Annotated in this window: 56 protein-coding genes and 1 pseudogene (2 of these 57 cut by a window edge); 17 read left to right on the top strand and 40 right to left on the bottom strand. The window is 68.2% G+C overall.

Annotated features, from left to right (window positions below; translation table 11 throughout):
- Nucleotides 1–779: the 5' portion of a trypsin-like serine peptidase gene (locus ACQI5H_RS06015; RefSeq protein ID WP_427078488.1), read on the bottom strand. 40 nt of this gene lie to the left of the window's left edge; the window shows 779 of its 819 coding nt (coding positions 1–779); it begins with the start codon at nucleotides 777–779; the stop codon falls past the left edge of the window.
- A 206-nt stretch (nucleotides 780–985) separates the two neighbouring features.
- Here ACQI5H_RS06015 and ACQI5H_RS06010 point away from each other — a divergent pair, with 206 nt between their 5' ends.
- From ACQI5H_RS06010 to ACQI5H_RS06000, 3 genes are read left to right on the top strand one after another with little or no spacing between them, the layout of a single operon-like run.
- On the top strand, nucleotides 986–1,960 hold the full coding sequence (locus tag ACQI5H_RS06010; protein ID WP_427078487.1) for a proteasome assembly chaperone family protein: 975 nt from the start codon (nucleotides 986–988) through the stop codon (nucleotides 1,958–1,960).
- Between the two features lie 33 nt (nucleotides 1,961–1,993).
- Nucleotides 1,994–3,025, top strand: coding sequence for an alpha/beta fold hydrolase (locus ACQI5H_RS06005; protein WP_427078486.1), 1,032 nt, complete (start codon nucleotides 1,994–1,996; stop codon nucleotides 3,023–3,025).
- A 36-nt stretch (nucleotides 3,026–3,061) separates the two neighbouring features.
- Complete coding sequence (locus ACQI5H_RS06000) at nucleotides 3,062–3,748, top strand: PhzF family phenazine biosynthesis protein (protein WP_427078485.1); 687 nt, start codon at nucleotides 3,062–3,064, stop codon at nucleotides 3,746–3,748.
- A 23-nt stretch (nucleotides 3,749–3,771) separates the two neighbouring features.
- Here ACQI5H_RS06000 and ACQI5H_RS05995 read toward each other — a convergent pair whose 3' ends face one another.
- The 3 genes from ACQI5H_RS05995 to ACQI5H_RS05985 all read right to left on the bottom strand — a co-directional run bounded on the left by ACQI5H_RS05995 (nucleotide 3,772) and on the right by ACQI5H_RS05985 (nucleotide 5,398).
- Entirely contained in the window at nucleotides 3,772–4,257 is a 486-nt protein-coding gene (locus ACQI5H_RS05995; RefSeq protein WP_427078484.1) for a peroxynitrite isomerase, read from the bottom strand.
- 9 nt (nucleotides 4,258–4,266) lie between these two features.
- The gene (gene nrdR, locus ACQI5H_RS05990) at nucleotides 4,267–4,746 is read right to left on the bottom strand and encodes a transcriptional regulator NrdR (protein WP_427078483.1); all 480 of its coding nucleotides are present in this window, start codon (nucleotides 4,744–4,746) and stop codon (nucleotides 4,267–4,269) included.
- A gap of 157 nt (nucleotides 4,747–4,903) precedes the next feature.
- Nucleotides 4,904–5,398, bottom strand: coding sequence for a LysM peptidoglycan-binding domain-containing protein (locus tag ACQI5H_RS05985; protein ID WP_427078482.1), 495 nt, complete (start codon nucleotides 5,396–5,398; stop codon nucleotides 4,904–4,906).
- 327 nt (nucleotides 5,399–5,725) lie between these two features.
- On the opposite strand from ACQI5H_RS05985, the gene lexA reads away from it, so the two are divergent.
- Nucleotides 5,726–6,430 (top strand): transcriptional repressor LexA, encoded by a 705-nt coding sequence (gene lexA / locus ACQI5H_RS05980; RefSeq protein ID WP_427078481.1) that lies wholly within the window; start codon nucleotides 5,726–5,728, stop codon nucleotides 6,428–6,430.
- A gap of 9 nt (nucleotides 6,431–6,439) precedes the next feature.
- Here the strand turns inward: lexA and ACQI5H_RS05975 are convergent, their stop codons facing one another.
- The 7 genes from ACQI5H_RS05975 to ACQI5H_RS05945 all read right to left on the bottom strand — a co-directional run bounded on the left by ACQI5H_RS05975 (nucleotide 6,440) and on the right by ACQI5H_RS05945 (nucleotide 15,549).
- Nucleotides 6,440–8,770, bottom strand: coding sequence for a hypothetical protein (locus ACQI5H_RS05975; protein ID WP_427078480.1), 2,331 nt, complete (start codon nucleotides 8,768–8,770; stop codon nucleotides 6,440–6,442).
- 406 nt (nucleotides 8,771–9,176) lie between these two features.
- On the bottom strand, nucleotides 9,177–10,337 hold the full coding sequence (locus tag ACQI5H_RS05970; protein WP_427078479.1) for an acyl-CoA dehydrogenase family protein: 1,161 nt from the start codon (nucleotides 10,335–10,337) through the stop codon (nucleotides 9,177–9,179).
- Nucleotides 10,338–10,426: 89 nt separating this feature from the next.
- Nucleotides 10,427–11,887, bottom strand: a complete 1,461-nt coding sequence (gene hflX, locus ACQI5H_RS05965) for a GTPase HflX (RefSeq protein WP_427078478.1) — start codon at nucleotides 11,885–11,887, stop codon at nucleotides 10,427–10,429.
- Nucleotides 11,888–11,933: 46 nt separating this feature from the next.
- Nucleotides 11,934–12,818 carry a diaminopimelate epimerase gene (gene dapF, locus ACQI5H_RS05960; RefSeq protein WP_427078607.1) on the bottom strand — a complete coding sequence of 295 codons (885 nt, stop codon included), beginning with the start codon at nucleotides 12,816–12,818 and terminating at the stop codon, nucleotides 11,934–11,936.
- A 70-nt stretch (nucleotides 12,819–12,888) separates the two neighbouring features.
- The gene (gene miaA, locus ACQI5H_RS05955; protein ID WP_427078606.1) at nucleotides 12,889–13,842 is read right to left on the bottom strand and encodes a tRNA (adenosine(37)-N6)-dimethylallyltransferase MiaA; all 954 of its coding nucleotides are present in this window, start codon (nucleotides 13,840–13,842) and stop codon (nucleotides 12,889–12,891) included.
- 8 nt (nucleotides 13,843–13,850) lie between these two features.
- Nucleotides 13,851–14,549, bottom strand: a complete 699-nt coding sequence (locus ACQI5H_RS05950; RefSeq protein WP_427078477.1) for a hypothetical protein — start codon at nucleotides 14,547–14,549, stop codon at nucleotides 13,851–13,853.
- A gap of 40 nt (nucleotides 14,550–14,589) precedes the next feature.
- Nucleotides 14,590–15,549 (bottom strand): DMT family transporter, encoded by a 960-nt coding sequence (locus ACQI5H_RS05945; RefSeq protein ID WP_427078476.1) that lies wholly within the window; start codon nucleotides 15,547–15,549, stop codon nucleotides 14,590–14,592.
- Between the two features lie 303 nt (nucleotides 15,550–15,852).
- On the opposite strand from ACQI5H_RS05945, the gene ACQI5H_RS05940 reads away from it, so the two are divergent.
- Complete coding sequence (locus ACQI5H_RS05940; protein ID WP_427078475.1) at nucleotides 15,853–17,181, top strand: DUF349 domain-containing protein; 1,329 nt, start codon at nucleotides 15,853–15,855, stop codon at nucleotides 17,179–17,181.
- Here the strand turns inward: ACQI5H_RS05940 and ACQI5H_RS05935 are convergent.
- From ACQI5H_RS05935 to ACQI5H_RS05910, 6 genes are all read right to left on the bottom strand, one after another.
- Nucleotides 17,178–17,807, bottom strand: a complete 630-nt coding sequence (locus ACQI5H_RS05935) for a hypothetical protein (protein WP_427078474.1) — start codon at nucleotides 17,805–17,807, stop codon at nucleotides 17,178–17,180. The two genes, ACQI5H_RS05940 and ACQI5H_RS05935, sit on opposite strands and share 4 nt — an antisense overlap.
- The gene (gene miaB / locus ACQI5H_RS05930) at nucleotides 17,807–19,291 is read right to left on the bottom strand and encodes a tRNA (N6-isopentenyl adenosine(37)-C2)-methylthiotransferase MiaB (protein ID WP_427078473.1); all 1,485 of its coding nucleotides are present in this window, start codon (nucleotides 19,289–19,291) and stop codon (nucleotides 17,807–17,809) included. Before miaB ends, ACQI5H_RS05935 begins: the two co-directional genes overlap by 1 nt.
- A gap of 43 nt (nucleotides 19,292–19,334) precedes the next feature.
- Complete coding sequence (gene recX / locus ACQI5H_RS05925; protein WP_427078472.1) at nucleotides 19,335–19,862, bottom strand: recombination regulator RecX; 528 nt, start codon at nucleotides 19,860–19,862, stop codon at nucleotides 19,335–19,337.
- A complete protein-coding gene (gene recA / locus ACQI5H_RS05920) occupies nucleotides 19,834–20,883 on the bottom strand; it encodes a recombinase RecA (protein WP_427078471.1) in 1,050 nt (349 codons plus the stop codon). The genes recX and recA overlap by 29 nt, the downstream gene beginning before the upstream one ends.
- Nucleotides 20,884–21,099: 216 nt before the next feature.
- The gene (locus tag ACQI5H_RS05915) at nucleotides 21,100–21,294 is read right to left on the bottom strand and encodes a DUF3046 domain-containing protein (RefSeq protein WP_427078470.1); all 195 of its coding nucleotides are present in this window, start codon (nucleotides 21,292–21,294) and stop codon (nucleotides 21,100–21,102) included.
- 29 nt (nucleotides 21,295–21,323) lie between these two features.
- Entirely contained in the window at nucleotides 21,324–22,490 is a 1,167-nt protein-coding gene (locus tag ACQI5H_RS05910; RefSeq protein WP_427078469.1) for a glycosyltransferase, read from the bottom strand.
- 53 nt (nucleotides 22,491–22,543) lie between these two features.
- Here ACQI5H_RS05910 and ACQI5H_RS05905 point away from each other — a divergent pair, with 53 nt between their 5' ends.
- Nucleotides 22,544–22,975, top strand: a complete 432-nt coding sequence (locus ACQI5H_RS05905; protein WP_427078468.1) for a limonene-1,2-epoxide hydrolase — start codon at nucleotides 22,544–22,546, stop codon at nucleotides 22,973–22,975.
- 4 nt (nucleotides 22,976–22,979) lie between these two features.
- Nucleotides 22,980–23,378 (top strand): DUF5313 domain-containing protein, encoded by a 399-nt coding sequence (locus tag ACQI5H_RS05900; RefSeq protein ID WP_427078467.1) that lies wholly within the window; start codon nucleotides 22,980–22,982, stop codon nucleotides 23,376–23,378.
- Here the strand turns inward: ACQI5H_RS05900 and pspM are convergent.
- The 4 genes from pspM to pgsA form a co-directional block, all read right to left on the bottom strand.
- On the bottom strand, nucleotides 23,375–24,193 hold the full coding sequence (pspM, locus tag ACQI5H_RS05895; RefSeq protein WP_427078466.1) for a phage shock envelope stress response protein PspM: 819 nt from the start codon (nucleotides 24,191–24,193) through the stop codon (nucleotides 23,375–23,377). The genes ACQI5H_RS05900 and pspM overlap by 4 nt on opposite strands.
- 18 nt (nucleotides 24,194–24,211) lie before the next feature.
- Complete coding sequence (gene pspA / locus ACQI5H_RS05890; protein WP_427078465.1) at nucleotides 24,212–25,039, bottom strand: phage shock protein PspA; 828 nt, start codon at nucleotides 25,037–25,039, stop codon at nucleotides 24,212–24,214.
- Between the two features lie 96 nt (nucleotides 25,040–25,135).
- A complete protein-coding gene (gene clgR, locus ACQI5H_RS05885; protein ID WP_427078464.1) occupies nucleotides 25,136–25,486 on the bottom strand; it encodes a transcriptional regulator ClgR in 351 nt (116 codons plus the stop codon).
- A 102-nt stretch (nucleotides 25,487–25,588) separates the two neighbouring features.
- Complete coding sequence (gene pgsA / locus ACQI5H_RS05880) at nucleotides 25,589–26,179, bottom strand: CDP-diacylglycerol--glycerol-3-phosphate 3-phosphatidyltransferase (RefSeq protein ID WP_427078463.1); 591 nt, start codon at nucleotides 26,177–26,179, stop codon at nucleotides 25,589–25,591.
- Nucleotides 26,180–26,236: 57 nt separating this feature from the next.
- On the opposite strand from pgsA, the gene ACQI5H_RS05875 reads away from it, so the two are divergent.
- Nucleotides 26,237–26,752, top strand: coding sequence for an amino-acid N-acetyltransferase (locus ACQI5H_RS05875; RefSeq protein WP_427078462.1), 516 nt, complete (start codon nucleotides 26,237–26,239; stop codon nucleotides 26,750–26,752).
- Nucleotides 26,753–26,765: 13 nt separating this feature from the next.
- Here the strand turns inward: ACQI5H_RS05875 and ACQI5H_RS05870 are convergent.
- Nucleotides 26,766–29,397: pseudogene (locus tag ACQI5H_RS05870) on the bottom strand (DNA translocase FtsK 4TM domain-containing protein).
- An 11-nt stretch (nucleotides 29,398–29,408) separates the two neighbouring features.
- Here ACQI5H_RS05870 and ACQI5H_RS05865 point away from each other — a divergent pair.
- From ACQI5H_RS05865 to ACQI5H_RS05855, 3 genes are read left to right on the top strand one after another with little or no spacing between them, the layout of a single operon-like run.
- On the top strand, nucleotides 29,409–29,723 hold the full coding sequence (locus ACQI5H_RS05865; protein ID WP_427078461.1) for a putative quinol monooxygenase: 315 nt from the start codon (nucleotides 29,409–29,411) through the stop codon (nucleotides 29,721–29,723).
- 17 nt (nucleotides 29,724–29,740) lie between these two features.
- The gene (locus tag ACQI5H_RS05860; RefSeq protein ID WP_427078605.1) at nucleotides 29,741–30,562 is read left to right on the top strand and encodes a mycofactocin-coupled SDR family oxidoreductase; all 822 of its coding nucleotides are present in this window, start codon (nucleotides 29,741–29,743) and stop codon (nucleotides 30,560–30,562) included.
- Between the two features lie 2 nt (nucleotides 30,563–30,564).
- Nucleotides 30,565–31,446 carry an SAM-dependent methyltransferase gene (locus ACQI5H_RS05855; RefSeq protein ID WP_427078460.1) on the top strand — a complete coding sequence of 294 codons (882 nt, stop codon included), beginning with the start codon at nucleotides 30,565–30,567 and terminating at the stop codon, nucleotides 31,444–31,446.
- 110 nt (nucleotides 31,447–31,556) lie between these two features.
- Here ACQI5H_RS05855 and ACQI5H_RS05850 read toward each other — a convergent pair whose 3' ends face one another.
- The 7 genes from ACQI5H_RS05850 to ACQI5H_RS05820 form a co-directional block, all read right to left on the bottom strand.
- Entirely contained in the window at nucleotides 31,557–33,233 is a 1,677-nt protein-coding gene (locus tag ACQI5H_RS05850; RefSeq protein ID WP_427078459.1) for a ribonuclease J, read from the bottom strand.
- Nucleotides 33,234–33,269: 36 nt separating this feature from the next.
- Nucleotides 33,270–34,172, bottom strand: coding sequence for a 4-hydroxy-tetrahydrodipicolinate synthase (gene dapA, locus ACQI5H_RS05845; protein ID WP_427078458.1), 903 nt, complete (start codon nucleotides 34,170–34,172; stop codon nucleotides 33,270–33,272).
- A gap of 85 nt (nucleotides 34,173–34,257) precedes the next feature.
- Nucleotides 34,258–35,022, bottom strand: coding sequence for an FAD-dependent thymidylate synthase (thyX, locus tag ACQI5H_RS05840; protein WP_427078457.1), 765 nt, complete (start codon nucleotides 35,020–35,022; stop codon nucleotides 34,258–34,260).
- Between the two features lie 22 nt (nucleotides 35,023–35,044).
- On the bottom strand, nucleotides 35,045–36,283 hold the full coding sequence (locus ACQI5H_RS05835) for a winged helix-turn-helix domain-containing protein (RefSeq protein ID WP_427078456.1): 1,239 nt from the start codon (nucleotides 36,281–36,283) through the stop codon (nucleotides 35,045–35,047).
- A 25-nt stretch (nucleotides 36,284–36,308) separates the two neighbouring features.
- Nucleotides 36,309–37,043, bottom strand: coding sequence for a cell division protein DivIVA (locus tag ACQI5H_RS05830; RefSeq protein WP_427078455.1), 735 nt, complete (start codon nucleotides 37,041–37,043; stop codon nucleotides 36,309–36,311).
- 93 nt (nucleotides 37,044–37,136) lie between these two features.
- The gene (locus ACQI5H_RS05825) at nucleotides 37,137–37,640 is read right to left on the bottom strand and encodes a dihydrofolate reductase (RefSeq protein WP_427078454.1); all 504 of its coding nucleotides are present in this window, start codon (nucleotides 37,638–37,640) and stop codon (nucleotides 37,137–37,139) included.
- Nucleotides 37,637–38,437, bottom strand: a complete 801-nt coding sequence (locus tag ACQI5H_RS05820) for a thymidylate synthase (protein ID WP_427078453.1) — start codon at nucleotides 38,435–38,437, stop codon at nucleotides 37,637–37,639. The genes ACQI5H_RS05825 and ACQI5H_RS05820 overlap by 4 nt, the downstream gene beginning before the upstream one ends.
- Before the next feature lie 120 nt (nucleotides 38,438–38,557).
- Between ACQI5H_RS05820 and ACQI5H_RS05815 the strand changes: the two genes are divergently transcribed.
- Both ACQI5H_RS05815 and ACQI5H_RS05810 read left to right on the top strand, forming a co-directional pair.
- Nucleotides 38,558–39,298, top strand: a complete 741-nt coding sequence (locus ACQI5H_RS05815) for a dienelactone hydrolase family protein (RefSeq protein WP_427078452.1) — start codon at nucleotides 38,558–38,560, stop codon at nucleotides 39,296–39,298.
- Between the two features lie 279 nt (nucleotides 39,299–39,577).
- A complete protein-coding gene (locus tag ACQI5H_RS05810) occupies nucleotides 39,578–40,084 on the top strand; it encodes a PAS domain S-box protein (RefSeq protein ID WP_427078451.1) in 507 nt (168 codons plus the stop codon).
- Here the strand turns inward: ACQI5H_RS05810 and ACQI5H_RS05805 are convergent.
- The 3 genes from ACQI5H_RS05805 to ACQI5H_RS05795 are packed head-to-tail and all read right to left on the bottom strand — an operon-like array spanning nucleotide 40,081 to nucleotide 43,168.
- Nucleotides 40,081–41,190, bottom strand: coding sequence for an acyl-CoA dehydrogenase family protein (locus tag ACQI5H_RS05805; RefSeq protein ID WP_427078450.1), 1,110 nt, complete (start codon nucleotides 41,188–41,190; stop codon nucleotides 40,081–40,083). The two genes, ACQI5H_RS05810 and ACQI5H_RS05805, sit on opposite strands and share 4 nt — an antisense overlap.
- A complete protein-coding gene (locus ACQI5H_RS05800; protein WP_427078604.1) occupies nucleotides 41,187–42,389 on the bottom strand; it encodes an acyl-CoA dehydrogenase family protein in 1,203 nt (400 codons plus the stop codon). Before ACQI5H_RS05800 ends, ACQI5H_RS05805 begins: the two co-directional genes overlap by 4 nt.
- Nucleotides 42,390–42,403: 14 nt before the next feature.
- A complete protein-coding gene (locus ACQI5H_RS05795) occupies nucleotides 42,404–43,168 on the bottom strand; it encodes an SDR family oxidoreductase (RefSeq protein ID WP_427078449.1) in 765 nt (254 codons plus the stop codon).
- A 148-nt stretch (nucleotides 43,169–43,316) separates the two neighbouring features.
- Between ACQI5H_RS05795 and ACQI5H_RS05790 the strand changes: the two genes are divergently transcribed.
- The gene (locus ACQI5H_RS05790; RefSeq protein WP_076122029.1) at nucleotides 43,317–43,646 is read left to right on the top strand and encodes a PE-PGRS family protein; all 330 of its coding nucleotides are present in this window, start codon (nucleotides 43,317–43,319) and stop codon (nucleotides 43,644–43,646) included.
- A 3-nt stretch (nucleotides 43,647–43,649) separates the two neighbouring features.
- On the opposite strand, the gene ACQI5H_RS05785 is transcribed toward ACQI5H_RS05790, so the two are convergent.
- A complete protein-coding gene (locus ACQI5H_RS05785) occupies nucleotides 43,650–46,886 on the bottom strand; it encodes a carboxyl transferase domain-containing protein (RefSeq protein ID WP_427078603.1) in 3,237 nt (1,078 codons plus the stop codon).
- Nucleotides 46,883–48,418, bottom strand: coding sequence for a class I adenylate-forming enzyme family protein (locus ACQI5H_RS05780; RefSeq protein ID WP_427078448.1), 1,536 nt, complete (start codon nucleotides 48,416–48,418; stop codon nucleotides 46,883–46,885). Before ACQI5H_RS05780 ends, ACQI5H_RS05785 begins: the two co-directional genes overlap by 4 nt.
- Nucleotides 48,419–48,466: 48 nt before the next feature.
- Here ACQI5H_RS05780 and ACQI5H_RS05775 point away from each other — a divergent pair, with 48 nt between their 5' ends.
- Both ACQI5H_RS05775 and ACQI5H_RS05770 read left to right on the top strand, forming a co-directional pair.
- A complete protein-coding gene (locus ACQI5H_RS05775; RefSeq protein WP_427078447.1) occupies nucleotides 48,467–49,294 on the top strand; it encodes a thioesterase family protein in 828 nt (275 codons plus the stop codon).
- Nucleotides 49,295–49,302: 8 nt separating this feature from the next.
- A complete protein-coding gene (locus ACQI5H_RS05770) occupies nucleotides 49,303–49,782 on the top strand; it encodes a hypothetical protein (RefSeq protein WP_427078446.1) in 480 nt (159 codons plus the stop codon).
- On the opposite strand, the gene ACQI5H_RS05765 is transcribed toward ACQI5H_RS05770, so the two are convergent.
- From ACQI5H_RS05765 to ACQI5H_RS05750, 4 genes are read right to left on the bottom strand one after another with little or no spacing between them, the layout of a single operon-like run.
- Complete coding sequence (locus ACQI5H_RS05765) at nucleotides 49,767–50,222, bottom strand: flavodoxin family protein (protein ID WP_427078445.1); 456 nt, start codon at nucleotides 50,220–50,222, stop codon at nucleotides 49,767–49,769. The genes ACQI5H_RS05770 and ACQI5H_RS05765 overlap by 16 nt on opposite strands.
- Nucleotides 50,219–50,686 (bottom strand): hypothetical protein, encoded by a 468-nt coding sequence (locus tag ACQI5H_RS05760; RefSeq protein WP_427078444.1) that lies wholly within the window; start codon nucleotides 50,684–50,686, stop codon nucleotides 50,219–50,221. The genes ACQI5H_RS05765 and ACQI5H_RS05760 overlap by 4 nt, the downstream gene beginning before the upstream one ends.
- Nucleotides 50,687–50,695: 9 nt before the next feature.
- On the bottom strand, nucleotides 50,696–51,433 hold the full coding sequence (dapB, locus tag ACQI5H_RS05755) for a 4-hydroxy-tetrahydrodipicolinate reductase (RefSeq protein ID WP_427078443.1): 738 nt from the start codon (nucleotides 51,431–51,433) through the stop codon (nucleotides 50,696–50,698).
- Between the two features lie 55 nt (nucleotides 51,434–51,488).
- Entirely contained in the window at nucleotides 51,489–52,049 is a 561-nt protein-coding gene (locus tag ACQI5H_RS05750; RefSeq protein WP_427078442.1) for a hypothetical protein, read from the bottom strand.
- A 239-nt stretch (nucleotides 52,050–52,288) separates the two neighbouring features.
- Between ACQI5H_RS05750 and ACQI5H_RS05745 the strand changes: the two genes are divergently transcribed.
- Nucleotides 52,289–53,653 (top strand): HNH endonuclease signature motif containing protein, encoded by a 1,365-nt coding sequence (locus ACQI5H_RS05745; RefSeq protein WP_427078441.1) that lies wholly within the window; start codon nucleotides 52,289–52,291, stop codon nucleotides 53,651–53,653.
- 16 nt (nucleotides 53,654–53,669) lie between these two features.
- Here ACQI5H_RS05745 and ACQI5H_RS05740 read toward each other — a convergent pair whose 3' ends face one another.
- Together ACQI5H_RS05740 and ACQI5H_RS05735 are read right to left on the bottom strand one after the other, a co-directional pair.
- A complete protein-coding gene (locus ACQI5H_RS05740) occupies nucleotides 53,670–54,761 on the bottom strand; it encodes a dihydrodipicolinate reductase (RefSeq protein ID WP_427078440.1) in 1,092 nt (363 codons plus the stop codon).
- Nucleotides 54,758–55,660 carry the 3' portion of a Rieske 2Fe-2S domain-containing protein gene (locus ACQI5H_RS05735; protein WP_427078439.1) on the bottom strand. Its footprint extends 114 nt past the window's final position, so 903 of the gene's 1,017 nt are visible here — the last part of the coding sequence; the start codon falls outside the window, past its right edge; the stop codon is at nucleotides 54,758–54,760. Before ACQI5H_RS05735 ends, ACQI5H_RS05740 begins: the two co-directional genes overlap by 4 nt.

Here is a 55,660-nt window from a genome sequence, read left to right as displayed (position 1 = left end):
GGCCCGCCGGCTTCGGCGCGGGCCAGCAACTGCGCGGTTTGAGCGTCGAACGGGGCCGAGTACGACACGTTCGCGGCGCACCCGCCGCGCTCGAAGCCACCGATCAGCCCGGTGAGGGTGGTGCCGCTGACCCACGGCGCGCCGCTGGTGCCGTCCACCAGCCCTTCGCACACCACTGAGGGGAACCCGGCGTCGTTGACCGACGTGCTGGTCTGACAGCCGATCGGCGAGCCGCCCACCCCGGCCGGATACCCCATCACCGTGACGTGGCTGCCGGGCGGCGGCGCGGTGCCCAGCGTGAGCGCCAGGCCCACATGTGATTCGACCGAGGTGCCGGCGTCGTTGCTGACCCGCGCGATCGCGTAATCGGCGTGCGGATCCTTGCCGGCCGTCCAGCGCGGGTCCAGATAGACGGCGTCGGCCTTCCACACCGCGGCGGGCTGGGCATCGCCGACGAGGCCGGGCGCGAAGGTGATCTTGGCGGCTCCGGCCAAACAGTGCGCCGCCGTGATCATCAGGTTCCCGCCCGCCGAATGCACGACGGAACCCGTGCAGACGTGCAGCGGCCCATTGTCGATGAAGATCGCGCCCACGCGCCTGTCCGGGTCAACCGGGCCCGCGACCGCCTTCTGCTGCGGCTGGCTCATCCGCTGCACCAACGGGCCGGTGGCCACGGGGACGGTGATGGTGGGGCGCGCATGATCGGCGGGCCGGTCGCACGACGTCAGCAACGCCGCCACCCCGATCACCGCACACAGCAACACCCTCGGCACGCGCATTTGAGTGCAATCATGCCTGACCACGCGCTCGCAGACACAATCAACGCGGACACGGTGTGTTGAGAGTTTTGCCTGCTCGGTGCGGGCCGCACGGTACCGCACAGATTAAGATCCAGCACCCGTGCGTTGCAGCAATTGGTGCCCATCGATTTGGGGGACACTGGTTTAGGGCACCCTGGAGAAACCCCCGAAAGGAGGCAACCCCGATGGCCCACGATCAAAACCGGGACGACGGGCTCTATCAGCCAGGGCAGCCCGGCATGTACGAGCTCGAGTTCCCGGCACCCCAGCTGTCGACGTCCGACGGCCGCGGCCCCGTGCTGGTCCACGCTCTGGAAGGGTTCTCCGACGCCGGTCACGCGATACGCCTGGCCGCTGGGCACCTGAAGGGGGCCCTGGACACCGAGCTGGTCGCGTCTTTCGCGATCGATGAACTGCTGGACTACCGCTCCCGGCGTCCGCTGATGACCTTCAAGACCGACCACTTCACCAATTACGACGATCCAGAGCTGAGCTTGTACGCGTTGCGGGACAGCGTCGGCACCCCATTCCTGTTGCTGGCCGGCATGGAACCGGATCTGAAGTGGGAGCGTTTCGTCACCGCGGTGCGCCTGCTGGCCGAGCGGCTGGGCGTGCGCCGCACGATCGGCCTGGGCACCGTCCCGATGGCGGTACCGCACACACGGCCGATCACGCTGACCGCGCACTCCAACGACAAGGAACTGATCGCCGAATTCCAGCCGTGGATCTCCGAGATCCAGGTCCCGGGCAGCGCGTCCAACCTGCTCGAGTATCGGATGGCCCAGCACGGCCACGAGGTCGTCGGGTTCACCGTGCACGTGCCGCACTACCTGACGCAAACCGACTACCCCGCGGCCGCCCAGGCGCTGCTCGAGCAGGTGGCCAAGTCCGGATCACTGGACCTGCCGCTGTCGGAGCTGACCGAAGCGGCCGTGGAAATCCGCGCCAAAATCGACGAGCAGGTGCAGGCCAGCGCGGAGGTCGCCCAAGTGGTGGCCGCGCTCGAGCGCCAGTACGATGCCTTCATCGACGCTCAGGCAAACAGGTCGTTACTGACTCGCGACGAGGACCTGCCTAGCGGCGAGGAGATTGGCGCAGAGTTTGAGCGATTCCTGGCCCAGCAGGCCGAGAAGAAGTCCGAGGACGACGACTCGGGCTAACGCTCAGAACTGGCCCGACAACGAGGTGGGCGGATGACTGAGCGGAAGCGAAAGAGCAATCTTCGCCCGGTGCGGGAAGTGACCGCGCCAACCCTGCAGTTCCGAACCATCCATGGCTACAAGCGGGCTTTCCGGATCGCCGGCTCGGGCCCGGCCCTGCTGCTGATCCACGGCATCGGCGACAACTCCACCACCTGGAATACGGTGCAGGCCAAGCTCGCCCAGCGTTTCACCGTGATCGCCCCGGACCTGCTGGGCCACGGGCAGTCCGACAAGCCGCGCGCCGATTACTCGGTCGCCGCCTACGCCAACGGGATGCGCGACCTGTTGTCCGTCCTCGACATCGAGCGCGTCACCATCGTGGGCCATTCGCTGGGCGGCGGGGTGGCGATGCAATTCGCCTACCAGTTCCCGCATCTGGTCGACCGGCTGATCCTGGTCGCCGCGGGCGGCGTCACCAAGGACGTCAACGTCGTCTTCCGGCTCGCCTCGTTGCCGATGGGCAGCGAGGCGCTGGCCCTGTTGCGGCTGCCCCTGGTGCTGCCGGCGGTTCAGCTGGCGGGGCGCCTGGCGGGCCTGGCGATCGGGTCGACCGACCTGGGCCGCGACCTGCCCAACGTGCTGCGGATACTGGACGATCTACCCGAACCGATGGCGTCGGCGGCGTTCAGCCGCACTCTGCGGGCCGTCGTGGATTGGCGTGGGCAGATCGTCACCATGCTGGACCGATGTTATTTGACCGAGGCCATCCCAGTGCAGATCATCTGGGGCAGCCGCGACGTGGTGGTCCCCGTCCGCCACGCCCGCATGGCACACGCCGCGATGCCCGGCTCCCGGCTGGAGATCTTCCAGCGCTCCGGCCATTTCCCCTTCCACGACGACCCGGCCCGCTTCATCGACGTCGTCCAGCGCTTCATCGACACCACCGAGCCCGCCGAATACGACCAGGCAGCGCTTCGCCAGTTGCTCCGCACGGGCAGCGGCGCGCAAACCGTCTCGGGCCCGGCCGACACCCGCGTCGCGGTCCTCAACGCCATGGGCTCCGACGAACGCAGCGCCACCTGATAATCGCGGCATTGTCCAGGGTCGTACAGTCGGGCCATGGGTATCGACGTCACGGTGCTGCGCGTGTTCACCGATCCGGACCGCAACTTCGGCAATCCGCTCGGCGTGGTCGATGCGGGTCAGGTCGACGCCGGTGACCGGCAGCGGCTGGCCGCCCAATTAGGCTACAGCGAAACGATATTCGTCGATCTGCCCGCCGCCGGCTCCCCCACCGCGCACGCCACGATCTACACGCCGCGAACCGAAATTCCGTTCGCGGGACATCCGACCGTCGGCCTGTCGTGGTGGCTGCGCGACAACGGCATGCCGATCAACACGCTGCGGGTGCCGGCCGGTCTCGTGCAGGTCGCCTACCAGGACGAGCTCACGGTCATCAGTGCACGCTCGGAGTGGGCCCCCGAATTGTTCGTGCACGAATTCGATGCGGTCGAGGACCTGCTCGCCGCCGACCCCGCCGATTATCCGGACGACACCGCCCACTACCTGTGGGCGTGGATCGATCGATCCGCCGGATCGCTGCGCGCCCGCATGTTCGCCGCGAATCTGGGGGTGGCGGAAGACGAAGCGACCGGGTCCGCGGCGATACGGATCACCGACCACCTCAGCCGCGACCTGCGCATCACGCAGGGCAAGGGCTCGATGATCGAGACAACCTGGAGCCCCGAGGGCTGGGTTCGGGTGGCCGGGCGCGTCGTCAATGACGGTGTGACACAGCTGAACTGAGCTCCGGCTGCCGCCGGGACCGCTCAGGCCTTGCGGTGCAACACCGCGGCGAGGTGATGCTGCATCGGTTGGCCGACTGCGCCCATCCGCACCGAGTACGACAGCTCGTCTCCGTCGATGCGCAACGAACGGCCAAGCGCAGACACCTCTTTGGCGGTCGGGGCCAATCCGACGTCGGTCGTGGACAACTCCACCTCGATGCGTTCGCCGGTCACCGAATACGTGCCCACCTCGATTTCGGTGATGCCGCTCGGGTGCGCCAGAACCAGCTCGACGTGACCCGGTTGCGGCACCCGAAGGTATCCGGTCTCGGCGTGCAGGGGTTTGCCGTCGGCCACCGCTTTCGTCTTCTGCGCATACGCCAGAAATGGTTTGCCCACATGGGAGAACACGACTTCCTCGAGATACTCGAAGGGCTGGATCGTCGGGTATTCTCCCGCGCCTCGACCGGCCCAGGTACCGAGCAGGGGCGCCAGCGCCGCGACGTCGGGATGCAAGTCGGCAGGCATGAAACCAGCCTAGCGAGTGGCTGGTTCCGGATCCGTCGGCACTTGGCGGTGCGCGCGCAGCGCTTCGATCTCGCGCTCGAAATCCTCCGCCGACGAGAACGACCGATACACCGACGCGAATCGCAGGTAGGCCACCTCGTCGAGGTCGCGCAACGGGCCCAGGATCGCCAGGCCGACCTCGTGGCTCGGGACCTCGGGCGACCCCGCCGCGCGCACGGTGTCTTCCACCTGCTGGGCCAGTAGGTTCAGCGCATCCTCGTCGACCTGCCGGCCCTGGCACGCGCGGCGAACGCCTTTGATGACCTTCTCGCGGCTGAACGGCTCGGTCACGCCACTGCGTTTGACCACGGCCAGGACCGCGGTTTCCACGGTGGTGAACCGCCGCCCGCACTCGGGACAGGACCGTCGGCGTCGAATCGCCTGGCCTTCATCGGTTTCCCGCGAATCGATCACCCGGGAATCGGGATGCCGGCAAAAGGGACAGTGCATGACCGCTCCTTCGCCGTGCGGATACCTCGCAGAACACTCCGAGCGTACCCGCGCGCCGCCCACCGGGGCCATCACCGCCGCGAGAAGAATCCGCCCATCACCGCGGGGGCCGAGCAGCCTTGGCGTAGAGCGGTTTTCGCAATAGACCGCCACGCCGTCAGCCGACCGGCGCGATCAGCGTCTGGCCGGCGTCCAGCGTGGGCGAGGTCAGGTCGTTGAGTTCGCGGATGCGGTCGGCCACCTGGCGAGCCGGCGCGTCCGGCGCCACCCGGTGCGCGACGTCCTGCAGGGACTCTCCGGCTTCGACCCGCACGACGGCCAGCCTGTCGGGCACCGCGGCGGCTTTAGGGCCGGAGTCGCCGTTGGCCAGCTGCCCGAGGTTCGCGACCAGCCCCAGCCACAGGGTGATCACCCCGGCGAGCAGGGAAAGCGCGACCGTCGTCAGCAGCGTGACAGGACGCTTGCGATGCGGCGCGACCGACATCGCGACGCCGGTGCCGTGATAGCGCATGGGCGCGCCGGCCGGCCGTGACGAGCGCGGACGGCGGGAGCGCACCAGGCGTTCCCCGTCGTAGCGGGGACAGTCGACCAGCCCACTGGCCGGGCGCCGGGTGCCGCTGGTCCGCGGCGAGACTGTGTGGATGACTGTCATGTCCGTTCCTCCGGTCAACTAAATCCTCGCTCGTGTGTTCGACTATAGTCGCTCGTGTGTTCGAAACCCGAACATTTGAGCGAAGCGTGTCGGACGAGCGAAACGTTAGACCCCGGCACCGACAAGTTCGTCGCCGATCGTCGGCCACCACCCCTCACATGCAGGAGAAGTACCCGGTCTGCCCGAAAGTTACACGCGTGTGATTCACCCGTTTTAGGGCCTTGATCCACCGGCCGTAGGGTCGTCGGACCCCTATCGTCGACAGTCGCGACACGCCAGTCGAACACATGTTTGATTCTTGACCGCCGTGCGGCTACATTCAGTGCCATGAGCGACAGCAACGACACTTCCGCCGCCGGCGCGGCCGGCCGGTTGCATTCCGTGGATCCATCGCTTACCGAGCGGCAGCGCACCATCCTCAAGGTCATTCGCGAGTCGGTGACCAGCCGCGGTTATCCGCCGAGCATCCGGGAAATCGGTGATGCCGTCGGTCTGACGTCGACGTCGTCGGTGGCTCACCAGCTGCGCACCCTGGAGCGCAAGGGGTACCTGCGTCGCGACCCGAACCGGCCCCGGGCCGTCGACGTCCGCGGTGTCGACGACGTCCCGGCGGCGGCGGTGCCCGTCACCGAAGTCGCCGGCTCGGACGCGCTGCCCGAACCCACCTTCGTCCCCGTGCTCGGGCGCATCGCCGCCGGCGGCCCGATCCTGGCCGAAGAGGCGGTCGAGGACGTCTTCCCGCTCCCCCGCGAGTTGGTCGGCGAGGGCGCCCTGTTCCTGCTCAAGGTGGTCGGCGACTCCATGGTCGAAGCCGCGATCTGTGACGGAGACTGGGTCGTGGTGCGACAGCAGAACGTCGCCGACAACGGCGACATCGTCGCCGCCATGCTTGACGGTGAGGCCACGGTCAAGACGTTCAAGCGCGCGGGCGGTCAGGTGTGGCTGATGCCGCACAACCCCGCATTCGATCCCATCCCCGGCAACGACGCGACCGTGCTCGGCAAGGTCGTCACGGTGATCCGCAAGATTTAGCGGCCGGCGTCAGTCGGCCTTCGTGAAACCGTTGGCCTGGGCGACTTCTTCGCTGGACAACCAGATTTCGGCGAGCGTGTCCTGGTAGAGCTCGCTCTCCGGGGTGTAGTACAAGCCGAAGCGAGCGCTGGCCTTGATGGGGTATCCGTCGGGCATCTGATACGGGTCGTCCAACGGCAGGTGGATGGTCGGGCGTCCGGCCGGGCCCGAGACCTCTTCGGCGTCGGCGGCCGCATGCCGCCCGGGCCTCGGCGCGGCGCCGGGGACGACGTCCGGTGCCGCGACATCAGGGGCGGTGTGCGCGACCGCGACGTCGGGATACACGACATCCTCGACCGACTCCGGCGCCGCGGCGGGGTAGGCGTCGTCAGGATGGGCGGCATCCGCTGGGGTATGCGGAACGGCCACGTCCGGATATTCGGCTTCGTCGGCCTCGGGATAGGCGGCTTCGTCAACGTCGAGGTAGGCCGCTTCGTCGTCTTTGGGATAGCCCTCTTCCGGATAGGCGTCCTCCGGATAAGCGGCCTCGGGGTAGCCGGCCTCAGGTGCGGCTACGGGATAGCCGGCCTCGGGGGTGGCTACGGGATAGCCGGGTTCGGCGAGAACGTCCTCCGACACGACGGGAATGGAATCGGTGTCCACCGCGTCGGGGTCTTCCTCTTCGATCCCCGACTCGATCCCCGACTCGATCCCCGACCGGTCCGCGTCCTCCTCGGGCGCCGACGGCCATTCGCCGCCGTATTCCGCGGCGGCCTCGTCGCCACGCGACCAGCTGACCCGCGAGTCGGCCTCGGCGCCCGCCTCTTCGGTCGGCTGTGGCTCGCCGAACAGGAAGTGATCGGTGGCGGCATCGGCGTGCTCGTGGGCGTCCGCTGGCGCGTAATCGTGGGCGTAGTCGTGGCCCCAATGCCCGTCGGCGACGGCGTCGTAGCCGCCGAGGTCGACGTCGCGGTCGTGCTCGTAGGCGGCGGCAGCCGCCGCGGCCTCCCGGCGGGCGCGACGCCGGCGCAACCCGAACGGCAGAAACGCCAGCAGCGCAAGCACTATCGCGAGCGGAATGACGACCAGCAGATACCACGAATGCCAGGCGAACTTGTTGGCGTGGGGCGGCATCGCCGCGCCGCTCGGCTGGTTCTGCCCCGACACCTGCAGGCCGGACAGCAACGGCGCCAGATTGGACGGGTCGGTGGAGAACGTGTTCTTCGCGCGGTTCCACGAGATCTTGCCGCCGGCGAACTTCTGGGAGATCAAGTCGCCGTCCACAGTTTGATCGCCGACCGGCGCACCCAGCTTGCCGGCGGCACCGCGAAGCTTGTCCCACGCGGCCTTCATCGCACCGCGGACGACGAACGCGCCGTGCTCGCGTGTCCAGAAGATCACCGGCTTGTCCGCCGCGGCGAACGTGCAGCTCCGGCTGGAGGGGATGCCGCCGTCGGACTCGTTGGCGATCGGGAACCCCAGGTCGCTGCCGACGGGCCCGCCCGCCGACTCGTACTTGGCCAGAATGTCGCTCTCGAGAGCGCTTGCGCCGGTGGCCGGGCTGAAAAACACCTTGCCGCCGGCAAAATTCTGGGCGATTCCGTCACCGCCGATGGGATATTGCCCGCCCTGCTTGGCGCCCAGCGGGCCGGAGGTGCCGCCCGCGGCACGCCAGGCCATGTTGATGGCCGCGGTGGGATCGATCGCCACCTGCAGCCCCTTGAGTTGGTCGGCCAATGCCGGCGGAGTGGTGGTGAAGTCCTTGGTTTTGCGGTTCCACGAGATTTGGCCGCCGGTGAACTTCTGCGAAGTGACCTCGCCGTCGTAGGTTTCATCGCCGGCCGGTGCGCCGAGGACGCCGCCGGAACTGCCGAGTTTGTCCCACGCGGCGTTCATCGCGCCGCGCACCACGAACGCGCCGTGCTCGGCCGTCCAAAAAATCACGGGCTTGTCGCTGGCGGAGAAGGTCGCCACCCGGCTGTCGGGTCCCGCGAGGCCGGGAACTTCGTTGATGGTCGGGAATCCCAGATCGCTGTTGACCGGACCGCCGAGCGTCTCGTATTTGTCCAGGATCGGCCCGTACACAAACTTGGCACCGGTGTCGGTGGTGTAGAACATCTTGCCGCCGTCGAAGTCCAGGACGAATCCATCACCGACCGGGTAGACGTCGCCCTTCCGGGCGCCCAGCGGTGAACCGTCGCCGCCGGCCTTCTCCCACGCGGCCATCATGGCCGCCTCGGCGTCGCCGATCGGGGATGCCGAGGCTCCGGGTGCCAGGAATGCCGCAGCCACCACGGCGGCCGCCATGCTGATCAGCGCGCGCCCGAATAGCCTGCGCAATCGACCTCCCTGCCCGTTCACCAAGCCTCCCAGCCGACGGATAGGCCCCGGTTTGTGGCCATGCCCGCATCCTGCAGACCCTGCGAGCGGGTGGTACCCCCACCGCGAGTGACTAACCCGCGGCGGTACGCATTATCGCCGGGCTCGCATAACTTTGCTCCAGCGAGCAGAAAATGCGAAGCCAAATCACGAATTTTGGGAAAACGGATACCACTCCGATGTCGAAATGATGCATGACGGGTCCCATGTCGCGACCGGCCAGCATCCAAACGCATGTGCCGACGGTACGCGAGGCCGTCAATTGGTCCGGAATCTACCCGGCCAAAACGGCGATATGCGAAATAGATCAATTTGCCGCGCGGTCACATTTCGTTGGCCGCCAACGCGATTGCGTTCCGCACAATGCGCCGACGGGCCGCCTCCGGGGCTAGACACCGAGGCCGCGGCCGATGATCTCCTTCATGATCTCGGTCGTGCCTCCGTAGATCGTCTGAACCCGGGCATCGAGATAGGCACGCGCGACCGGGTATTCGCGCATGTAGCCGTATCCGCCGTGCAGCTGCAGGCAACGGTCGATCAAGTGCACCTGCTTCTCGGTGGAGTACCACTTGGCCATCGCGGCCTGTTCGGCCGTCAGCTTCTCCTCGAGGTGCAGCCGGATGAACTCGTCGACCATGACGCGCACCACCGTGGCCTCGGTCGCCAGCTCGGCCAGCACGAAACGACTGTTCTGGAAACTGCCGATCGGTTTGCCAAAAGCCTTGCGCTCCTTGGTGTATTGCACCGTGTTGTTCAGCACGGCTTCCATCGCGGCGGCCGCCATGATCGCGATCGAGATCCGTTCCTGCGGCAGATTCTGCATGAGGTAGATGAACCCCTTGCCCTCCTCGCCGAGGAGGTTTTCGGCCGGAACATGTACGTCGGTGAATGACAACTCGGCGGTGTCCTGCGCGTCCAACCCGATCTTGTCCAGGTGGCGGCCGCGTTCGAAGCCCTTCATGCCGCGCTCGACCACGAGCAGCGAAAAGCCCTGCGCCCCCATGTCGGGATCCGTCTGCGCCACCACGATCACCAGATCCGAGTTGATCCCGTTGGTGATGAACGTCTTTGAGCCGTTGAGCACGTAGTGATCGCCGTGCTTGACAGCACGGGTCTTGATGCCCTGTAGGTCGCTGCCGGTCCCCGGCTCGGTCATCGCGATCGCCGTGATCAACTCCCCGCTGCAGAACTTGGGCAGCCAGCGCTGCTTCTGCTCTTCGGTAGCCAGGCGCAATAGGTACGGCGCCACCACGTCGTTTTGCAGGCCGAATCCGATGCCGCTGTAGCGCCCGGCGGTGGTCTCCTCGGTGACGATCGTGTTGTACCGGAAGTCGGGGTTTCCGCCGCCGCCGTACTCCTCCGGCACGGCCATACCGAGAAAGCCCTGTTTGCCCGCCTCGAGCCACACTTCCCGGTCGACGATCTTGGCCTTCTCCCATTCGTCGTGATACGGCGCGACGTGGCGATCGAGGAAGGCGCGGTAGGACTCGCGGAACAAATCGTGCTCGGGCTCGAAAAGAGTGCGCTGGTACTTGATGGCACCGCTCATAACTGACCTCCGGCGACGGGGACTCTGCCGCCCAAGATATACCAACCAGACGGTTGGTCGGCGGCTGGGCGGCCCGACCCAGCCGGGGCTTACTTCGCGGAGAACTCGCGCAGGCTCGCGGCCAGCGCGACCGGCACACGGGCCACCAGGCGAGTGCCCTGCGAGTTGTGCTCGGCCTGCTGTACCCGGCCGTCGGCGTGTACCCGGGCCACCAGGTCGCCGCGGTCGTAGGGGATCACGACGTCGACGGCGGTGTCGCTGGGCGCCGCGAGTTCGGCGATCCGGCGGCGCAGGGCGTCGATGCCGTCGCCGGTGCGTGCGGACACGAACAGCGCCCCGGGCAGCCCGTGGCGAAGCTTGGCCAGCATCAGATCGCTGGCGGCGTCCACCTTGTTCACCACCAGGAGCTCATGCGGCGCGTCGCCGCTATTAACCCCGCGGTCGCCCGTGTAGTCGGTAAAGACTTCCGAAATCACCTGCCGCACCGCATCGATCTGGGCGAACGGGTTGACGTCGGAGCCGTCGACCACGTGCACCAGCAGGTCGGCGTCCACCACCTCCTCCAGCGTGGAGCGAAACGCCTCGACCAGCTGGGTGGGCAGGTGCCTCACGAACCCGACCGTGTCGGTCAGCACGAACGGCCGAGCCCATTTGGTTCCGGGGTCGAACTCCGCGCGCCGGGTGGTGGGCTCCAGCGTGGCGAACAACGCGTCCTCGACCAGCACTCCGGCCCCGGTCAGCGCGTTGAGCAGGCTGGACTTGCCCGCGTTGGTGTATCCGACGATGGCGATCGACGGGATGTCGCTGCCGAGCCGACGGCTGCGCTGGGTGTCGCGAGCCTGCTTCATGTCCTTGATCTCACGGCGCAGCTTGGACATCCGCTCGCGGATGCGGCGCCGGTCGGTCTCGATCTTGGTCTCACCGGGACCGCGCAGGCCCACGCCGCCGCCGCTGCCGCCGGCGCGACCACCGGCCTGCCGAGACATCGACTCACCCCAGCCGCGCAACCGCGGCAGCATGTACTCCATCTGGGCCAGCGACACCTGCGCCTTGCCTTCCCGGCTGGTGGCGTGCTGGGCGAAGATGTCGAGGATCAGCGCGGTGCGGTCGATGACCTTGACCTTGACCGCCTTCTCCAAGGCGGTCAGCTGCGCCGGCGACAGTTCACCGTCGCAGATGACGGTGTCGGCGCCGGTTGCCAGGACGACCTCGCGCAATTCCTGCGCCTTGCCCGAGCCGATGTAGGTGGACGGATCGGGTTTGTCGCGGCGCTGGATGAGGCCTTCGAGCACCAGCGAGCCGGCGGTCTCTGCCAGGGCGGCCAGCTCGGCCAGGCTCGCCTGGTTGTCGGCCGCGCTCCCCTGCGTCCACACGCCGACCAGCACCACACGCTCGAGGCGTAGCTGGCGGTACTCGACCTCGGAGATGTCGGCGAGTTCGGTCGACAGCCCGGCGACGCGGCGCAGCGCCGATCGGTCTTCGAGGGCGAGCTCGCCCGCGCTGGGTTCTGGATCCGGCTGATCGTGGAAGGGAGTTTCGGGATGAGTCATAGGCAATTAGCAATAGTGCACGCTAAATCGGTTGCGCGCACCCGATTTAACGCTGCTGTGCGCGCCACCATTCCTCGCTGATCTCGCCGCGCGCCACCAGCACCGACGGCCCGCGCAGGTAGCTGGTGGCGTCGGTGATGGTGACCGTGATGTCGCCGCCCGGCACCCGCACGGTCAGCGTCCCGGTGTCGGCGCCGGCATCGGCCAGCGCGGCGACCGCGGCGGCGACCGTTCCCGTGCCGCAGGATCGGGTTTCGCCCACCCCGCGCTCGTGGACCCGCATGTGTGTCACCCCGTCGACGGCCGGGGTGAGGACTTCGACGTTGACGCCGGCGGGGAATTGCGCGCGGTCGAACTGCACCGGCGCCGCCACGTCCAGGGCCGCGAGCTCGTCGGGACTCAGCCGCCGATCCACGCACGCCAAGTGCGGGTTGCCCACGTCGACCGCCAACCCGCTGAATCGCCTGCCTCCGACGACGGCGGCAAATGCGTCCCCGCCGCTGCCCAGCCGGTTGGCCTTGCCCATGTCGACGGTGACGTCGGCGTCGGTCGCGTCGGCGCGGTGCAGGGTCACGGGCCGCGGGCCGGCCAGCGACCCGACGACGAACTCGTCGCGCGACTCCAGACCGCTGACCCGCAGGTAGTGCGCGAAGACTCGCACACCGTTGCCGCACATCTGGGCGATCGATCCGTCGGCGTTGCGGTAGTCCATGTACCAGTCGCTGGACCCGACGCCGTCGGGTAATCGCTCGAGCACCCCGGCGGCCACCGCCGCGTCGGCGGTGGTGATCCGCAGCACGCCGTCAGCGCCCAATCCGCGGCGCCGGTCGCACAACGCGGCCACCGACGCCGGGGTGAGCGCCAGTTCGGCGCCGACGTCGGGCAGCAGCACGAAATCGTTCTGCGTGCCGTGCCCCTTGGCGAAGATCAAGTGCGCCGCTCCTCTATCCCGGCTTGAAATATCCGAGCCGGCATCATCGTCGTCGGCGCGGATCACCAGCTCAGGATACGTGCCGCCACGCCCGCACCGCTTCTTCGACGAGACGCCGACGGTCGGCTTCCCCTTTTTCAGACTCGAGCCAGTGCACCCGGTGGTCCCGGCGAAACCAGGAGCGCTGCCGCCGCACGTACCGGCGGGTGCCGACGTAGGTCTGCTCGCGCGCCTCGCGCAGTAGGTCGGGTGTTTCTCCAGTTTTGGAGCCGGCGTCCAGCGCGGCGAGCACCTGGGCGTAGCCCAGCGCACGCGAGGCGGTGACGCCGTCGCGCAGGCCCTGTGTCAGCAGCGCGCGTACCTCGTCGACCAGGCCTTGCTCGAACATCGTGTCGGTTCGGCGCGCCAATCTCTCGTCGAGAAGCGTTGTCTCGCAGTCTAATCCGACGATGACGGTGCCCCAGCGCGGAGTGCCGATGCGCGGCGCGGACGCGGCGAAAGGCCGCCCGGTGAGCTCCACCACTTCGAGCGCCCGTACGGTGCGCCGGCCGTCGGTGGGCAGGATCGCGGCGGCCGCCGCCGGGTCGCGCCGGGCCAGCTCGGCGTGCAGGGGCCCCACCCCCTCCTCGGCGAGTCGTCGCTCCCAGCGCGCGCGTACCGCGGGATCGGTCGCGGGGAACGACCAGTCGTCGAGCAGCGATTGGATGTAGAGCATCGAGCCGCCGACCACCACCGGCAGCGCGCCCCGGGCGGCGATCGCGTCGAGGTCGGCGGCGGCGGCCCGCTGGTAGCGGGCGACGGTCGCGGTCTCGGTGACGTCGAGCACGTCGAGCTGGTGGTGCGGGATGCCGCGGCGGGCCTCGACGGGCAGCTTGGCGGTTCCGATGTCCATGCCGCGATAGAGCTGCATCGCGTCGGCGTTGACGATCTCCACGGCGACCTCGCCGCCGAGGCGCTCGGCGACGTCGAGCGCCAGCTGCGACTTGCCGGTACCGGTGGGGCCGATGATCGCGAGCGGTCGCACGGCTTGGCTCACGGCTGCCAGGCGCCGACGAAGTAGCCCACACCGTAGGGCGCTCCCCGGTAGAGCTCCTTGGCCGATCGCGGTCCCGGTTCGACCAGCCCGGCCAGCACCTGGAAGGCGACCCGGCCCTGGATCTCGGGCGGCAGCCGGGTCAATGCGGCGGCGTCGCCGTTTGCCAGCGCGTCGTCGAGGGCCAGCTGGGCGTCGGCGTTGCCGGGGTGGTAGCCGCCGGGCGCGCTCGGTGTCAGGGTGTTGGCGCCGTCGGCGACGACCAACACGCCCACCGGGTCGGGCGTCCGGTCGATCGCGGCGCGTAGTTGTCGGCCATACGTCAGGGCGGTGTCGGCGTCATGGTCGCGGTAGACGTGGACCCGCGCGCTGGCCTCGGGCCGGACCTGCTCGCGGACGCAGGCGGCAAGCAACGCGCACAGGGGCATCTCGATAGGCATCTCGGCCGGTGGCTCGGCCGCGGTTTGGGGCGACAGCCGGACGCGCACGTCGGCGCCGAAACCCGCGAAGGTACCGACGCCGTCGGGACCGAGGACGTCGTCCGCTCGGCCCGTCCCGACGACGATCCAGCGCGGCGGCAGCAGGGCGGCCGCGGCAAGGACCGCCGAGGACACGTCTGCCATCTCGGCGGCGGCCGTTCCAGCGAGCTGCGGTACGAGCACCGGCGCCGAGGGAATGATCGCGATGGCGCTCAGCACGCCACCAAACTAACGGACGGATCGACGACGGCGGACTGCGTCAGGTGATCGTGCGGCTTTCCTCCGACGGGGCCGAGTCGCTGCGCGGGGGTTCGTCCTGCGCCGCAGGCGCGGTGCGTTTGAGGTCGCGCCCCGTCTCCGCCGCGATCGACGCGGCCTCCCCGCGGGCCAGCGCTACCGTCGCGACGATCACCATGGCCACCGCCAAGACCAGCACGATCGCCTGGGGCCCGTGGGCGTCGAACGTCTCGCCGAGAAGAAAGACCCCGAGTGCGCCGCCCACCAGCGGCTTGGCCACGGTCATCGTCGGCAACGACGCGGTCAACGCCCCGGCACGGAAGGCCGACTGCTGGAAAATCATCCCGGCCAACATCAGCACCAGCCACGGAAAGAACTCGGGCGAAGTCACGGCGGCGCCCAAGCCTTCTTCGAGCAGTTCGACAAGGCCCTTGGTCAGCACTGCGAACAACGCCAACGACGAACCCGCCACCAGGGCCAGCAGCACGGCCGCGGTCGGGCGACCGGACCAGATGCGCGCCCCGAGCAAACACAACACGAGGACGGGACCCATTACCAGGGCCACGATGATCCACTGGGACAGCGCCCCCCGCTGCTGGCCGACTGTCGGGTCGCCCACGATGATGACCACCGCCAAAGAACCGGCCAGCACGATCGCCCAGATCCACTCCCAGCGGGTGACCCGGTGCCCGGTCAGCCGCGCATAGATCGGCAGGGCAAACAGCAGCGCGGTCACCTGTAGCGAGGTCACCAAGACCACCGACCCCCACGCCAGGGCCCCGGCCTGCAGGCTGTAGTTGACGATCGCCGCCAGGCCGCCCAACCACCACCGTTTGTCGCGCAACGACATACGGAACAACTCGAGGTGCCCGACGTGTTTGTCGGTGATTTCGTGTGCGGATCGCTGCCGGATGACGTCGCCGATCGCGGAGGCCAGCGCCGCACACAAGGCAATCAGTGCAGCGATGTCCACTTTGGACATGGGAACCCCCTCACCAGCGCTCCCCCCAAAGCTTTCCGTACACGTGCAGTTTCATACGGGTTCTCGACTACTGTAGTTCGACTGTAGTTCGACGGGGACGCCATCTCGGACACAACGCGGCGCGGCGACCGCATCAATATTTATCGCCAGCCATCACCATAGAGGGCGGCCAAGGTGGCCGCGCATGGTCCACCAAGCTGCTTGAATACTGTGGGAAGCGCTTAGGGAGTATGGGTGCCGCTACGCGCGGCAGGCGCGCGGAACACCAACCGCGCGGTGGTGGCAAAGGGCAGGTGACGAGCGATGACGGCTGACGAGCCCCGCGGCAACGATTCACCCAAGCCGTCGCCGCGTCCGGGACCTCGGCCCGGTCCGCGCCCGACTTCGCGGCCCGCGATCCACCCGGTCGCCGTGCCTCCATCGAGCGATCCACACCAGTTCGGCCGCGTCGATGACGACGGCACCGTCTGGCTGATCAGCGCGGCGGGCGAACGTATCGTCGGCTCCTGGCAGGCCGGCGACCGCGAGGCCGCGTTCGCCCACTTCGGCCGGCGGTTCGATGACCTCGCCACCGAGATCACGCTGATGGAGGAGCGGCTGGCGTCGGGCACCGGCGATGCCCGCAAGATCAAGGCCCACGCATCCGAACTGGCCGAGACGCTGCCGACCGCGTGCGTGCTGGGTGACATCGACGCGCTAGCGAGCCGGCTGACGACGCTGCTCGAGCACGCCGGGGCGGCGGCGGCCGCCGATAAGTCGCGCCGCGAGGAGCATCGCGCCGCTCAGACCGCCCGCAAGGAGGCGCTGGCAGCCGAGGCGGAGGACCTGGCCGCCAACTCGACCCACTGGAAGATCGCCGGCGATCGGCTGCGAGCGATCCTGGACGAGTGGAAGACGATCAGCGGCCTGGACCGAAAGGTCGACGACGCGCTGTGGAAGCGCTACTCCGCGGCCCGCGAAGCCTTCAACCGGCGCCGGGGTGCTCACTTCGCCGAGCTGGACCGCGAGCGATCGGGGGTTCGGGAATCCAAGGAGCGGCTCTGCGAACGGGCCGAAGAGCTCTCCGATTCGACGGACTGGACCGCGACGAGCGCGGAATTCCGCAAGCTGCTCTCCGAATGGAAGGCGGCGGGCCGGGCCAGCAGGGACGTCGACGACGCCCTGTGGCGCCGTTTCAAAGCCGCCCAGGACACGTTTTTCACCGCGCGCAATGCCGCTGCGGCGGAAAAGGATTCGGAGTTACGGGCCAATGCCGCCGCCAAGGAGGCGCTGCTGGCCGAGGCGGAGAAGATCGACACGAGCAATCACGACGCCGCCCGGGCGGCGCTGCGATCGATCGCGGAGAAATGGGACGCGATCGGCCGAGTCCCCCGAGAGCGGTCCGCCGAGTTGGAGCGGCGGCTGCGGGCGGTCGAGAAAAAGGTGCGCGACGCCGGTGAATCGGATTGGTCCGATCCCCAGGCGCAGGCCCGCGCCGAGCAGTTCGCGACCCGTGCCGAGCAATACGAACAGCAGGCGCGCAAGGCCGAGGCGGCGGGCCGCACCAAAGAAGCCGAGGAGGCCAAAGTCAACGCCGCGCAGTGGCGGCAGTGGGCCGACGCGGCTGCCGAGGCACTGACGCGGCGGACCTAGGGACCGTCACGTTTGTCGGAGGCGTCGGTTTCGGGGGCGTTTTTGTCGAGGCTGTCCAGCAGCGTCTTCGACTGCTGCTGCGCCACGATCCGGCGCCGTTGCTCCTCGGCCGCGAGTTGCACGATGGTGCGCGCCCACACCACCCGGGCCCAGTGAAACGTCAACAGAATCACCGTGATCCAAGCCACGATCAGGCCCACACCCGGGCCGGGATGGCCGGCGGCCACGGTCTGGCGTGACCACACCGCCAGCAGACCGGCGGCACTGGCGATCCCCGTGCCCGCCAGCGCGATCCACGCCAGCGCCCAGCGCCGGGTCAGCAATGCCAGCGTCGAGAATCCGACGCCGAACACCAGCGCCAGCCAGGCGAACACCCGCAACGGCAGGCCGAGCGCGGCCGCACCCGCACCGTGGCTGGAAAACAGCACATCCCAGCCCCGCACGGCGCCGGTGTGCGGCAGGATGAACGAACCCAGCAGCACGAACACCAGGATGGCGACGACGAATGCCCTTGGGCCGGGCTCGATCTCACGCGCGACGCGGCGTTCGGCGGCCTCGATTTCGGCACGCAGGGCGTCGATGTCGGTGTGTTCCTTCTTCTCTTCTTTTCTCTGCTCTTTTTTCATCACAAGGCGCATCCAAGAGGTTCGACGGGTGCGGCGGACGGACCCACACCGGGCATGCCGAGACCGACGCCGCGCGGGCGTTGTCCCGCGGAGTCGCCGGCCCGCGTGCGGCGGTGCGTCAGCACCCCGGCGTCCGCGACGAGGTGGTGGGGTGCGGCCCCGGTGATCGCCGTGGTGACGATGTCGCCGGGCCGCACCGCGGTGTCGGCGGAAAAGTGCACCAGGCGGCCGTCGCGGGCGCGTCCGGTCATGCGCGACGTCAGCGTGTCCTTGCGTCCTTCGCCGGTGGCCACGAGCAACTCGACGGTCTGCCCGATCAGCGCGCGGTTGCCCTCCAGCGAGATCTGCTCCTGCAGCTCGACGAGGCGCTCGTAGCGTTCCTGCACAACGTGTTTCGGGATCTGGCCGTCGAGTTCGGCGGCCGGCGTGCCGGGCCGCTTGGAGTACTGGAACGTGAACGCAGCCGCGAACCGTGCCTGCCGCACCACATCGAGTGTGGCCGCGAAATCCTCTTCGGTCTCGCCGGGAAATCCGACGATCAGGTCGGTGGTGATGGCCGCGTGCGGCATCGCCGCCCGAACCCGGTCGATGATGCCGAGATAACGCTCGGCCCGGTACGAGCGCCGCATCGCGCGCAGCACGCGGTCGGATCCGGACTGCAGCGGCATGTGTAGCGCCGGGCATACGTTGGGCGTCTGCGCCATCGCCTCGATGACGTCGTCGGTGAATTCGGCCGGATGCGGGGAGGTGAACCGGACGCGTTCCAGCCCGTCGATTTCTCCGCAGGCGCGCAGCAGCTCGGCGAAGGCGCCACGATTCCGCGGCAGCTCGGGGTCGGCGAAGGAAACCCCATAGGCGTTGACGTTCTGGCCGAGCAGCGTGACTTCGAGCACGCCGTCGTCCACCAGCGACCTCACCTCGGCAAGGATGTCGTCCGGACTGCGGTCGACCTCCTTGCCGCGCAGCGAGGGGACGATGCAGAAGGTGCAGCTATTGTTGCACCCGACGGAGATGGAAACCCAAGCGGCGTAGGCGGATTCGCGGGCGCTGGGCAGCGATGACGGAAACTGCTGCAGCGCCTCGGCGATCTCCACCTGGGCAACCTTGTTGTGCCGGGCGCGGTCGAGCAGCGTGGGCAAGGATCCGATGTTGTGCGTGCCGAAGACGACATCGACCCATGGGGCCTTGCGCAGCACGGCGTCCCGGTCCTTTTGGGCTAGGCAGCCGCCGACCGCGATCTGCATATCGGGATTGCCACGTTTGCGCGGCGCCAAATGGCTCAGGTTGCCATACAGCTTGTTGTCGGCGTTCTCGCGCACGGCGCAGGTGTTGAACACCACCACGTCGGCGTCGGCTCCGTCGGCCGCGCGCCGGTAGCCGGCGGCCTCGAGCAGCCCGGCCAGCCGTTCGGAATCGTGGACGTTCATCTGACAGCCGTAGGTGCGCACCTGGTAGGTACGCCCCGGAGCCACCGTCGAAGTCACGGGGCCATGGTACGGCGACCGCTCCCACCGGATTAATCCGCAGCTACACCCGCCGGCGTTCCCGTTCGGCGGCCAGCTCGGCAAAGACGACCTCGCAGGCCAGGTTCTGGTTGTAGCCACGCCGCGCCAGCATCCCGACCAGCCTGCGGCTCACCTTTGTGTCGTCGCTTGTGTCGTCGTCGCCCAGCGTCTCCCGCCGCAGCCTGGCCCGCACCAGCTGCTCGGCCCGATCGCGTTCGGCGCCGGTGTCGATGCCGGCCAGCACCGCGGTGATCACGTCGTTGTCGACGCCCTTGGTGTGCAGCTCGGCGGCCAGCGCGCGCTTGCTCTTGCCCGTGTTGGTCCGCCGGGAATGCACCCACTGCCGGGCGAAGTCAGTGTCGTCGACCAGGCCGACGCTCGCCAGCCGGTCCAACACCCGAGCGCTGACGTCGTCGGGATATCCGCGTCTGGCCAGCTGGCCGGACAGCTCGGCCCGCGTACGCGACCTCGCGGTGAGCAGGCGCAGGCACAACGCCCGCGCCTGCTCCTCGCGAGAGGGCTCAGAAGTCGACGGGAGCGGGGAGGACATCACCGGTGGGGTCATCGGTCACGACCGCGCCAATGCCGAGCTTTTCTTTGATCTTCTTCTCGATCTCGTTGGCAATGTCGGCATTTTCCATCAGGAAGGTGCGGACGTTCTCCTTACCCTGGCCGAGCTGCTCGCCCTCGTAGGTGAACCAGGAGCCGGATTTGCGGATGAAGCCCTGATCCACACCCATGTCGATCAGCGAACCCTCCCGGCTGATCCCCCGGCCGTAGAGGATGTCGAACTCGGCCTGCTTGAACGGCGGCGCCACCTTGTTCTTGACGACCTTGACCCGGGTGCGGTTACCGACCGCATTGGTGCCGTCCTTGAGCGTCTCGATCCGGCGCACGTCCATGCGCACCGACGCGTAGAACTTCAAAGCCTTTCCACCCGTGGTGGTTTCGGGACTGCCGAACATCACCCCGATCTTCTCGCGGAGCTGGTTGATGAAGATCGCCGTGGTTCCCGAATTGTTCAGCGCGCCAGTCATTTTCCGCAGCGCCTGGCTCATCAGCCGGGCCTGCAACCCGACGTGGCTGTCGCCCATCTCGCCTTCGAGTTCCGCGCGCGGCACCAGGGCCGCGACCGAGTCGATGACCAGGATGTCCAGCGCGCCGGAGCGGATCAGCATGTCGGCGATCTCCAGCGCCTGCTCACCGGTATCGGGCTGGCTGACCAGCAGCGAATCGGTGTCGACGCCGAGCTTCTTGGCGTAGTCGGGATCCAGGGCGTGCTCGGCGTCGATGAACGCCGCGACGCCGCCGGCGGCCTGGGCGTTGGCCACCGCGTGCAGTGCGACGGTGGTCTTACCCGAGGACTCCGGGCCGTAGATCTCCACGACCCTGCCACGTGGCAGGCCGCCGATGCCCAGGGCCACGTCCAGTGCGATGGATCCGGTCGGGATGATCGAGATCGGCTGACGCGTCTCGTCGCCGAGACGCATCACCGAGCCTTTGCCGTAGCTCTTTTCGATCTGGGCCATCGCCAGGTCGAGAGCCTTCTCGCGGTCGGGGGCTTGCGTCATGGTGCCTCTCCTATAGTCGGTGTGTTCGGTGACCGGTATCGGTCGGTTGGCCGTGACACTAGAGATGGCCACTGACAAGTCGACATCTCCGAACGCTCACACATTAGCCGAACACCTGTTCGATTCAAGGTAGACACGCCGAGTGTGCGTTCGCGGCGGCGAGTGTGCGAGTAGGGCGCCCTGGACGCACCCTCGCTCACGAGTAAGCGGGGAACTTCACCACTGGTCGCGGGGCACGTCGAAGTCGACGCACAACGCCCGCCAGATGTCGCGCGGATCGACGCCATCCTCGATGGCCTGGGCCGCGGTGCGGCCGTCGAACCCGGTCAACACGTGATCCATCAGCACCGATGCGCCGTACGCGGCGCCGAAGCGCAACACAACCCGTTCGTTGAACTCCGTCAGCCGCACGCCAGCCAACATACTGGGCGGCCGGCGCATCACCCCGCGAGAGCCAGCGCTTCGTGGCACACCCGCACCGGGTCGGCGACCTCGTCGATGCCGGCGGCGGCCGCGCGGGCGGCCACGCGGTAGCGGGGCGTGGACAGCACGTCCTTCGTCGCGGCCACCAGCGCGTCGGCGGTCAGCGGCCGGACCAGCCGCGCGCTGCCCTGACGCACCACCCGATTGGCCATCTCCCACTGGTCTCCCCCGCCGGGAACCACCACCAGGGGCACCCCGGCGAGCAGCGTCTTGGCCACCATCCCGTGACCGCCACCGCAGATCACCACGTCGGCGTGCGTCAACAGCTCGGCCTGGCGTCCCAGCCCCACCACCGCCCACCGAGGCACGGCCAGATCCGGTCCGCCCAGCCGCGACACCACCAACCGCGACCCCGCCGGCAGCGTGTCGCCCGGCGTCAGGTGGCGCAGCGCGACGTCGGTCAACCCGGCGGTCCCGGTCGCCGCGGTCGACGGCGCGACCACCACCACCGGCCCGGAGCCCGCCGGGACCTCGAGCACCCGGTCGGTCGGCTCGAAGTGCAACGGGCCGACCACCACGGCCTCGTCCGGCCAGTCCGGACGAGGCACCTCCAGCGCGGGCAGCGTGGCGATCAGCCGTCGCAGCGGCCCGGGATCGACGGCGGGCAGCCCGATCTGCAACCGGACGGCGGCGCGCTGCTTGACCCCGGCCCGCCAGGAGCGCGCGGTCAGCGCGCGCATCGTGGCGTCGCGCAGCCGGCCGCGGATGCCGGTGCCCGGCGCGAGCCCGCTGCCTATCGGCGGCAAACCCTTGGACGGCAGGTATAGCGGATGCGGGTTGAGCTCGACCCACGGAATGTCCAACAGCTCGGCGGCCATGCCGCCGCCCGCGGTGATGACATCGGATACCACCAGGTCGGGCGCCAGCTCGCGCAGGGCGGGCACGTTGAGCTCTGCCATCCGCGCCGCGCGCCCATGGATTCTGGCCCCGGCGTCGACGTCGTCGTCGGTGGCGGCGAGCCCGTCCAGCGCGACCGCGTCGATCCCGGCGCCGCGGGCGGTGGCGATCCATTCCTCACCGGTGAACAGGGTGGGCTCGTCGCCGGCCTCGCGGAAGCGCAGGCACAGCGCAATCGCCGGAAACGAGTGCCCGGGATCCGGCCCGGCGACGACGGCGACGCGCATCAGCCCTACCCTGCCACAGCGCCGGACGCGCCGACTCGCCTACGCTGGCAGCCATGACCGAGCCGACTGGGACGGCCGTCGCGAACACCAGGACGGTCGAAGGTTTCCTGAATGCCTTGCAGGACGCGGATTACGAGACCGCGGAGGCGTCGTTGGACGACAATCTCGTCTACGAGAACGTCGGACTGCCAACGATCCATGGCCGCGCCAGAGCGATGAAGCTGTTCCGGCAAATGGACGGGCGCGCCGCGTTCGAGGTGAAGATCCACCGCATCGCCGCCGACGGGGCCGCGGTGCTCACCGAACGTAGCGACGCGCTGATCTTCGGTCCGCTGCGGCTTCAGTTCTGGGTCTGCGGCGTGTTCGAGGTGCACGACGGGCGAATCACCCTGTGGCGCGACTACTTTGACTTCTTCGACATGCTCAAGGCCACGGCGCGGGGGCTGGTCGCGCTGGTAATACCGTCGCTCAAAGCATCGTTCTGAGGCCATGGCCAACGACAGCGTCCGCTCCAAGCCCAACGCCCTGCAGTACATCCGCTACTGCTACGGGCGCCGACTACCCGACTCGATGCGGGATTGGGTGCGCAACGACCTGGCCGGCAAGGGCGCCGTCGCGCGGATGATGATCCGCGTCGCGGTGCCGGCGGTGTTGGTGCTCATACCGTTCTGGTTCATCCCGACGACGCTCGACGTCCATCTGAGCATGACGCTGCCGATCCTCATTCCGTTCGTGTATTTCTCGCACGCGCTCAACAAGGTGTGGCGCCGGCACATGCTGGCGGTGCACGGCCTTGATCCCGGGCTCGTCGACGAACGCGCCCGAGCCCGCGACGCCCACATCCACCAGGCCTACATCGAACGCTACGGCCCGCGACCGGAAGACTAGCGGCGCTGCAGTCCGCCGAGTTCGTCGAACGCCTGCGCCCAGCCGTGGAGACGATCCGTCGCGCCGACCAACTCGTCCCGGTAGCGTTGCTGCGACGCGGCCAGCACTCCCCCGGAATCGCCGTTGGCGAACGACACCAATTGCGCTGCGGCGGTGACCATTTCATTGTATTGACGGACGCCGGCGCTCAGCTGCGCGGTGAACGCATTGATGGTGGGCACCAGATACGAGCGTGACGACTCCGAATAGTGCACCGCCCGCTCCATGGACACCACCTCGGCCGCGGTGGAAGCCATCGCCGCCGAGGTCTTGTTCGCCGCCGCGGTCAGGTCGCGGATTTCGTCCGCGGGCAACATGGCGCCCCGCTCGATCACACCCAGCAGCGAGAAGAACCCGCGTTCCGAGGCGCCCAGCGCGTACATCGCCGGTCGCGCGGCCGAACCGGGCGGCGGCAGCCTGCGGGCGTTGGCGGGCCGGCTCGCCGGCAGTGGCTCGGATCGCAGCCAGCGGTAGCGAAGCAGCAACAACGTCGCCGGAATCACCAGAACGACCGCGATGGCCCCGGTGATCTCCAGCAGCAACGCGAACCAGCCCCAGGCCGCGAGGACGGCCGTCACCACCGCCCAGAACACGCAGCCGGCGGCGAATATCAAGCCCCACCGCAGCGCGCGGCGGCGGCGTCGCAGCAGCCGGGCGCGTGGGTCCGCGGCGGCGCTGATCTTCCGGGCCACCAGGTCGGAAAGGTCGGCGGCGGTGTCCAGCCCCCACTGCAACAACGCGCGCCAGGAGCCGCGCCCGGTCGCGTTCACCGACATCGTGGGACCCTTCCGGGTTTAGGACTGACCGAAGGGCTTCTCGGCGGCTTGCCCGCCGGTCTCGGCGGGGGCGGGAGTGGCCGGGCTGGCTTCCGGCGCGGCAGTCGAGCCCGTCGGCAGGGCTTCGCCACGCATCGACGCGCGGATCTGCTCCAGCCGGGAGTGACCGGCCATCTGCACACCGGCCTGCTCGACTTCGAGCATCCGCCCCTGCACGGAACCCTGCGCAAGCTCGGCCGCGCCCACCGCGTTGGCGTAGCGGCGTTCGATCTTGTCGCGTACCTCTTCGAGGCTCGGCGTGTTGCCGGGGGCGGCGATCTCGCTCATCGACCGCAGCGACGCGCTGACCTGCTCCTGCATCTTCGCCTGCTCGAGCTGGCTGAGCAGCTTGGTGCGTTCGGCGATCTTCTGCTGCAGCACCATCGAGTTCTGTTCGACGGCCTTCTTGGCCTGTGCCGCCGCCTGCAGCGCCTGGTCGTGCAGCGTCTTGAGGTCTTCGACGCTCTGCTCGGCGGTCACCAGCTGGGCCGCGAACGCCTCGGCCGCGTTGTTGTACTCGGTGGCCTTGGCGGTGTCTCCGGACGACGTGGCCTGGTCGGCCAGGGTCAGGGCCTGGCGCACATTGACCTGCAGTTTTTCGATGTCCGCCAGCTGCCGGTTGAGCCGCATCTCCAGCTGACGCTGGTTGCCGATCACCTGGGCGGCCTGCTGCGTCAGGGCCTGATGGGTGCGCTGCGCTTCCTCGATGGCCTGCTGAATCTGGACTTTGGGGTCGGCGTGCTCGTCAATTTTCGCGTTGAACAACGCCATGACGTACTTCCACGCTTTGACGAACGGATTGGCCATTGCTTAGCTCCGCCTTCGCTACTTGTGGGCCCGGTGGGCCTTGGGTAGAGCCCTGCTGGGCTCGTGCTCACCCTGCCGCTCAATTTAGTGGCGAGCTCAGGCCACCGCCAGAGACGCCACCGGCGGAATGACGACCTTGGTGCCGGGGTCGATGGTGGAACCGCTTGCCACGGCGGTCGGCTCACCAGTCGGCTCGCTGTGCACGGCGCGTTCCTCGCCCGCCATCCGCTCCCCGGCGTCGGTGAGGACCGTCGACAGCGGGACCTCCAACGCATCGCAGATCGCGTTGAGCAGCTCGCTGGAGGGCTCCTTGCGGCCGCGCTCCACTTCGGACAGGTACCCGAGGCTCACCCGAGCCGCATCTGACACCTCGCGCAACGTCCGTCCCTGCGTCGTCCGGGCCAGGCGCAACACGTCGCCGATGACCTCGCGCACCAATGGCGGCATTCCCGCTCTCCTTTGTCCCGGTTCATTCCAGTCAGGCCTGCTCGACACGAGCTCACTAGGTCAACGCCGGCACCGGTGGCCTAGTTCCCAATCAGTTCCCGCTCAGCCCGTCGTCTGGCGAACTGCCCTGACGGTCGACGCCACGTAGTCGATGCCCGTCACCACGGTGAGCACGATCGCCGCCGCCATCACCACTGAAGCCACCACCAGGAACGGTCCCGAGAGCGGTAGCACGAACAACCCGATCGCCAGCGCCTGCACCACGGTCTTGACCTTGCCGCCCCAGCTGGCCGGAATGACGCCGCGACGAATCACCGCCAACCGCAACAGGGTCACCCCGACCTCGCGAGTCAGGATGACCACGGTGACCCACCACGGGAGGTCCCCAAGCATCGACAATCCGATCACCGCCGACCCGATCAGCGTCTTGTCGGCGACCGGATCGACGAACGCGCCGAATTCGGTCGCCATACCGTAGTTGCGGGCCAGCAGGCCGTCCAGCCGGTCGGTGATCATGGCGATCGTGAAAATCACGAAAGCGACTATGCGCCCGACGATTTGGTGGCCATCCCCGGCGAACAGCGCGAGCAAAAAGATCGGGACCAGCACCAGCCGCAACAACGTGAGGATGTTCGCGAGATTGGCGATCCGGGCACGCCGCACCAACGGAGGTGTTTGCGGCTGCCCCGACACGGCAACAGAATAACGGTTGACCAGCGCAGGCGTCCCCAATGTCAATACTGTTGACCCGTGACCGAAAGCCAACAGGATCGCCAACCGGTGGTCCGGCGCGCGCGAACATCCGATGTGCCCGCGATCAAACAACTCGTCGACACCTACTCAGGAAAGATCCTGCTGGAAAAGAACCTGGTGACGCTCTACGAGGCCGTTCAGGAGTTCTGGGTGGCCGAACTCGCGGGAGAGGTGGTGGGTTGCGGGGCGCTGCACGTGTTGTGGTCCGACCTCGGCGAGATCCGCACCGTCGCCGTCGACCCGGCGGCGACCGGGCGCGGCGTCGGCCACGCGATCGTCAACCGGCTGCTCGAAGTCGCCCGCGAACTGCAGTTGCAGCGGCTGTTCGTGCTGACCTTCGAAACCGAGTTCTTCGGCAAGCACGGGTTCAGCGAGATCGAGGGCACGCCGGTCACCGCCGAGGTGTTCGAGGAGATGTGCCGCTCCTACGACATCGGTGTCGCCGAATTCCTGGACCTGAGCTACGTCAAGCCGAACATCCTGGGCAATACCCGGATGCTGCTGCTGCTCTGATTACTCGCCGGGCTCACTCGTCTTGGAGGTCGGATCCGCCCGCGGAGCCCCGGATCGCGGTCAACGTCGCCGCCAGCTCGTCGGGCTTGACCAGCACGTCACGCGCCTTGGATCCCTCGCTGGGCCCCACGATGCCGCGCGTCTCCATCAGGTCCATCAGGCGGCCCGCCTTGGCGAAGCCGACGCGCAGCTTGCGCTGCAGCATCGAGGTGGAGCCGAATTGGCTGGACACCACCAGCTCGACGGCCTGCAGGAACACGTCCATGTCGTCGCCGATGTCCGGGTCGACGTCGGTGCGCTCGCTGGTGGGCTTGGCCGTGGTCACCCCGTCGGTGTATTCGGGTTCGGCCTGATCCTTGCAGGCGGCGACGACGGCGTGGATCTCCTCGTCGGTGATGTACGCCCCCTGCAACCGCAGGGGCTTGCTGGCGCCCATCGGCAGGAACAGGCCGTCGCCCATCCCGATCAGCTTCTCCGCGCCCGCCTGGTCCAGGATCACCCGGCTGTCGGTGAGCGACGACGTCGCGAACGACAGCCGGGCCGGCACGTTGGTCTTGATGAGCCCGGTCACCACGTCCACCGACGGCCGCTGGGTGGCCAGCACCAGGTGGATGCCCGCGGCCCGGGCCTTCTGGGTGATCCGCACGATAGCGTCCTCGACGTCGCGCGGCGACGTCATCATCAGGTCGGCCAGCTCGTCGACGATCGCCACGACATACGGGTACGGGCGGTACTCCCGCTGGCTGCCCAGCGGCGTCGTGATGGCACCCGATCGCACCTTGGCGTTGAAGTCGTCGATGTGACGCACCCGCGACGCCTGCATGTCCTGGTAGCGCTGTTCCATCTCCTCGACCAGCCACGCCAGCGCGGCCGCGGCCTTCTTCGGCTGCGTGATGATCGGGGTGATCAGATGCGGAATGCCTTCGTACGGCGTCAGTTCCACCATCTTCGGGTCGATCAGGATCATCCTGACCTCCTCCGGGGTGGCCCGGGTCAACAGCGATACCAGCATGGAGTTGACGAAGCTCGACTTGCCGGAACCCGTGGAGCCGGCCACCAGCAGGTGCGGCATCTTGGCCAGGTTGGCCGAGATGAAATCGCCCTCGATGTCCTTGCCCAGCCCGATCACCAGCGGGTGGTGGTCGCGGCGGGTCGACGGCGCGGTGAGCACGTCGGCCAGGCGCACCATTTCGCGATCGGTGTTGGGCACCTCGATGCCGACGGCCGACTTGCCGGGGATCGGCGCCAGCATGCGGACGCTCTCGGTGGCCACGGCGTAGGCGATGTTCTTCTGCAGCGCGGTGATCTTCTCCACCTTGACGCCGGGGCCCAGCTCGACCTCGTAGCGCGTCACGGTGGGGCCGCGGGTGCAGCCGGTGACGGCCGCGTCGACCTTGAACTGCGTGAGCACCTCGCCGATCGCGGTGGCCATCTGGTTGTTGGCCGCGCTGCGCTTTTTGGGGGGATCGCCGGTGACCAGCAGGTCCAGGGACGGCAGCGTGTAGGGGCCCTCGACGACGCGGTCGGTGACCTGGGGCTGCTTGCGGGAGCCGCGGCGGGCGCGCGCTTTGGCGGGTTCGAAGGCCGGTTCGGGCACCGTGGGGGTTTCGTCGTACACGTCGTCGCCGGCGCCCTCCGACGACCATGCCTGTGCTTCTGGGTCGAACGGTGGCTCGTCGTTGTCGAACTGGTCGTCGAACTCGTCGGCGTAGTCATAGGCGGACTCGTCGTAGTCACCGTCGTCGTCGATCAGCCGGGTGCCGAACGTGGCCCGAATCATGTCGGGCAATTCGCGGATGGTGGTCCCGGTCAGGAGCAACAGGCCGAACATGAAGCCGATGAACAACAGCGGCGCGGCGATCCAGGCCGTCAGGCCGTCCGACAACGGACCACCGATGGCGAAGCCGATGAATCCCGCTGCGCGCCTGCGCAATTCGGGATCCTGCGGGGAGCCGGACCACAGGTGGCGCAGGCCGAGGACCGACAGGGCGATCAGACTCGCGCCGAGTATCAGCCTGGGCCGCGCATCGGGGTTGGGCTGGGTGCGCATCAGCGCCACCGCGACGCCGCCCAGGACCACCGGCAGCGCCAGGACGGCCGACCCGATGAACGTCCGGAGCACCACGTCGACCCACGCGCCGATCGGCCGGGCGGCGTCGAACCACGAGCTGGCGGCGACGACGACGGCCAGACCGAGCAGAACCAGCGCGATGCCGTCACGGCGATGCCCCGCGTCGATGTCGCGGGCCCGCCCAATCGACCGCGCCGCGCCGCCGGTGCCGCGCGCCGCCATCAACCAGGTGGCGCGCATGGCCCGGCCGCAGGTCAGCCCCGCGGCGACCAGCACCGACGGGTTGCGCCGTTTGGCGGGTCTACCCGGCCGCCGGCGGGGTGCGGCTGGTCGCGCACTTCGGGACCTGCCCCGCGAAGGGGCCTTTGACCTGCTCGTTCGGCTTCGTGAGCGGGCCGCGGTCTTACTAGCCATGGTGGCCAGGGTAGTCGTAAAGACATCATCTGCACCACCCGCCACACTGGTAACGGCGATCCTCTCCGATCCGCTCCCTCGGGCGCCGCAGCGGCCCCCGGAACGCGTGGGTAGGGTGACGAACGGTGATCAAAGTCACGCCGCTCCCCGCCCTGCCCAGGAGGCCCTAGCATGCCCGTCGTCGTCGTCGCCACCATGACCGTCAAACCCGAATCGGTCGACACCGTCCGCGACATCCTCACCAGCGCCGTCGAAGAGGTGCACGACGAGCCGGGCTGCCAGTTGTACTCGCTGCACGAAACGGGTGAGACGTTCGTGTTCGTCGAGCAATGGGCCGACCCCGAGGCGCTCAAGGCGCACAGCACCGCCCCCGCCATCGGCAAGATGTTCGCGGCGGCCGGCGAGCACCTGGCCGGGGCGCCGGACATCAAGATGCTGCAGCCGGTGCCCGCGGGCGATCCGGACAAAGGGCAACTGCGCAAGTGACCGGCGCGGGCCGGCCCCTGGAGGGCCCACTGACGGGCAGGGTCGCGCTCATCACCGGCGCCGCGCGCGGTCAGGGCCGCGCGCATGCGGTACGGCTGGCCGCCGACGGCGCGAATGTGATCGCGGTAGACCTGTGCGCGCAGATCGACAGTGTCCCCTATCCGCTGGCCACCCCGCAGGATCTGGCGGACACCGTCAAGCTCGTCGAGGACATCGGGGCGCGCATCGTCGCCAGACAGGGCGATGTCCGCGATCGCGAATCGCTTTCGGCCGCAGTGCAGGCCGGCCTTGACGAGTTCGGCCGCCTCGACATCGTGGTGGCCAACGCCGGCATCGCCCCCATGCAGTCCGGCGGCGACGGCTGGCGCGACGTCATCGATGTCAACCTCACCGGCGTGCACCACACCGTTGAGGCCGCGATACCGACGATGATCTCCCAGGGCAGCGGCGGTTCGATCGTGCTGATCAGTTCGGCCGCCGGCCTCGCCGGCATCGGCAGTGCCGACCCCGGCTCCATCGGCTACGCCGCGGCCAAACACGGTATGGTCGGGTTGATGCGTGTATACGCCAATTTGCTTGCCCGCCACAATATCCGGGTTAACTCGATACATCCGTCCGGTGTCGACACCCCGATGATCAACAACGAGCACACCCGGCGGTGGCTCGCCGACCTCGTCGCGCAGTCCGATTCACCGCCGGACATGGGCAATGCGCTGCCGGTGCAGGTGTTGGCGCCCGCCGACATCGCCGACGCGGTGGCGTGGCTGGTGTCCGATCAGGCTCGCTACCTCACCGGCGTCGCGTTGCCGGTAGATGCCGGCTACTTGAACAAGCGATAGTCATGGCGCGAAACCCCGTGGCGCAGACCGCCTTCGGCCCGATGGTATTGGCGGCCGTGGAACAGAACGAACTGCCCGGGCAGCGGCTGGTCGACGACGATCTCGCGGGCCTATTCCTGCCGGCTCCGCTGCGCTGGCTCGTCGCCGCCACCCGCGCCGCCCCGATCCGCCGCCTGATGATCCGTGGATCGGAGTTCACCGGCCCCGGGTTGTGGGTGAACATGGCCTGCCGCAAGCGTTTCATCGCCGACAAGCTTGCCGAAGCGCTCAGTGACAACCAGGCCATCGACGCCGTCGTCATCCTCGGCGCCGGATTGGACACCCGCCCCTACCGGCTGACGCGGCGGGTGCGGATGCCGGTCTTCGAGGTGGACCTGCCGGTCAACATCGCCCGCAAGGCCAAGACGGTCCGGCGGGTGCTTGGCGAGCCGCCGCTGTCGGTTCGGTTGGTGGCACTGGACTTCGAGCGCGATGACCTGCTCACGTCGTTGGCCGAGCACGGCTATCGCACGGATTACCGTGCCTTCTTCATCTGCGAGGGCGTCACCCAGTACCTCACCGAAGACGGTGTCCGGCGAACCCTCGAGGGACTGCGCGCGGCGGCGCCGGGCAGCCGATTCGTGTTCACCTATGTCCGGCGGGACTTCATCGACGGGACGAACCTGTACGGCACCCGGACGCTGTACCGCAATGTCCGCGAGCGTCATCAGCTTTGGCACTTCGGTCTGCAGCCCGACGACGTCGCCGCGTTCATAGGCGAATACGGGTGGCGGCTGGTGGAGCAGGCCGGGCCGGACGAATTCGTCCAGCGCTACGTGGAGCCCACCGGCCGCAAGCTCCCGGCATCACAGCTGGAGTGGTCGGTGTACGCGGAGAAGCTCTAGACGGAGAAGATCCAGCCGCGACACATAAACGTCTGCGACGACACGCCGAGGAACGCCGCAGCAGTTTATATTTCGCGGTTATGTTTCGCGGGTATATTTCGCGGGCGCCGCTAGACCTCGATGACGGTCGGCACGATCATCGGCTGGCGGCGATAGGTTTCGCCCACCCATTTGCCGACGGTGCGGCGCACCGCCTGCGCGATGCGGGTCGGGTCGGTCACGTCGGCGGCAACCAGCGATTCCAGCTCCGCCTCCACCTTGCGGGCGGCGGGCTCGAGTGCCTTGGGATCCTCGGAGAATCCGCGCGAATGTAGTTGCGGCGCCGCCACCGGACGCCCCGTGCCGCGCTTGACCACCACAGTCACGGCGACGAAACCCGAAGACAGAATGAGCCGTTCGCCCAGGGTGATGTCGCCGACATCGCCGGTGATCAGACCGTCGACGAACATCTGGCCCACCGGCACCGCGCCCGCGATGGAAGCCTTGCCCGCCACCAGGTCGACGCTGACGCCGTTCTCGGCCAACAGGATCGACTCCGGCGGCACGCCGGCGCGCGCCGCCAGCTTGGCATTGGCGCGCAGCATGCGCCAGGTGCCGTGGACCGGCATCACGTTGCGCGGCCGCACCCCGTTGTACAGGAACAACAGCTCGCCGGCGTAGGCATGGCCCGAAACATGAACTCGCACTTGCTGATTGGTGACCACCCGGGCCCCGATCTTGGCCAGCGAGTCGATGACACCGTAGACGGCTTCCTCGTTGCCCGGGATCAGCGACGACGACAGGATGATCAGGTCACCGGCGGTCAGCGTGATGCTGCGATGCTCGCCGCGTGACATCCGCGACAACGCCGACATCGGCTCGCCCTGGGTGCCGGTGGTGATCAGCACAACCTGGTCGGGCGCCATCATCTCGGCAGCGGAGATGTCGATTACGTCGGAATCGTCCACCCGCAGGAAGCCCAGCTCGCGGGCGATGCCCATGTTGCGCACCATGGATCGCCCGACGAACGACACCCGCCGCCCAAGGGCCACCGCGGCGTCGATGATCTGTTGCACCCGATCCACGTTGGAGGCGAAACAGGCCACGATGACCCGCCCGTCGGCGCCCCTGATCAGGCGGTGCAGGGTCGGACCGACTTCGCTTTCCGACGGCCCGACGCCGGGTATCTCGGAGTTGGTCGAGTCACACAAGAAAAGGTCCACGCCCGCGTCGCCGAGCCGGGACATGCCGGGAAGGTCGGTGGGGCGGCCGTCCAGCGGCAGCTGGTCGAGCTTGATGTCGCCGGTGTGCAGGACGGTTCCCGCGCCGGTGTAGACCGCGATGGCCAGCGCGTCGGGGATGGAGTGGTTGACGGCGAAGTATTCGCACTCGAAGACCCCGTGCCGGGTGCTTTGCCCCTCTTTGACCTCGACGAAGGCCGGCTTGATGCGGTGCTCGCGGCATTTTGCGGCGACCAGCGCCAGCGTGAACTTCGAGCCGACGACGGGGATGTCGGGCCGCAGCTTGAGCAGAAAAGGGATCGCGCCGATGTGGTCTTCGTGCGCATGGGTCAGCACCAGCGCCTCGATGTCGTCGAGCCGGTCTTCGATGTGGCGCAGGTCCGGCAGGATCAGGTCGACGCCGGGCTCGTCGTGGGTGGGAAACATCACGCCGCAGTCGATGATCAGCAGTCGGCCCAGGTGCTCGAAAACCGTCATGTTGCGGCCGATTTCGCTGATGCCGCCCAGCGCGGTGACCCGCAGCCCACCCGTGGTCAGCGGACCTGGTGGGCTGAGGTCTACATCCACTTGCGGGCCACCCTCACTTCTCGCTCATCGGAGCACTCATCGGAGCACCGATGCCGCCCGCATATCGGCGGCGAGCGCCTCGCTCTGTTCCGGTGTTGCCGCCATCTGTGGCAGTCGCGGATCGCCGACGTCGAAACCCTGCAGGCGCAGGCCGGCCTTGGACAGCGTCACCCCGCCCAGCCGGCTCATGGCATCGCAGAGCGGGGCGACCAGGACGTTGATCTTGCGAGCGGTGGCGACGTCTCCGGAGTTGAAGGCGGACAACAACTCTCGCAGTTGGCCCGCCGCGACGTGCGAGATCACGCTGATGAAGCCGGTGGCACCCATTGCCAGCCAGGGCAGGTTCAGTGCGTCGTCGCCGGAGTAGTAGGCCAGCCCCGTCTCGGCGATGATCTGACCGCCGCTGTGCAGGTCGCCCTTGGCGTCTTTGACGCCGACGATGTTCGGGTGCGCGGCCAGCGCGCGGAGGGTGTCGGGCTCGATCGGAACCACCGAGCGCGGGGGAATGTCGTAGAGAAGCACCGGCAGGTCGGTCGCGTCGGCGACGGCGGTGAAGTGTGCGTGCAGCCCGGACTGCGGCGGCTTCGAGTAGTACGGGGTGACCACGAGAAGGCCATGGGCGCCTTCGGCCGCGGCGGCCTTGGCTAGGCGGATGCTGTGCGCGGTGTCGTAGGTGCCGGCGCCGGTGATCACACGGGCGCGGTCTCCCACGGCCTCCAGCACGACTCGCAACAGCTCGCGCTTCTCGTCGTCGGTGGTGGTCGGCGACTCGCCGGTGGTACCGGAAATCACCAGGCCGTCGCACCCCGCGTCCACCAGGCGGTTCGCCAGCCGCGCCGCCGCGATCGTGTCGAGCGAGCCGTCGGCGCCGAAGGGCGTGACCATCGCTGTTAGCAGAGTTCCCAGGCGTGCCGGGGCGTCGAATCCGACGGTACTCACGGTGTTCAGGCTACCTGGCGGCGGCAAGCTTTTTAGCACCTACCGGCCCGGTTGTGTCCCCGTGCGCCGCTTCAGGCTTCACCCTTCACGCTTCGGTCGCCAGCGGGCTGGTGGCGACCTCGGAGCCGTCGGAGAGGGTGGAGACCTCGAAGTCGGCGAACACAGCGGGCGCGACGGCGGCGAGCTGGCGCAGACACTCGATGGCCAGCCGGCGGATTTCGACGTCGGCGTGCTCGCTGGCCCGCATGGCGATGAAATGCCGCCAGGCGCGGTAGTTCCCGGTCACCACGATGCGGGTTTCGGTGGCGTTGGGCAGCACCGCGCGCGCGGCCTGACGCGCCTGCTTGCGGCGCAGGGCTCCCATCTTTTCGGTGGGCTGGCCCGTTGCGAACTTGGCCTCCAGCCTGGCCAGCAGGTCGGCGTAGGTGGCCCGGCCAGCATCGGCCGCGGCGGCGAGGATCCGCTGGAGTTCCGGATCGTCCTCCATGCCCGGCGGCACGACGACCCGCGACTCCTTTTCCGGGACGTAGCGCTGCGAGAGCTGCGAGTACGAGAAGTGCCGGTGCCTGATCAGCTCGTGCGTACACGACCGCGAGATGCCGGTGATGTAGAACGAGACGCTCGCGTGTTCGAGCACCGAAAAGTGGCCGACGTCGATGATGTGCTTGATGTAGCCGGCGTTGGTCGCGGTCTTCGGGTTGGGCTTGGACCAGCTCTGGTAGCAGGCTCGCCCGGCGAACTCGACCAGCGCGGCGCCGCCGTCGGCGTCGGTGGTCCATGGCACGTCGGGGGGCGCCAGGAATTCGGTCTTGGCGATCAGTTGCACGCGCAGCGGCGCGGTCTCGGCCACGGCGCTCACCTTAGCCGGGCCATCAGCCGACCCGCTTGGAAGCCGAGCGCAGGTCGCCGGCCAGGTTGCCCCGGGTGGACACGCTGAACCCGCCCAGGCCCAGCCACGAGGCCATGGACCGAAGTTCGCCGGCAAGCGCCGCGGCAACGCGCCCGCGCGCCACGTCGGGCTCGGCGAACGCGCCCACCACGCGCAGCGCATCCGCGGCGCGGTCGGCCTTGAGGTCGACCCGCGCGACGAGCCGGCCGTCCAGCAGCAACGGCCACACGTAATAGCCGAACTGGCGCTTGGCCGCCGGCGTGTAGATCTCGATGCGGTAGTGGAAGCCGAACAGCCGCTCGACCCGGGGCCGGAAGAAGATCAACGGGTCGAACGGGCACAGCAGCGCGGTGCCGCGGTCATGGCGCGGCACCGACCGGCCCGCCCGCAGGTACGCCGGCGCGGACCAGCCGTCGACGTCGACCCGCTCGATCTCGCCAGCGGCCAGCAGGTCGGCGATCGCGGGCTTGACCTGCTGCGCGGACAGCCGGAAGTAGTCGCGCAGGTCTGTCTCGGCGGCCACACCCAGCGCGGTGGCGGCACGCAGCGTGAGCTCGCGGACGGCCTCGTCGTCGTCGACCTCGCGCGCCAGCACCTCCGGCGGCAGCACCCGTTCCACCAGGTCGTAGTGGCGGGCGAAGCCGACCCGGGTGGCGGTGGTGAGCACCCCGGCGGAAAACAGTGCCTCGGCCACCCACTTCGTGTCGCTGCGAGTCCACCAGGTGCCCTTCTTGCGGCGCGGCGCGAGGTACACAGAGGCCAGATGCGCCTCGATCTGCCCGGCGGTGCTGGGCCCCAGCTCCGCAACCGCGGCGACGACGTCGTCGGCGAGTTGCGGATTGGCCTGCAACGCCTCGAGAAACCGGTGGGGGCCCCAGCGGCCATGCCGATACTGACGCATCCGCCAGCGCAGCAGCGGCCAGTCTTCGACGGCCATCAGCGCGGCCTCGTGGGCCCAGTATTCGGCCAGCAATCGTGATGAACGCGGGCCCCACGCCGCGCGGTCCAGCACGTCGCGGTCGTAGGGGCCGAGTCGGCTGAACACCGGCGCATAATGGGCGCGCACCGCGACCGACACCGAATCCAGTTGCAGCACTTGGATTCTCGATATCAGACGCTTCAGATGCGCCCGGGTGATCGCGCCGCGGGGCGGCGGCTCGTTAAATCCTTGGGCCGCAACGGCTATCCGCCGGGCTTGGGCGCCCGTCAGCCTGGGAGACACGGCGCCGAGAATACTGGCCGCGCCTCTAGTGGGTTGACCCCGCGCCGACCTTCCCGTCCAGCGGCACCACGGAGCTCGTCTCGTGGCTTGTCTCTGGGCTCCCCTCCGACGGGTTGTCCCGTTCTTGGTACGCCGCCTCGAGCGCTCCCGGAACCGCTTCCAGATCGCGGTAGACCCCCATCAGGTGCTCCAGGATCTTGATCCGTTGCTGACTCGCCACGTCCACGGCCCGCCGGGCCTCGTCACGATCCCGGTCGGCTCGCTGCTTCGCGTCGGCGAGGAGCTGCTCGCGCGCCCGCTCGGCGTCGTCGCGCAGGGTGGCCAGTTCGGCCTCGAGCTTTTCCTTGGTTTCCTGGTATTCGGCTTCCAGGGCTTTTTGCTGCGCAGCCATGTCGGCGAGCATCTCGTCGCGCCGTCGCCGCGTGGCCTCGGCCTCCGCCTCCGCCGCCGCGATCAGCGCTTCCGCCTCGGTCTTCGCCTCGGCCTGCATCTCGGAAACCTCGTCGACCGCGCGCCGCAGCATCTTCGCCATCCGCTTTTGCATCGCGTGCGGCGAGGGTGAGGTGTCGGTGAGGACGGCGACCTCCTTGCGCAGCGCGGCCGTTTCGTCGCCGGATTCCCGCAGCCGGGCCCGCAGGCTCTCGACGTCGTCGAGTAGCAGCTTCTGCTTGGTGGTCAGCACCTCGATGTGGGCGTCGACGGCGGCCGGGTCGTAGCCGCGGAACATGCGGGTGAATGTCTTTGCGGGTTCGGTTATCACTGCCAATTCCCCTCCTGAAAACTCCTGGAAACACGGTCAGACCGACCCCCGGTCGAGTATGTCAGGTCAGCCCATGGGCGCGGACACGTGCACTCATTGCCGAGAGTAGCTGTGAAACCGGTAGCGCAGCCCGGTGCGGCTGAGCTTCCACTCGCCCGTGCGGGCCGCCCATTCGTCGTCGAGCACCGGGGCCAGCGCGTCCTCGTCGTCGCGGGGCAGATCGATCTCGACCTCGGTCACCTCACAGCGGGTGGCATGAGGCAGCCCGAGCAGGTAGATCTGTGCCCCGCCGATCACCCACGTCTCGGGCTCGCTGTCTGCGAGGGCACACGCCGCGTCCAGCGAACCGACGACTTCGGCTCCGTCCAATTTGAAGTCGCTCTGGCGGGACAAGACGATATTTCTGCGGCCGGGCAACGGCCGAACCCTGGCCGGCAGCGAGTCCCAGGTGCGACGGCCCATCACCACGGCGTGGCCCATGGTGACCTGTTTGAAGCGAACCAGGTCTTCGGGCACCCGCCAGGGGATGTCGCCGCCGCGCCCGATCACACCGGACGTCGACTGGGCCCACACCAGGCCCAGGCCAGCGCGCGTCATACAGCGACGGGAGCTTTGATCGCTGGATGCGGATCGTAATTCTTCACGACGACGTCGTCGTAGGTGTAATCGAAGATCGAATCCCTTTTGGCCAGAACGAGTTCCGGGTACGGCCGGGGCTCGCGACCGAGCTGCAGCCGCACCTGTTCGACGTGGTTGTCGTAGATGTGGCAGTCGCCGCCCGTCCAGACGAACTCGCCGACCGCAAGTCCGGCCTGGGCGGCCATCATGTGGGTCAGCAGCGCATAGCTGGCGATGTTGAACGGCACACCGAGAAACAGGTCCGCGCTGCGTTGGTAGAGCTGGCAGCTCAGCCTCCCGTCGGCCACGTAGAACTGGAAGAACGCGTGGCACGGCGGCAGCGCCATCTGCGAGATTTCGCCGACGTTCCAGGCCGACACGATGATCCGCCGCGAGTTCGGGTCGGTGCGCAGCAGGTGCAGCGCGGCGCTGATCTGGTCGATGTGCTCACCGGTAGGGGTGGGCCAAGATCGCCACTGCACACCGTAGATCGGGCCGAGATCGCCTGTGCTGTCAGCCCATTCGTCCCAGATGGTTACCCCGTGCTCGTGCAGCCAGTTGACGTTGGACTCGCCGCGCAAGAACCACAGCAACTCGTAGACCACCGATTTGAAATGCACCTTCTTGGTGGTCAGCAGCGGAAAGCCGGCCGACAGGTCGTAGCGCAACTGCTGACCGAACAGGCTGCGGGTTCCGGTGCCGGTGCGATCCGATTTGGCCGCGCCCCGCTCGAGCACCACGCGCAGCAGGTCCTCGTAGGGCGTTGGAATCGGCACGCGGCCAGCTTAGCGGCGATCGCAAGCGCGCGGTGGGGGCACCTCCCGCTTGCGGGGGACCGGGCGCGGCGGGTCGACGCCAAAAAATTACGTCTCGACCCGCGGAGTAGAACGGAGGGCATGCCGAGCATTGAAGACACCGTCACCACCGAAGACGGCAGCTGCGCCGTCCACCTGTTCACGCCCGACGGCCCGGGACCCTGGCCCGGCGTGGTGATGTTCCCGGACGCCGGGGGCGTCCGGGACACCTTCCACCAAATGGCGGCCAAGCTCGCCGGGTTCGGCTACGCGGTGCTGCTTCCGGATGTGTACTACCGCAACGGCGATTGGGCCCCGTTCGACATGGCCACCGTGTTCGCCGACGAACGGGAACGCAGGCGCCTGTTCTCGATGATCGGCAGCATCACCCAGGACAAGATGGCCGCCGACGCCGGCGCCTTCTTCGACTACCTGGCCGCTCGCCCCGAGGTGTCCGGAGAGCGATTCGGAGTGTGCGGCTATTGCATGGGCGGGCGGACGTCGCTGGTGGTGGCCGGCCGCGTTCCGGACCGGGTCGGGGCCGCGGCGTCCTTCCACGGTGGCGGCTTGGTGAGCGACGCGGCGGACAGCCCGCACCTGCTGGCCGACCGGATGAGCGCCACTGTCTATGTCGGTGGCGCCGAGAACGACGCATCGTTCACGGCCGATCACGCCGAGCAGCTGGACAAGGCGCTGACGGCGGCCGGCGTGGCCCACACCATCGAGTGGTACTCGGCGGCTCATGGCTTCGCCGTCCCGGACAACCCGCCCTATGCCCCCGCGGCCGACGAACGGCACTGGGCGGCGATGACGGACCTGTTCGCCTCGGCGCTACCGCGCTAACTCCCCGGGGTCTGGTGGGGCCAGATGTTTGCTGCGACACAGCGACAATAGGTGTCGCCAGCAAATGGATTCGGCGCCAGCTAATAAAGTGCCCTAGCAAAAACAACGCGATACCATGCGGCCCACGGCAATCAATTATGCACGTGGCTAATAGCAAATCCGGCTGCAGAAATATGGACTTCACCGCCAGGGATACCCTAGCATTTGCTGCCAGCGGTATGGGTTGGGAGGGAGCTCTACCCCGTCGGGGACAGGGCCCGCGTATTGACGGAGTGAGCCGTGGCTACGGACGGTCCCACGACTGTGGGCGGTGAACGCATCGAGCGCCGGCGCCCGAAGCGGCCCGGCCGGTTGCCCATCGAAACGCTGCAGGATATGCCCGCGCTGGTCGTCTTGCAGCGGCTGCCGGCGCCGGCCCTGGCGGTCGATCGGGCCGGAACCATCCTCTTCGCCAACGCGGCGTTCTGCGACATGGTGGGCTATTCGTCGAACGACGAGCTGCCGACGAATTTCGACGACGTCTTTCGGAGCCTGCCGGCGGACGACCGCTGGATCGCGCTCGTTGGCACCGACGGTCCGCGGCTGGTCGAGCTGCGGCACGAGGAGGGCCACGCGGTGTGGGCCAGCATGAGCAAGTCGGCCATGCGGCGCCGTGACGACACGGTCGCGCTGGTCAGCTTCCATGACCTCACCGAAGAACTATGGCTGTGCAGTAAAGCCCTCGAACTACCGCATGAAGCGTTGGCCCGAACGTCGCGGGGCGTCTTCCGAAGCGGGGCGAGCTAGCCCGCCGGCAGGTCCACCAGCTCACCCAGTCGGGCCCGGTGACGATAGGCGGAGCCGAAAGCCAACTGGTCACTCTTGGCCCGCTTGAGGTACAGGTGCGCCGGATACTCCCACGTCATCCCGATACCGCCGTGCAGCTGCACGCACTCCTCCGCGGCGTGCACCGCGATTCCGCTGCAGTAGGCCTGCGCGAGGGCCGCGGCGATGCCCGCGTCTTCGTCGCCGCGGGCGCGGGTGTCCGCCGCGTAGCGGGCCACCGCCGTCGCCGAACCGACCTCGAACCACAGATCGGCAAGCCGGTGCTTGATCGCCTGATAGGAGCCGATGGCGCGGCCAAATTGCTTGCGCTGCTTGGTATAAGCCAGCGTGGTGTCGAAGCACCACTGCGCCACCCCGAGTTGCTCCGACGCCAGCAGCGCCGCGCCGGTCTGCAGCGCCTCAGTCACGGCCCCGTCCGCCTCCCGGTCGGCCGGCCCGACCCGCGAGGACGGCGCCGCCGAGAACCGAACGTTCGCAAGGGGTCTCGTCATGTCCAGGGCCAGCAGCGGCGACACCTCGACGCCGTCGGCGGCGGCGGAGGCGGTGTGCAGTTCGAGCCCGTCGGGACCGGCAACCGGCACCACCAGCACATCGGCCTCGGCGGCGCCCGCGACGCTGGTGACCGACCCATGCAGCCCGTCGTCGCCGAGGCCGACCCCGGCGATCGGATCGCCCGGGGCCGTCGACAGCGGCACCGCCAGCGCCGCGGTGACCGAACCCTGCGCAAGCTCGGGCACCGTCTCGGTGTCGCCGGCCCCCAACAGCGCGACCGTGGCCAGCACCGCGCTGGACAGGAACGGCACCGGCGCGACGGCCCGGCCGATCTCCTCCATGACGACGGCGGCCTCGCGGGCACCCGCGCCGGCGCCGCCGAGGGACTCGGGCACCAGCAACGCGGCCACCCCGAGGTCGGCGGCCAGCGTCCGCCATAGGGCCGAAAAGTCTTGCGGCGCTTGGTCGTATGCCCGGGCCACCGTCTCGGGCGGGCAGCGGTCGGCGAACAGGTGGCGCACGCTGTCGCGCAGGGCGTCCTCGGTGTCGGAGTACAGCAAGTCGCCGGTGCTCATCGGTCCAGGTCCTTCCAGGCGACGTCCTTGTCGACGCGGTGTTCGCCCGGCAGGCCGAGGATCCGCTCGGAGATGGTGTTGCGCAGGATCTCCGAGGTGCCGCCCTCGATCGAGTTGCCGCGCGCGCGCAGGTAGCGATATCCGGGCTCGCGACCGACCAGGTCGACCGTCTCGGGTCGGCGCATGGTCCAGTCGTCGTAGCGCAGCCCCGCTTCGCCGTGCAGTTCGATCTCGAAACCCGAAATGGCTTGCGCCAGTTTGGCGAAGGCCACCTTCATGCCGGCACCTTCCGGACCGGGCTGACCGGCGACGGCCTGCTGCCGCAGCCGTTCACCGGCCAGGCGAAGGACTTCAGCGTCGACCCACAACCGCATCAGCTCGTCGTGCATCGCGGGGTTGCGCAGTTCGGGCTTTTCTCGCCAGGCTTTGGTTACCTTGCCGATGTGGCCGCCTTCGCGCGGGACACCGGCGCGGGTACCGATCGCGACCCGCTCGTTGTTGAGCGTGGTGGTCGCAACCCGCCAGCCGCCGCCCTCCGGGCCTAGCCGATTCGCATCCGGCACCCGGACGTCGGTGAGGAACACCTCGTTGAACTCCGCCTCGCCGGTGATCTGGCGCAGCGGCCGGACGTCGACGCCGGGTTGCGTCATGTCGCACAGGAAGTACGTCAGGCCAAAGTGTTTGGGTACCGTCGGGTCGGTGCGGGTGACCAGGATCGCCATGTTCGCGTGCTGCGCCTGCGATGTCCACACCTTCTGCCCGTTGACAATCCAGTCGTCCCCGTCGCGCACCGCGCGCGTGGCCACCCCGGCCAGGTCCGATCCGGCACCCGGCTCGCTGAATAGCTGGCAGTAGATCTGCTCCCCAGTGAACAACGGGCGCAGGAACTTTCGCTTCTGTTCGTCGGTCCCGAACGCCGCGATCGTCGGTGCTGCCATGCCCATGCCGATGTAGTTCTTGACGGTGCCGCCGACTGGCGCGCCGGCGGCGGCCAGCTTGGCATCGACGAACTCCTGGGCTTTCCGCGGTAAGTCCAGTCCGCCGAAACCCTTCGGCAGGTGCACCCAGGCCAGTCCCGCGTCGTACTGTGCGCCGAGGAATTCCCGCGGGTCACTGGTGGCGGGGTCGTGTTCGTCCAACAGCGCCTGCACCCGCGCGTCCAGGTCGGCGGTGACGTCAGTGACGTCCTGGTAATTCATTGGCGGCGGGGCGCTCATTGCCGGAACCCGAACACCTGGCCGAGCAGCAGACCGCCGTCGATGACCATCGTCTCGCCGGTGATCCAGCTCGCCGCGTCGGAAACCAGGAAGGCGACCGCCCCGGCCACATCGGTTGGCTCACCGATGCGCCCGAGCGCGATCGACGAGGCCAGCGGATCCTCGTGGTCCTTCCACAGCGCCTCGGCGAGCCTGGTGCGCACCACACCGGGCGCGATGGCATTGACCCGCACGCGCGGCGAAAGCTCCAGCGCCAGCTGCTTGGTGACGTGGATCAACGCGGCCTTGGTGGCGTTGTACATACCCATGGCCGGTGATTGATGCAGGCCGCCGATGGACGCGGTGTTGACGATCGCGCCGCCGTGCTCGCCCATCCACGACTTGACGACGAGCGAGGTCCACAGCAGCGGCGCCCAAAGGTTGACGTCGAAGATCTTGGTGAAGCGGGCGTGGTCCTGGTCGATCAGCGGGCCGTACGCGGGATTGGTGCCCGCGTTGTTGATGAGGATGTCGACGCTGCCGAAGCGCTCCAACGTCACGTCGACGCAGCGCCGGGCCGCGTCCTCGTCGACCGCGTGAGCGCCGACGCCCACGGCCTTCTCACCGACTTGCGCCGCGGCCGCCTCGGCGGCCTCCTGCTTTCGGGCCGTGAGCACGACATTGGCGCCGGCGGCCGCCAGCTGCTGGGAAATCGCAAGCCCGATGCCGCGGGAAGCGCCCGTGACTATCGCGGTGCGGCCGGTCAAATCCAGTGAGGTCATGTGATGTGCCTTCTGTCTACTGCACTTCTACTGCACTTCTATTGCGCTTCGTACTGCACTTCGTACTGCACCAAATAATTTTCGTTCGCGATGTTTTGTACACGTGTCGACGTGGTATGCGAGACGCATGTTAGCGAAACTAACTCTCATGAAACCACTGGTGGTAGCCGGGGCAGTCGCCGCGGCGATCGCCGCGGCACCGACGGCAGCTGCTGACGTTTTTGCGGTGGGAGCAGCGACGACGGGGCCGGCGCCCACCCACGTTGTGTTCAAGGACGACCCGGGCGGCGGCGGCTGCGACGCCAACGGCAACTGCGGTTCCGGTGGCCAGAACCAGGGCCCCGGCGGCGGTCCGGGCGGGCAGGGCTGCGTGCCGGGTGTCGGCTGCGGCTCCGGCGGCCAGTTCGCGGGACCCGGCGGCGTACCGGGCGGGCAGGGATGCCTTCCGGGCGTCGGTTGCGGATCCGGTCACGGATAACGGTCACCGATAACCGTTCGGTTCTCGGTCTCCCGGGAGCCTGGTAATCCAGGCCCGGGAGTCCGCAGGATCGATCACGTCGTCGAGTTCGAATGTGGTCGACGACCGCAGCGCTTTGCCATGCTCGTAGGCGGCCGCTACCAGCTTGTCGAATAGTTGCTGACGCTCGACCGGATCGGCTTGGGCGGCGAGCTCCTTGCTGAAGCCGAGCCGCACGGCGCCCTCCAGCCCCATGCCGCCGATTTCTCCGGTCGGCCACGCCACGGTGAATTGTGGCGCGCGGAAGGAGCCGCCGGCCATCGCCATCGCGCCCAGGCCATAACCCTTGCGCAGGATGATCATGCCGAGCGGCACGGTCAGCCGGGCGCCGAGGACGAACATCCGGCCGAATCGCCGGACCGCGGCGTCCTTCTCCGCGTCCGGCCCGACCATGAATCCCGGTGTGTCGCAGAGCGAGATCACCGGCAACCGGAACGAGTCGCACAGCGCCAGGAAGTCGCCGGCCTTGTCGGCCGCCTCGGCGTCGATCGCGCCGCCGAGATGGTGACTGCTGTTGGCCAGCAACCCGTATGCCACACCCTCCACACGAACCAGCGCGGTGACGATCCCGACACCGTAGTCGGGCCGCAGCTCCAGGACCGATCCCTTGTCGACGATCGATTCGATCGCCCGGTGCACGTCGTAGGCGCGTAACCGGTTCTGCGGCACCACATGCCGGGCCAGCCGCGGATCGGGCGCCTCCCACTCCGGGGAGCTGCCCTGGAAGTACGACAGATACTGCTTGGCCAGCGACACCGCGTGCGCCTCGTCGCGGGCGACCAGGCTTACCACGCCGTTGTGCCGCTGGACGTCGATCGGCCCGATCGCCTCCGGCGGGTACACGCCGAGGCCGCCGCCCTCGATCATCGCGGGACCGCCCATCCCGATGTTCGCGTCCGGGGTCGCGATGATCACGTCGCATACCCCCGCGAGCGCGGCGTTGCCCGCGAAGCACCGGCCGGAGACGATCGCCACCAGCGGCACCCGGCCGCTCAGGCCGGCCAGCATCCGGAAGGTCGGAACGTCCAGCCCGGCGGCGCCGCCGACGTCCGTATCCCCGGGTCGCCCACCGCCGCCCTCGGCGAAAAGCACCACCGGCAAGCGCTTTCGGGTAGCCAACTCGAAGACCCGGTCGGTCTTGGCGTGGTTGCGCATGCCCTGCGTGCCGGCCAGCACGGTGTAGTCGTACGACACGACGACGGCCTCGGCTCCCCCGATGGTCGCCACGCCGGCGACCAGGCCGTCGGCCGGGGTGTTGGCGATCAGATCCTCTTCCGAGCGCCGGCTGCGCTGCGCGGCGATGGCCAAGGCGCCGTACTCGACGAAGCTGCCTGCATCGACCAGATCGGCGATGTTCTCCCGTGCGGTGCGGCGGCCTTGCTTGTGCCGCTTGGCAACCGCGGCCTGCCGGCCCTCATCGAGGGTGAGCAGGTGGCGCTCGCGGACCTCGTCGAGGTCGGCGCGGGGCCGATCGAGATCCATTGCGGCCGAGGCGGACTCGCCGGCGCCTGCGGCTCCGGTTCGGGTGAAGACCAGCAACGGGTCTCCGGTGCCGACGACCTGGCCGGGTGTCACCAAGCTGCGCACGGTGGTCAGCGCGTCCGGCGCGACGAGCGCGTGCTCCATCTTCATCGCCTCGAGGACGACAAGCTGGGCGCCGGGGGCGAACTCCACGCCCTCCGGGGCCACCTCGACCACGGTGCCGGCCAGCTGCGCGCGCAGCGCTTCCTCACCCGGATAGAGCTCGACGGTGGCAACACGGGTTTCCTGCTGGCGCGTGCTAGCCGCGGCCGCCAATTCGGGCATCTTTTCGTCGAGGAAACCGGTCGTTACGATACCGGTTTGGATTTCGCTGTCGGACAACAACTCTCGCAAAAACTCGATGTTGGTGCGAACGCCCTCGACGCCGAACTCGCCCAGGGCGGTGCGGGCCTTGCGCACCGCCGCGGCGAACGACGATCCCCGCACATGGGCGACGACCTTGGCCAGCAGCGAGTCGTACCGCGTGTTGGTGACCAGGCCCGGGCGGCCGTAGCTGTCGACGCGAACTCCCGGACCGGTTGGCGGCGAGAACACCGTCAAGGTGCCAGCCGCGGGGACGACGGACCCGTCGGCGGCAAACGTCTCCATGTTGACCCGCGCCTGTATCGCGATGCCCCGCCGCGCGGCGGGTTCGCCGATGACTTCGGTTCCGTCGGAGGCGATTCCGGCCGGAAGGCCCAGCTGGTAGTAGGACGCTCCCTGGGCGATGGCCAGCTGGACCGCGACCAGGTCTACCCCCGTGGTTTCCTCGGTGATCGTATGTTCCACCTGGATACGGGGATTGATCTCGAGGAAGACGTATTCCGTCCCAGCCACCTGCTCCCCCGTTACCAAGAACTCGACCGTGGCCAGGCCGTGCAGGCCGACCCTGGCGCACAGCCGGACGGCGGCTTGGTGCAGTTCACGGCGCAGGTCATCCGAAAGCCCTTGCGCGGGCGCGATTTCGACGAGCTTTTGGTAGCGACGCTGGATGCTGCAGTCGCGATCACCGAGTGCCAGCGCGTGCGTCTGGTACCCCGCCGGTGCGCCCACGACCTGGACCTCGATGTGCCGCGCGGCGTCGAGAAGTGCCTCGGCGAACAGCGCCGGATCGCCGAAGCCCAGTTGTGCCTCCGCGGCGCACCGGCGATACGCATCGTCGATGTGATCGGCGCTGCGCACCTGGCGCATTCCCCGCCCGCCGCCGCCGGCGAGCGCCTTGATCATGATCCCGCCCGGCTGGGCGGCGAAAAACGCCCGGATGTCCTCGACGGTGCTCGGGCCGTCGGTTGCGGGCAGCACCGGCAGCCCGGCGGTGATCGCGGCGGCGCGGGCCGTCGATTTGTTGCCGGCCAGCTCGAGCACGTCGGCGTCGGGGCCCACGAACGTGTATCCGGCCGCCCGGCACGCGCGGGCGAACGCGGCGTTCTCGCTCAGGAAACCGTAGCCCGGATGAATCAGCGCGGCGCCGGACTTTTTTGCGGCCGACAGTATCTCGGCGTGATCGAGGTAGGCGTGCGGGCCGGCGCCGGACAGGCCGATCGCCTCGTCGGCCGCGTGCACATGCGGGCTCTCGGCGTCGTCCTCGGCATAGACCGCAACCGTTTGCAGGCCCAATTCCGTTGCGGTGCGGACGATGCGAAGCGCGATCTCGCCGCGGTTGGCGATCAGTAGCGTCATCGCAGCGGGTCGCCCCACTGGACCTGCTCGCGGAGCTTGCCCTTGAGCAGCTTGCCGCCGGCGTTGCGGGGCAGCGCGCTGTCCACCACCGTCACGTACTGCGGCACCTTGAAGTCGGACAGCTGGGCGCGGCAGTGATCGAGCACGGCCGTCACGTCGATCCGGTCTTGGTCGCCGAACAGCACCGCACCGACCTTCTCCCCCATGACCTCGTCGGGCACCGCCAGCACGCAGGCATCCGCGACATTCGGCGCCGACAGCAGCACGGCTTCCACCTCGACGCTGGAGACGTTCTCGCCGCCGCGGTTGATGATGTCCTTGAGCCGGTCGACGATGTGCACCCGGCCCGCGTCGTCGACCCGCACCACGTCACCGGTGTGCAACCAGCCGTCCACGATCGTGGCGGACGTGGCCTCGGGCCGGTTCCAGTAGCCGCTGGTCACATTGGCCCCGCGCACCACCAACTCGCCCACGCCGGGCTCGTCGCCACCGAACGGGACCAGGCCGAGATCCACCGATGGCACCGCGTATCCGACCGAGTCGGCGTGCTCGATCGCGTCATCGTCGGGCAGGACCGTCATCAGCGAGGCGGTCTCGGTCATGCCGTACCCGTTGAACACCGTGGCTTGGCCGAACGCCTCCTTCACCGCACGCACCAACGACGGGGCGATCGGCGCACCGCCGTATCCCACCCAGCGGACCCCGGACACGTCGGCGCTTCGAAAGGCCTTGTGCCGCAACATCAAGGCGTAGATCGCCGGAACGGTCACCATGACCGAGATTCGCTCGGCGCTCAGCGTGGCGATCAGTTCATCGAGGTTGAGCGCGGGCATGATCACCGACGCTCCCCCGAGACGGGCCGCGGCCAAAAGCTGTGAGTTGCAGCCGGTCACGTGGAACAGCGGCACCGAGATCAGGGTTCGCATACCCTCGCCGAGATCCCTCGGCTGCTTGAGACACCGGATCGCGTTCTCGGTGTTGGTCACGAACGCCTCGTGCGTGGTCGGCACCCCCTTGGGGTGGCCGGTGGTTCCCGAGGTGTAGAACAGCGCGGCCGTGTCGGTATGGCTGAGCCCGTGGGTCACGTGCGGGTCCCCGTCGGGCAGCGGGGTGTCGGGCGCGAGGTCCATCCGGGCGCCCGAGTCGGACAGCACGAACTCGACCTCGGGCTGCGCCGATCGCGTATTGACCGGCACCGCAACGCCCCCGGCCATCACGATGCCCCAGAACGCGAGCACCCAATCGATGCCGGCCGGGTAACGCACGGCGACACGGTCACCCGGGGCGAGCCCGTCGGCCCGCAGACCGCCGGCGACCCGCGCCGCGCGGTTCCACAGTTCCCGGTACGTCAGTCGTCCGGCGCCGAGCTCGACAACGGCCTCGCTATTCGGGCGGTTGTCGACCTGCTCGGCGAGCATGTCGAGCAGCGTGGCGGGTAGGCGGTCATAGTGCGGGATGCCGTCGGGATCGCGGGAGACGCCGGTGCTCGGGAAGGGGTTGCGGTCACTGGGAATTTCGATCACTGCAGGCATGCCCTGTCCTTGTCCTAGCCCGGTATCCGGTGTCCTATCGTGATACTGGTGACGACCGAGGATTCCGCCATCATGCCCGAGGCTTTCTTCACTGTCGATGGCGAGTTCTATTTGCCGGGGGCGCTGACGCGGGGACCGTGGGGCGCGGCGATGGGCGGCCAGAACGTCGGCGGCCTGTTGGGTTGGGCGATAGAGCGATCCGGTATCGATCCCGAGTTTCAACCCGCCCGCTTCACGGTCGATCTGTTGCGTCCGGCGTTGCTCGAACCGGTGCGGATTGAGACGTCGGTGCAGCGGGAGGGCCGGCGTATCAAGCTGGTGGACGCCGCGCTGGTGCAGAGCGGGACGACGGTCGCGCGGGCCAGCGCGCTGTTTCTGCGGCGGGGTGATCATCCCGACGGGCGGGTCTGGTCGTCGCCGGTCGAGATGCCGCCGCTGCCGACGGACTCCGACGGCTTCCCGGCCGACATGCCGTTTCTCATCTGGGGATACGGCGCCACCCTGGCGGGCAGTCCCGGTATCGCCGCGGGCGAGTGGGAGCAGTCCCACTCGCAGAAGTTCGCCTGGGTGCGGCTGTTCCGCCCGATGGTGCAGGGCCACCCCCTGACGCCGTTTACCCGCCTGGCATTCGTCGGTGACATCACCAGCTCGCTCACCCATTGGGGCACAGGCGGATTGCGCTACATCAATGCCGACTACACCGTCACCGCGAGCCGATTGCCCGACGGTGAATACCTCGGTCTTGCGGCCCAAAGTCACTACGGCACAGCCGGTGTGGCCACCGGCGCCGCGACCCTGTTCGACCGGCACGGGCCGATCGGCACCAGCTCGGCGCTTGCTTTGGCCCAGCCGGCCGAGGCGTTCCAGCCGGCATAGGAGACAGCATGGTGATCCAGCGCGTACGGGGCAATCGGCTGGCAGCGGCAACCGTTTGCTTCGTGGGATACACGGCAGGAATGCTCGTGCTGGAGCGTCGAATGCGCCGCAACGGCGGGCCGGGAATCATCCCATTTGAGCTGGCCGGCAGCGCATCTCGCGCCGAGGACATCATGACCCGGTGGGGTTCCGACGGTCAGCGCGCCGCGCGGTTGTCGCTGTGGCTGGACTTCGGCTACATGACGATCTATGGCATCCTCACGGCGCTGCTCGTCGACCGCACGCGCCGGCGGCGAGGGCACCCGGCTGTGTTGCCGGCCGCGGTGAGTGTCGCCGTCGCCGGCGACGCGGTGGAGGGGGTTTCGCTGCTGAAGGTGCTTGAGCGCAGGCGGGTTGGTGTTCACGCGCGGCGCGCGCGGATCGCGGCCCTGATCAAGTTCGCCGTTCTCGCCGGCGCGCTTGGCTACGTTGCTTACCCCATGAGCTGAGCGGCGACCGTCGCGCCGAGATTCCAGCACGCCTCCAGGTCGTCCTTACTCGGCTTGCTCGACACCACCACATGCTCGGCGGCTTTCACCCAGCCGAGCCCGGTGGTAATCGCCTCCACCGCGCGTTCGGCTCCCTCGGTGCCCTCGTTACCGTGCAGGTACAGCCCGAACGGGCGCCCACGGGTCGCATCGAGGCACGGGTAGTAGCAGACGTCGAACGCGTGCTTGAGGGCACCACTCATGTAGCCGAGATTGGCCGGGGAGCCGAGGAGATAGCCGTCGGCCTCGAGCATGTCGGCCGGCGCGACGGTGAGGGCGGGTCGCCGCACCACGTCCACCCCCTCGATCTCGGGATCGGTGGCTCCGGACAGGACGGCCTCGAACATCGCCTGCGTGAACGGCGACGGCGTGTGATGGACGATCAGCAGCGTCTTGCTCATCGGCTTGCCTGCATTTGGCTTTGTAGCTTGACGGCCGTCTTCATGGCCTCGCGGGCGCGGCGGCGATCCCCGGCGTAGTCGTAGGCCCTGGCCAGCCGGTACCAGCGCCGCCAATCGTCGGGATTGCCTTCCACCTCGGCGCGCACGGCGGCGAACAGCTCGTCGGCCGCGTCCCGTTCGATGCGCCCCGACGGCCGTCGCGGAAGCGCGCTGGCGTCGAGTTCCATTCCGTCCTGGGCGATCAGGCGGGCCAGCCTCTGGTGCGCGAATCCTGCCCGCAGGGTGGCGATCATCGCCCACAGCCCAACGACCGGCATGAGCAGCAGCGCCAGCCCCAGGCCCACGGCGGCGGCCCGACCCGAGCCGATCATTGCGACGGCCATGCGGCCCAGCAGCACGAAGTACACCAGCAGCGCGACGCACAAGAACGCGATGAGCAGCTGGATGCGCAGCGTCTTGGTCATCGCAGGTTCTTATTGCAGGTTGAGCAGGGGCTCGATGCCTACCGTGAGGCCGGGGCGTTCCCGGACGCGGCGCACCGCCAGCAGCACGCCGGGCACGAACGACGTGCGGTCCAGGCTGTCGTGGCGGATGGTCAGCGTCTCCCCCTCGGTTCCGAACAACACCTCCTGGTGCGCGACCAGTCCGGCCAGCCGCACCGAGTGCACCGGAATTCCGTCGACGTCGGCGCCCCGCGCACCGGGCAGGCTGGTGCTGGTGGCATCGGGGTTGGGCGGCAAGCCTTTTCGGGCCTCGGCGATCAGCTTCGCGGTTCGGGCCGCGGTGCCCGACGGGGCGTCGGCCTTGTGCGGGTGATGCAGCTCGATGACTTCGGCCGAGTCGAAGAACGGCGCGGCTTGCTTGGCGAAGTGCATCGAAAGCACCGCCCCGATCGCGAAGTTGGGTGCAATCAGCACGCTCGTGTTGGGGCTATCGGCAAGCCACGCCTCCACCCGTTCTAGGCGCTGCGCGGTGAAGCCCGTGGTGCCGACCACGGCGTGAATTCCGTTGTCGATCACGAACTTTAGGTTGTCCATCACGACGTCCGGGTGGGTGAAGTCGATGACCACCTCGGTGCCGCCGTCGGTCAGCAGGCTCAGCGGGTCACCGGCGTCCACCTCGGCCGACAGCGCGAGATCGTCGGCGGCCTGCACGGCCCCCACCATCGTCGACCCGACCTTGCCCTTGGCTCCCAGCACGCCTACCCGCATGGTCTTCACCCTAGACCGGGGCGGTTCTGCGCCGCGCTTGCGTCTCTGGCGCCGATCAGGTGTGGACGATCCAGCCCGCTACGACGTAGGGAGCGCGTTCCTGGGGATCGTTCATCGTGATGTACAGGTCGCCGGCCGTCGCCATGGCGAAGCCGACGAATCCATGCGCGGTCTGGCCGTCGTGAAGGCCGCCCGATTGCAGCGGGGGCATCTTGTCGAGCCTCCGGTAATCAACCGCAAGCGTCGACGGCTGGGGCGCGTCGTCGGGATGGGTCCATGGCTGATTGCCGCCGCCGTATCCGGCGAATATATAGCGCTGGTCGAACTGGAAGAACCGGTGAGACGTCGCGGTGATCGTCATTTCCACCACGTTGCATGCGGAGCCCGGCGTCGGAGTCGCGAAATGAGACGTGCACCCGGGCGGTAACCACGTTGCACTGTTGACAGTGATGTCGGCGGTCGCGCCACCCGCCGCCCGCGCATGCACGGGCACGCCCATCTGACCGATCGGGAACGGTGGGCTGTCGGACGGGGTGTCGGCCGAACCGGTCGCACACGAGAATGCGGCCGTGACCACGGCGACCGCTGCTGCCGCAATTACAAATCCCGCGCGCACCACGGGTGGTTACCCGCGTCGCTGCCGCGAAAAACGCAGGACTGCCCGCGTGTTTAGGGGGCAAGAGCACTTCAGCGGCGCCGCGTGCGCCGGCAGGCGGGCCTGGTGGCATCGGGGTTGGGCGGCAAGCCTTTTCGGGCCTCGGCTGACCGGGCGGCGTTTATCCACAGTTGGGCGTTCATCCACAACGGGCGCCTTCTCGCTGGCCTCGAGTGCGGCCGTAGAGCTAAAATTCGAACATGCGTTCGATCGAGCTTCCGGCCGAAGTGGCTGCCGCATTGGAAGCGCAAGACGCCGCCGACGCGGCGATCCGGCGCCTGAACTTCGACGTCCTGAGCCCCGCGGTCCGGCTGTGCGTGCTGGAGCGGATGGAGACCGCTCGACGACGGCAGATGGCGGTAAGCAACGACGTGATCGGCGGCCTCGCGAAGGAGGATCCGGCAGACATCGGCGGTCCGGTACACAAAGTGGTCGCCGACTGGCTGCGGATCAGCTGCGCCGAAGCCTGCCGCCGGGTCCGCGACGCCAAACAGCTTTCCCCGCGGCTGACCCTCACCGGCGAGGAGTTGCCACCCGAGCTGCCGGCCACCGCCGAGGCGTGGCGCGAGGGGCTGCTCGACGGTCAGCACGTGCGGGTGATTCAGACATTCGTCGCTGACCTGCCGGATGCCATACCCGTCGAAACGGTGGACAAAGCCGAGCGCTTTCTGGCCCGCCAGGCGATGAAGTTGCGGCCCGACCAGCTTCAGAAAGTGGCGCACCAATGTGCGCTGCGGATCAATCCGGACGGAAAATTCTCCGACTCCGACCGTGCGCGGCAGCGCGGCTTCACATGGTGCGGTCAACGCGCCGACGGCATGAGCCTCGGGAAACTGGTTGCGTCCCCGGAATTGCGCGCCAACCTCGACGCGTGGCTGGCGCGGTTCGCCGCGCCCGGGATGTGCAATCCGGACGACCAAACCCCTTGCGTCGACGGCGAACCCCCCGAGGAGTCGGCGGGCAGGGACCTGCGCAGCCATGCCCAACGCCAGCACGACGCGCTGAACGCCCTGGTGCGCGGCCGGCTGGGCGATCCGAAACTCGGTGTGCACAACGGCTTGCCGGTGACCGTCATCGTGTCGACCACGCTGCAGGAGCTGACTTCGGGCGCGGGCCGGGCTGTGACGGGCGGCGGGACGCTGCTGCCGATGCGCGACGTGATCCGGATGGCCCGCCACGCCTACCATTACCTGGCGGTGTTCGACGAGCACTCGAGTCGGCCGTTGTACCTGGGCCGGTCAAGACGAATAGCGTCACCGGATCAGCGGATAGTCCTCTACGCGAAGGATCGCGGCTGCACCCACCCCGGCTGCGATGTGCCCGGTTACTGGTCCGAGGTCCACCACGTCGACGACTGGGCCGCCGGGGGCATGACCGATGCCGACAAGCTCACCTTCACCTGCACGCCCGACCACAAGCTAATGGAAAAGGGCTGGCGGACAAGGAAACTCCCCGACGGTCGCACCGCGTGGATCCCGCCGCCGCAGTTGGACCGCGGCGCGCGCACCAACGACTACCACCACCCGGAGCGCCTCTTCGACGATGACGACGACGAAGTCCCTTGACACCCCGTGACGTGTGCTACCTCTTGAACCGCCCCGCGAAGCCGCGCAGCGGCAGGTCGGCACTGGTGATCAGTCCCGGCTGCGCCGCCACCACCGACTTGATCGAGTACAGCGCGGGCATCCCGGTCACCGTCATGCCGATCGAGGCAAAGTTGTCGGGATTGGACAGGTCCACACCGGGTTTGGGGAAAATCATGTGTTTGTTGTAGACGCAAGGGTCGCCTTTGATCTGGGTGATGTAGCAGCCCTTGATGTTCCAGCTCGGATCGGTGTGCGGGGTCATCTGCCATTCCAGGTGCGTCTCGACCCGCGGCACCCCGTCGACGATGCCCTGGTATTTGAGATAGTTGCCGCCCAGCGAGCCCTTGGGCAGCGTGTACCAGCCCAGGTCCACGTCCTTGGTGCAGGCGCCCAACTCGTAGCTGAACTTGACCTCGTCGAGCGGCAGATCGAAGCAGTCCGCCATCATCAAGACACTGTCGGCGAAGACGCGCGTGTACTTCTCCAGCTTCGACGGGATTTCGGGATCGTCGACGGGTTGCCCGTAGCCGACCTCGATCCAGGTGTCCTTGGAGTGGTGGCATGACACGTCGACGGACTCGATGGTGGTGATGTTCTCGATGTCGGCGACGTCGGCCGAACACACCACGCCCAGAATCTGGTTCAGCCCCGGGTTCATCCCGGTGCCATAGAAGCTCGCACCACCCTTCTCGCACGCCTCCGCCAGCAGCCGGGTCACCGGCTTGCCCGACGGGTGCGGGTGGTTCTTGTCGCGGTGCCAGCCGGTGATCCAGTCGGCGGTGGTGACGATATTGATGCCGGCCTCGAGCACTTTGACGTAGAGGTCCTCGTCGGGAAAGACGCCGTGAAATGTCAGCACGTCGGGCTTGGCCGCGATGATTTCGTCGACGGTGCCGGTGGCCGTCACGCCGTTGGGCGCCACGCCGGCCAGCTCGCCGGCGTCCTTGCCGACTTTGCTCGGCGAATAGCAGTGCACACCAACGAGTTCCAGGTCGGGCTGGGTGGCGATCCGTTTGATCATCTCCGAGCCGACGTTTCCGGTGCCAACCTGGAAGACGCGAATCGGTCGGGCGGGTGCTGAACTCATTGCATTGAGCCTTCCTGGGATGTGATCGCCTCGGGATAGAACTGCTTGGCCCACTTGCGAATTGCGGTGAACCCGCGGTATTCGTCGGTGGCCAGCGCGGGTGGATCCGAATAGCGCTGATGCTGCCAGATTTCGACGTCCTGCTCGAATTGGCGGATCACTTCGCGCCCGAATTCCTGCGCCTTGGTCGCGGCCCGGGCCGGATCTCTGCCCGCGCCGGCCTTAGGGCGGCCGATGTAGACCATGAACCGGACGTCGGAGGTGCGCTCGTCGACCGGTGTGATCGCCGAGATGGTGCGGTTGTCGACCATGCCCCAGCTCTTGGTCACCGCGATTCCCAGGCCGCCGTTGATGGCCTCCACCCCACTCTTGACGTCCTCGATCTTCTGGCCGTCGTCGCCCTCGAAGGTGATGGTGAAGTCGACGAAGGAGACCGGCTCGTCGAAGTCGTGCCGGGTGAAGACCGGCACGATCGGCGTGTTGTGCACGTACTTGAAGTGCGCGAAGTCGACGCCGTTTTCCAGCACGTATTGCGGGTGCAGCTCGAGGCTTTCGCGGTACATGCGCTGGTGTGGGTAGTAGTCGTCGGCACTGCTGCCGTCGCCGAAAGCGGCGAACACGTCGGGCGCGTCGAAATAGGGCTCGCGGCGCTCGGCGTCGTGCCAGATGTAAACCGACTCGTTGCGCTCGACGACCGGATAGGTGCGGATGCGCCGGCCGCGGTTGGGATGGTCCTGATACGGGATGCACACGTTGCGCCCCTGCGGGCTCCACTGCCACCCGTGGAACGGGCACTGCAGCACCTCGCCGACCACCTTGCCGCCGTAACCGAGATGCGCGCCGAGGTGTTCGCAGTAGGCGTTCATCACGGTGAGCTCGCCGGACTCGGCGCGCCAGGC

Source organism: Mycobacterium heidelbergense (assembly GCF_050205645.1).
GTDB lineage: Bacteria > Actinomycetota > Actinomycetes > Mycobacteriales > Mycobacteriaceae > Mycobacterium > Mycobacterium heidelbergense_A.
Note: the sequence above shows the minus strand (reverse complement) of the source record. Positions and strands in the feature narration are given on the sequence as shown.

Bases quoted from the DNA above. Each gene is read 5' to 3' on its own strand.
- ACQI5H_RS06010 (WP_427078487.1), top strand. From the start codon at position 986: ATGGCCCACGATCAAAACCGGGACGACGGGCTCTATCAGCCAGGGCAG.
- ACQI5H_RS06005 (WP_427078486.1), top strand. From the start codon at position 1,994: ATGACTGAGCGGAAGCGAAAGAGCAATCTTCGCCCGGTGCGGGAAGTG.
- ACQI5H_RS06000 (WP_427078485.1), top strand. From the start codon at position 3,062: ATGGGTATCGACGTCACGGTGCTGCGCGTGTTCACCGATCCGGACCGC.
- ACQI5H_RS05995 (WP_427078484.1), bottom strand. From the start codon at position 4,257: ATGCCTGCCGACTTGCATCCCGACGTCGCGGCGCTGGCGCCCCTGCTC.
- nrdR (WP_427078483.1), bottom strand. From the start codon at position 4,746: ATGCACTGTCCCTTTTGCCGGCATCCCGATTCCCGGGTGATCGATTCG.
- ACQI5H_RS05985 (WP_427078482.1), bottom strand. From the start codon at position 5,398: ATGACAGTCATCCACACAGTCTCGCCGCGGACCAGCGGCACCCGGCGC.
- lexA (WP_427078481.1), top strand. From the start codon at position 5,726: ATGAGCGACAGCAACGACACTTCCGCCGCCGGCGCGGCCGGCCGGTTG.
- ACQI5H_RS05970 (WP_427078479.1), bottom strand. From the start codon at position 10,337: ATGAGCGGTGCCATCAAGTACCAGCGCACTCTTTTCGAGCCCGAGCAC.
- hflX (WP_427078478.1), bottom strand. From the start codon at position 11,887: ATGACTCATCCCGAAACTCCCTTCCACGATCAGCCGGATCCAGAACCC.
- ACQI5H_RS05945 (WP_427078476.1), bottom strand. From the start codon at position 15,549: ATGTCCAAAGTGGACATCGCTGCACTGATTGCCTTGTGTGCGGCGCTG.
- ACQI5H_RS05940 (WP_427078475.1), top strand. From the start codon at position 15,853: ATGACGGCTGACGAGCCCCGCGGCAACGATTCACCCAAGCCGTCGCCG.
- ACQI5H_RS05935 (WP_427078474.1), bottom strand. From the start codon at position 17,807: ATGAAAAAAGAGCAGAGAAAAGAAGAGAAGAAGGAACACACCGACATC.
- recX (WP_427078472.1), bottom strand. From the start codon at position 19,862: ATGTCCTCCCCGCTCCCGTCGACTTCTGAGCCCTCTCGCGAGGAGCAG.
- recA (WP_427078471.1), bottom strand. From the start codon at position 20,883: ATGACGCAAGCCCCCGACCGCGAGAAGGCTCTCGACCTGGCGATGGCC.
- ACQI5H_RS05910 (WP_427078469.1), bottom strand. From the start codon at position 22,490: ATGCGCGTCGCCGTCGTCGCCGGGCCGGATCCCGGGCACTCGTTTCCG.
- ACQI5H_RS05905 (WP_427078468.1), top strand. From the start codon at position 22,544: ATGACCGAGCCGACTGGGACGGCCGTCGCGAACACCAGGACGGTCGAA.
- ACQI5H_RS05900 (WP_427078467.1), top strand. From the start codon at position 22,980: ATGGCCAACGACAGCGTCCGCTCCAAGCCCAACGCCCTGCAGTACATC.
- pspM (WP_427078466.1), bottom strand. From the start codon at position 24,193: ATGTCGGTGAACGCGACCGGGCGCGGCTCCTGGCGCGCGTTGTTGCAG.
- pspA (WP_427078465.1), bottom strand. From the start codon at position 25,039: ATGGCCAATCCGTTCGTCAAAGCGTGGAAGTACGTCATGGCGTTGTTC.
- clgR (WP_427078464.1), bottom strand. From the start codon at position 25,486: ATGCCGCCATTGGTGCGCGAGGTCATCGGCGACGTGTTGCGCCTGGCC.
- ACQI5H_RS05865 (WP_427078461.1), top strand. From the start codon at position 29,409: ATGCCCGTCGTCGTCGTCGCCACCATGACCGTCAAACCCGAATCGGTC.
- ACQI5H_RS05855 (WP_427078460.1), top strand. From the start codon at position 30,565: ATGGCGCGAAACCCCGTGGCGCAGACCGCCTTCGGCCCGATGGTATTG.
- ACQI5H_RS05825 (WP_427078454.1), bottom strand. From the start codon at position 37,640: ATGACGCGCGCTGGCCTGGGCCTGGTGTGGGCCCAGTCGACGTCCGGT.
- ACQI5H_RS05815 (WP_427078452.1), top strand. From the start codon at position 38,558: ATGCCGAGCATTGAAGACACCGTCACCACCGAAGACGGCAGCTGCGCC.
- ACQI5H_RS05805 (WP_427078450.1), bottom strand. From the start codon at position 41,190: ATGAGCACCGGCGACTTGCTGTACTCCGACACCGAGGACGCCCTGCGC.
- ACQI5H_RS05800 (WP_427078604.1), bottom strand. From the start codon at position 42,389: ATGAATTACCAGGACGTCACTGACGTCACCGCCGACCTGGACGCGCGG.
- ACQI5H_RS05795 (WP_427078449.1), bottom strand. From the start codon at position 43,168: ATGACCTCACTGGATTTGACCGGCCGCACCGCGATAGTCACGGGCGCT.
- ACQI5H_RS05790 (WP_076122029.1), top strand. From the start codon at position 43,317: ATGAAACCACTGGTGGTAGCCGGGGCAGTCGCCGCGGCGATCGCCGCG.
- ACQI5H_RS05785 (WP_427078603.1), bottom strand. From the start codon at position 46,886: ATGACGCTACTGATCGCCAACCGCGGCGAGATCGCGCTTCGCATCGTC.
- ACQI5H_RS05780 (WP_427078448.1), bottom strand. From the start codon at position 48,418: ATGCCTGCAGTGATCGAAATTCCCAGTGACCGCAACCCCTTCCCGAGC.
- ACQI5H_RS05770 (WP_427078446.1), top strand. From the start codon at position 49,303: ATGGTGATCCAGCGCGTACGGGGCAATCGGCTGGCAGCGGCAACCGTT.
- ACQI5H_RS05765 (WP_427078445.1), bottom strand. From the start codon at position 50,222: ATGAGCAAGACGCTGCTGATCGTCCATCACACGCCGTCGCCGTTCACG.
- ACQI5H_RS05760 (WP_427078444.1), bottom strand. From the start codon at position 50,686: ATGACCAAGACGCTGCGCATCCAGCTGCTCATCGCGTTCTTGTGCGTC.
- dapB (WP_427078443.1), bottom strand. From the start codon at position 51,433: ATGCGGGTAGGCGTGCTGGGAGCCAAGGGCAAGGTCGGGTCGACGATG.
- ACQI5H_RS05745 (WP_427078441.1), top strand. From the start codon at position 52,289: ATGCGTTCGATCGAGCTTCCGGCCGAAGTGGCTGCCGCATTGGAAGCG.
- ACQI5H_RS05740 (WP_427078440.1), bottom strand. From the start codon at position 54,761: ATGAGTTCAGCACCCGCCCGACCGATTCGCGTCTTCCAGGTTGGCACC.